Here is a 55,884-nt window from a genome sequence, read left to right on the forward strand (position 1 = left end):
ATCTGAATTTTCACCGCCGCAGCGCGGTACTCCGCAAGCGTCTGTGCAACGAGTTCATCGACGCCAAGCACTTCCGTCACGCCCGAGGTGGAATGTCCGGCGCTCCAGATGTCTTTCCAGCGCTTTGGGCGGCTTTCGCGCGCGCCGATGTCGATGTCCTTGCCAATATCGATGGCGCCGCGCGCCGGCAGATCGTCGGGATCGAGGCCGGCTGCTTCGATTGATGGCCGCAGCATGTTGGTCTGCAAGCCCGTGAAAGCCGTGGTCAGCAGAATGTCGTCGGCGCTGCTGGCAACCAGCATCTCCTTGTACCTGATATCGGCCATGCTTTCGCGCGTGGCGATGAACCTGGTGCCCATGTAGGCGAGGTCGCAGCCGAGCGCCTGCGCCGCACGTAAGGCGTGTCCGTCGCTGATGCCGCCGGCGAGCACCAGTGGGCCGTCGAAGAAACCGCGCACCGCGCGCACGAACACGAACGGGTTGAGCCAGCCGGTCTGGCCACCCGCGCCTGCGGTCAGCAGTACGAGGCCATCAGCGCCGGCGGCGACCGCGCGTTCGGCATGGCGGATGCTCGCGACGTCGGCGAAGACCAGCGCGCCGACATCATGCAACGGCGCCGCGACCTGTGCCGGCGATCCGACCGAGGTGATCACTATCTCGGGCTTGTGCCGCAGCAGCACTTCAAGGTCCTGCGCCAGCCGCGCATTGGAGCGATGCACGATCAGGTTCGCGCAGATCGGCGCGGCGGGCTTTCCGCTCTCGTCCGAATGACGCTGCAAACGGCCTTCGATCTCGCTGAGCCATTCTTCGAGCTGTTCGTGGCTGCGGCAATTCACCGTCGGAAACGAGCCGATCACGCCGTTGCGACAGGCGGCGACCACAAGCTCGACGCCGGAAACGAGAAACATCGGCGCCGCGATCAGCGGCAGGCTGAGGCGATCCTGAAAGCGCGCGAGAAGATCGGTTGTATGCATCATCGCAACTTGAGCCGTGGCCTTGGTGTGCTAGCGTTGGTTAAACATTGGCATGATCGAGAGCCAATTACAAAAGTTGCAGGAGGAATTTTGAGATGAACAATCCGCTGTACGCGTCTCCGGTCGGTTGCGAACAGACGCTGCGGGCGCTGGCGCGCTACCCGGAGCGGACCGCGTTCAGCTGGCCCGGCGGATCGATCACCTATCAGGGCACGACCGAGCTGATCGGCCGCATTCAAGCGGTGTTCATGCGGCTGAACTTCGAGCCCGGTACCCGCGTCGCGTTTCTGACCGCCAACCGCGCCGACGCCTGGTGCGCGGGTATCGCCGCGCAATTGTCGCGGCTTTCGATCACCTGGCTGCATCCGCTGGGCTCGCTGGACGATCAGCTGTTCCAGCTGGAGGACTCCGAAGCGCAGATGCTGGTGGTCGACGGCGTCACCTTTCGCGATCGCGGCGGCGAACTGGCGGCCAGGGCCAGCGGCCTGAAGACGGTGTTCACGCTCGGGCCCGCCGATTACGGCGCCGACCTGCTCGCCACGGTCGAGGCTGCCGGCAGCGCCACGGCGCGCTGCCTTGCCAGGCCGGACGATCTCTCCACCCTGAACTACACCGGCGGCACCACCGGCAAATCCAAGGGCGCGTTGCGCACCCACCGCGAGAATAGCGGCGCCGCCAGCGCGATCCTGGCGGATTTTGAAATCCCGGATCGGCCGAGCTATCTCACGGTGGCTCCGATCAGCCATGTCGCCGGCACCAAAGTGCTGCCGACGCTGATGCGCGGCGGCACCGTGCATATGCTGAAGGGTTTCGATCCCGAAGCTGTCTTCAAGACCATCGAGCGCGAGCGCATCAACTTTACGCTGTTCGTGCCGACCATGATCTACGTGATGCTCGATCATCCATCGCTCGACAAGCACGACCTCTCCTCGCTCGAATTGCTGCTCTACGGCGCATCCGCGATGTCGCCGAGCCGGCTGGTCGAGGGTATCGAGCGGATCGGGCCGGTGTTCTCGCAGCTCTACGGCCAGACCGAGTGCTATCCGGTGTCGGTGCTGCGCAAGGCCGACCACGATGCGAAGACGCCGGAAATGTTTACGTCCTGCGGATTCCCGATCTCGGCGTGCGAGGTCAAGGTACTCGACGACAACGACCAGGAAGTTGCGACCGGCGAGGCCGGCGAAATCTGCGTACGCGCGCCGCATGTGATGGCCGAATACTGGAAGCGACCGGAACAAACCGCGGAAACGCTCAGGAGCGGCTGGCTGCATACCGGCGACATCGCTCGCAAGGACGAGCGCGGCTATATGTTCATCCTCGACCGCAAGAAGGACATGATCGTCTCCGGCGGCTTCAACATTTTTCCGCGCGAGGTCGAAGACGTCTTGTCACAACATGCCGATGTCGCGATGGTCGCCGTGGTCGGCGTTCCCGACGACAAATGGGGCGAGGCGGTCACGGCGGTGGTCGTGGCGCGCGAAGGTGCGAAGCCGAACGCAGATGAGCTGATCAACCTCGTCAAAACGAAGAAAGGCTCGGCGCATGCGCCAAAGCACATCAAATTCGTCACGGAGTTGCCGATGACCGGCGTCGGCAAGGTTGACAAGAAGATGCTGAAGGCGGGCTTCTGGAGCGGCCGCGACCGGATGGTCGGGTAAATTTCCGGCTCACGCCAGCAACTGATCGAGCCGTTCGCGCAACTGGTCCTGGTGATAGGGCTTTGCAAGCCGCGGCAGATCGAGCTGCGCGCCGTCGGGTAATTCGGCATAACCTGTTGCCAGCAGGATCGGCAGCGACGGCCGTACCTGGCGCGTCGCCGCCGCGAGTTCGATGCCAGTCATCCCCGGCATCACGTGATCGGTCATCATCAAATCGATCGGCTGCTCGCTCCTGAGAATGTCGAGGGCGTGCAGGCCCGAATTGGCGCCGATCACGTGGTGACCGAGGTCTTCCAGCATCTCCATGGTAGACATCGCAATCAGCGGATCGTCGTCGACAAACAGGATCACGGCGGAGCGTCTGGCGCCTTGCGTCGCCGGCGACGGAGCCTCGACCTCCGGTGCGGCGGTAGCTACCGGCAGCATCAGCGTCGCGGTGGTGCCTTTTCCGACCGCGCTTGCAAGCCGCAATGCGCCACCGAGTTGCACGGCGAGGCCGTGCACCATCGACAGGCCAAGGCCGGTGCCCTTGCCGAGCGGCTTGGATGAGAAGAACGGCTCGATCGCCCGCTCCAGTGTCTCCGGCGTCATGCCGGTGCCGGTATCGATGACGGACAGCCTGAGATAACGACCCGGCGTCAACACGGCATCCCTGGTGATCTTCTGCTCGTCCAGCCTGATGTCGATCGGACCGCCGTCGGGCATCGCATCACGCGCGTTGATCGCCAGATTGAGGATCGCAAGCTCAAGCTGGTTGGGGTCGATGCGCGCCGGAGGCAGGCCATCCCTGATGTCCAACCGCACTTCCACGCGCGGGCCAAGCGAGCGCTCCAGCAGGTTGGTCATATCCTGAATCAGCGAACGGAGGTCGACCGAGACCGCGCGCAAATCCTGCTGACGCGCAAAGGCCAGAAGCCGCTGGGTCAATGACGCACCCCGTTCCGCGCCCTGCATGGCGCCATCGACCAGGCGGTGAAGCCGGGGATCGTCGGGCATACGCTTGCGCAGCAGATCGAGGTTACCCATGACAGCCATCAGCAGATTGTTGAAATCATGCGCCACGCCGCCGGTAAGCTGTCCGATCGTCTCCATCTTCTGCGCCTGACGTAACTGTTCCTGCGCCTTTTCATGCGCGGCGACTTCCTTCATCAGATCGGCAGTGCGCTGCTCTACGCGTTGTTCCAGTGTCGCCGTCAGTTCCGCGAGCGCCGTGCGTTCGGAGGCGAGTTGCGCGAGCAGGTTCTCCCGTTCGATTTCGGCGGTCTTGCGCGCAGTGATCTCTGAGCAGACGCCGACCAGCGACTTGATGCTTCCGTCCGGCCGCCGCACCGCACGGGCGCGGGTATCCACCCAGTGCTGCGAGCCGTCGGGCCAGATAATCCGATATTCGAGGCGGTAATCCCCACCGGTCTTGACCGCGTGATCGATGGCTTGGAGACGGCGCTCCCGGTCGTCGGGATGAACCGACGCCGACAAATCCTCAAAAGTAAAAGACTCGCCCGGCTTGCGGCCGAAAAAGCGCGCGCAAGTTTCCGATGCTTCGAGCTTGAACTCCGGCAAATGCAATTCGAGCGCCCCGAGATGACCGGCATTCAGCGCCGTCTGCAGCAGATTTTCGCTCTCGGTAAGGTCGACCAGAATCGCACGGGTCTGGTATTGGCGGCGCCGGGCGCGGACCGCCGAGCCGACGATACTCACCAGCGTCGTCGGATGGAAAGGACGCTCGATAAAGGTGACGTTGCCGAGCGCCTGGGCCAACCGCGCCGCATCGGGATTCCGCTCCGGCCCGCCGCCCTGATGCGTCAGCAGCACGATCGGAAAATCCGACCATGACGGCTGGCCGTTGAGCCAGTTCACGAGCCGGCGCAGATCCGCTGTCTTGATCGCCTCGTCGGCAATCACGGCAAGTCCCGCGCCACCTTCGATCTCCTGCACGAGCGCGGCAAGATCGCCACAGATATTGGCGAAGTAGCCCGCTTCGCGAATCAGTGCTGCAGCCACGGCGGCATCGCGGCCCTTGGGCGCCAGAATGATCGCCCGTTCGGATGACGCGCCCGGCTTCACGGTGCTTTTCCGAGCAAGGATCTATCCTCGGCGAAATAGACCGGAATGCCGGTCAAAACACCCTGGAAGCCGACAAGCGGCTCGCCGATCGTCAAGCCACGATTGTCGATGCGAAACTCGCGAATGGTCGCTTCGTGAGCACCAGTGCGTTTCTTGATAATCGACATCGCCCGTCGCACGCTGCCGAGCGCCTCAAAGTAGCGCAGCAGGATCACGGTATCGGCAAGATAGGTGACATCGACGGGCGCCTTCATGTCACCGACAAGGCCATGCTGGGCTACCGTCATGAACGTCGAGGCGCCCTGCCGGTTGAGATATTGCAACAACTCGTGCATGTGCAGGATCAGCGAATTCTCCTCGGGCATCGCGGCCTGATAGCCATTGAGGCTGTCGATCACGACCGTCTTGATCCGGTCCTCGTCGACCCGCTTGCGCACGCGATGGGCAAATTCGCCGGGCGACAGTTCAGCGGCATCCACTTGCTCGATGAACAGGCCGCCGGCCTGGTGTATCGCTTCGAGGTCGATACCCAGCCCCTTCATCCGGTCGTACAGCAGTCCCATTTCTTCGTCGAATACGAAGAAGGCGGCCTTTTCCCCGCGCGCAATGGCAGCGACGATAAACGCGATCGCAATCGTGGATTTTCCGGTTCCCGCGGGGCCCAGCACCAGTGTGCTCGACCCCTGGTCGATACCGCCGCCGAGCAGTTTATCCAGTTCGGCAATACCGCTCGTCAGCCTGCCGCGCGTGAAACTGGTGCGATGCTCCGACGCGACCAGGCGTGGAAAAACATTCACGCCGCCGGTGGTGATCGTCATGTCATGGTAGCCGCCGCGGAATTTCGTGCCGCGATATTTCACTACGCGCGTGCGCCGACGTTCGGCGCCGTAGGCGGGAGCCAGCTCCTCGAGACGCACCACACCATGCGCGACGCTGTGCACCGTCTTGTCCATCACTTCGGCCGTGAGATCGTCGAGCATGATCACGGTGGCGCCGAACTTCGCGAAGTAGTGCTTCATCGCGAGTATCTGCCGTCGGTAGCGCAACGAACTCTGCGCCAGCAGCCGGATTTCGGAAAGACTGTCGAGCACGACGCGGCTCGGCTTGTGAAGCTCGACCGCCTCGAAAACCTGCTTGGTGGTTTCGCCGAGTTCGAGATCGGACGAATAAAGCAGGCTTTGTTGCTGCTCGGAATCGAGCAGGCTTTCGGGAGGCAAAAGCTCGTAAATCACGATCCCCTGATCGAGCGTCCAGCCATGCGACGCGGCGCCGTCGCGCAGTTCCCGCTCGGTCTCGGACAGCGTGATGTAGAGCGTCTTCTCGCCGTTCTTGACGCCTTCCCGCAGGAACTGAAGAGCGATCGTCGTTTTTCCGGTGCCCGGCGCGCCTTCGAGGAGAAAAAGGTGACCGCGGGAAAATCCGCCTGCCAGAATATCGTCCAGGCCCCAAATGCCGGTCTTGGCTTTTGCAACGGTATCGATTGAATTCATCAAACACCCCCTAACCGGATACAAACCGTTGGGGGATCACGCGGTTCCTTGGCGATGGAACTTATTTCGGGAAGAATTCCGGCCACATCGCCCGCCATTTCGTGGCCAGCGGCGCGAAATCAACGACGCGATCTCATAGCGGATCGCGCCGCAGGAACAGCCTCCGGTCAGGGGAAGCACGGGTCGTGGGCTCATGGCGGCCTGACCGCAGATGACGCCGCACCCTATCGGCAAAGCGGCGACCGGGCGACCCCGCCCGGCCTCATGGCGGTATCAAGCCGCCCCTGCTCGCCTCTCAGCGAGAGCCTTGGTCTTCTCGAAATCATTCGGCACTTCGATATCGACTTCGAGCGTCGACACGGCCGGACCCCGGTCGAGCTTGACCGTGACCTTGTCGGGATCGAGCTGGATGTGCTTTGAGACCACCGCGAGAATTTCCTCGCGCAGCGTCGCCAGCAGGTCCGGCTGACCGCGCAGGCCGCGCTCGTGCGCCAGCAGGATCTGCAGCCGCTCCCGCGCCACCGGGGCGGTTGCCTTGCTGCCGCTGAATAATCGAAGCAAATTCATGCTCATGCTGCCCTCCGTCCGAGCAACCGGTTCATGAGCCCCCTGCGTTCAGTCGGTACGACCATGTCGACGGTTTCGCCCATCAGGCGGCGGACCGCGTCGGTGTAGGCGCGGGCCGGCGCACTGGCCACATTGTTCAGGGTGACGGGAGAGCCGACATTCGAGGCGCGCAGCACGTCCTGGCTCTCGGGGATGATGCCGAGCAGTGGCGTGGCGAGAATTTCGAGGATGTCGTCGATGCTGAGCATCTCGCCGCGCGCCGCGCGCGCCGGATCGAATCTTGTGATCAGGATGTGCTTGATCACCCGCTCGCCCTGCTCCGCCTTGACGGTCTTCGAATCGAGCATCCCGATGATGCGGTCGGAGTCGCGCACCGAGGAGACTTCCGGGTTGGTGACGATCACGGCCTGGTCCGCATAGCGCATCGCCAGCATCGCGCCGCGTTCGATGCCAGCGGGACTGTCGCACAGGATCCAGTCGAATTTGGTCCGCAGCTCCGCAATGACCCGGCCGACGCCCTCGTCGGTCAGCGCGTCCTTGTCCCTGGTCTGGGAGGCCGGCAGCAGCCACAGATTCTCCAGGCGCTTGTCGCGGATCAGCGCCTGCTGAAGCTTGGCGACGCCCTGCACCACGTTGATGAGGTCGAACACCACGCGCCGTTCCGCGCCCATCACCAGATCGAGGTTGCGCAGGCCGACGTCGAAGTCGATGACAACGACCTTCTCGCCGGCCTGGGCAAGTGCTGCACCGAGCGCGGCGGTGGACGTCGTCTTTCCAACGCCGCCCTTGCCTGATGTAACGACCAGGACATTTGCCATAATTGATCTCCGTAGCCGATTAATTCAGCGGTGTAATTTTCATGGTGGCGCCTTGCAGCCAGGCCTGAGCCGGCCGGTTGCGAAGCGAATCATCGATTTCTTCCGCAGTCTGGTAGTAACCGTCGATGGCGAGCAGTTCCGCCTCGATCTTCTGGCAGTAAATCCGGGCCGACGAATTGCCGTTGACGCCGGCCATCGCCCGGCCGCGCAGCGTGCCGTAAACATGGATCGATCCGCCGGCGACGATTTCCGCACCTGAGCCAACCGAGCCCAGCACGGTGACATCGCCCTCGGTGAAGACGATCGACTGGCCCGAACGGACCGGGCTTTCGAGCAGCAGCGAATTCGGCTTCGGCTTTGCCTCGACCTTTTCCTCGGGCTTTTCCGCAGGCTCGGTTCGCGTGATGACGCAGGAACGACCGCCGGTCAGCAGCGGCGGCATGCTGGTGGTGAGCTTCTCGGCATCCACGCCCTCGATCCCCAGCACGCGGATGTTGCGTTCTTCCAGATTATTGACGAGGTGGGTGATGGCCGCGCGGCTGAGGTCCAGCGCCGCCAGGTCGAGCACGACAGGCTTGCCGACGAAGAAGCCGGGCGAACGCGCCAGCGTCGCGTCGATCTCCTCGAGCCAGCCAACGACGGGAATCTCCGGCGTGAACACGAAGGCGACATACGAGCGGCCCCGCATGCGCACCAATTGTCGCGTTGCCCCCGCTGTTGCCTGCATGGTGGATCCACCCAATCCTGGTTACTGAATAATTAAGGATGGGACTGATTTGGTTAATGAGTGATTAATTGTGACGGCTCATTCAGTGGCCGTTTGGTGCCAAAAAAGCGACACGAGAGCTACCCGAAGTTACAGGCCAGCGGTGGCGGTCAGCAAAAGTGGTGGCAATTTGATCGGTTTGTGCCGAGCCGGATCGGCTGACCACCGATCGCCCTCGCGTCAACGCTTCTCGATCACCAGGCTCTGGACGGCACGGCCGAAATAGCCGCGTTCATCGACCAGCCGCGCCATCGCGAGGCCCGCGCCGTCGGGGCCGATCCAGGATTCGGCGTCGAGCAGCATCCAGTCGCCGACCGGCTGGCGCGAGAAATTCACCGTGAGGTCGGCATTGAGAAACGTCCATTGCCGGAAATCCAGCACCGCCGAAGTGCCGTTGCAGAAATCCGCGGCCACCATCGCGCGCATTGCCTGAGAGACCGCCGCCCCTTCGACGATCGGGCGATCGACACGATACCAGATCGCGCCCGGACCGGGGACGCCGAACCGGCCGCGCGCGGCGCGCAGCGACATGCCTGTCACGAACGGGCTGGAGGAAAAATCCGCGGGCTCGACCCGCGATTGCTCCGGTCCCGGCAGCGTGACCGGTTCGATCTCGGCCTCGGGCGGCAATTCGTTGGCCTGCAGCTTGATCTTCAGAATAGTGGCGGCGACCACGACGACGCCGTTGGCGCGAAGTTTTACCGCGCAGAGCTGGATCTTGCGGCCTTCGCGCAGAATCTCGGTCTCGATCGTCAGCGGTGCGACCGGCACCGGGCGCATCAGATCCACCGTCACGCGTGCGATCCGCATCGGTACCGGCGTCGGCAAGGCTTCTGCCGCCCAGACCACCAATGCCGCCGGCGGTGATCCGTGCTGCATGCTCGGGTCCCACGGCCCCGCCGCGTGGGGACTGGTGAGGACGCTGTTGCCGTCCACGCGAAAGATAGCGTCCATCAATCAATAATCCTTTGAGAAGGAAAGCGCTTTTCTGCCCGCTCCGCTCGCTGGAGTCGAGAGCTCGGCGGCACAGACCCCTGTGCGCCATTCGCACGCAACGCACTCACGCCTTGCGTCAAATGAACGCCATGCCGCCATTGAGAATGATGGTTTGCCCGGTCATGTAATCGTTGCCGAGCACCATCCCGACGGCCTGCGCGACTTCCTCAGGTTGCCCCATTCGACCCAGCGGAATGTTGCGGGCGAGATCGGTGCGGCCGCGCATCATGTCGGTTTCGATCAGCGACGGCGCCACATTGTTGACCGTGATCCCCTCCTTCACCAGCCGCGCCGCGTACCCTCGCGTCAGACCCTCCATCCCGGCCTTGGAGGCGTTGTAATGCGGGCCGATGGCGCCGGCGCCGCGTGCGGCACCCGAGGAGATGTTGACGATGCGGCCCCATTGGCGCGCCCGCATCATCGGCAGCACGGCTTGCGTGCACAGGAAGACCGACTTCAGATTGACTGTGATGGTGCGGTCGAAATCGGCCTCGGAAAGCTCGTCGACGCTGCGCGGAATCGCGATGCCGGCATTGTTGACGAGAATGTCGATCGGACCGAGGTCGCGCGCGACGACCTCGACCATCTTTGTGACGGCAGCGGCCTGCGACACGTCGGCGGCAACGGCGATGGCGCGGCCACCACCGGCCTTGATTTTGGCGACGACAGCTTCCGCGTCATCCGCCCGCTCACGATAATTCACCGCGACCGCGGCACCGAGTTCGGCGAGCGTCATCGCGATCGCAGCGCCGATGCCGCGCGAGCCGCCCGTCACCAGCGCGACATGCGCGCTTAGATCCTGTTTCCTTGTCATCGGTCCCGTCCGTCCACCGCAAGCGTGGATGGGTGACGATATCATCTTGTGCCTCGTCATGCCCGGCCTTGTGCCGGGCATCCTCGTCTTAGCTTCGCCTAAGTAAGAAAGACGTGGATGGCCGGGACAAGCCCGGCCATGACGGAAAGTGAGTCAAGCCACTCCGCTACCCACGCTCTCCAAAAACGCCTTGACGTTGCTGACCTTACCCGTGTCGGTCGCGACATAGCCGGGCAGGCTCGCCACCTCGCGCTGGAACTCGCGCCCCTTCATGATGTCGATGACGCGGCGCATCGGCTCGGTCTCCAGAAACGTGCGCTTGCAGACAAAGAAATAATCCTCGGTCAGCAACCGGATGAAATCGAGCCCGAACTGGCGTGCGGCCGCCTCGACGCCAAAACTGACATCGGCCATGCCGCTGGCGACGTAGGCGGCGACCGCCGCGTGGGTGAATTCCATCTGCTGGGCGCCGTTGATTTTTGCCTCGTCGATCCTGTGCAACGCCAGCAACTGATCGAACAGCAGCCGCGTTCCGGAATCATGATCACGGTTCACGAAGCGCGCCTTGCGATCGACGATATCCTTGATGGATGTAATCCTGAGCGGATTGCCCGGCTTGACCATCAATCCCATTTCGCGCGTCACGAAACTGATGACGCGGTCCTCGCGCGGATCGAGCCATTCCTTGCAGGCCCGGATGCCCTGCGCCCGCAGTTCGCCGCGCGGCAGATGCACGCCGGAGAGATCGCAGGCGCCCTGCGCCAGCGACAGCAGCGAATTCTGGTTGCTGACATAGCGCAAATCGACGCCGATGCCGGGTTCGCGGTCGAGCAGTTCACGCAGTTTCGAGACCGCAAAACCATGGCTGGCGTGGACGCGGATCACGGACGGACGCTGGTGCAGGAACGGCTTGATCTCGGTCGCAAGCTCCTGCGCCAGATTTTCAAGCTGCGGGCCGAGACGGGCCTGCATCCGCTCACCGGCCCAGACCAGTTTTTCGCCGAATGGGGTCAGCGTCGTCCCCTTGCCGCGATGAGTCTCGACCAGCGGCACGCCGAAAAATTCCGACCATTGCTCGACCAGATTCCAGACATGGCGATAGGACAGCTGGGCGTGCGTGGCCGCGCTGGTGAGCTTTCCGGTCTTACGGATCTCGTTGAGAATTCCGAGCATCACCACGGCGGTTTGCGGGCTGCCCTCCTTGTGAAATCGCCAGACGGTTTCGATCTCGATGTGATGCATTGGCGCTCAACCTATGAAATCTACTGCATATCTTTGCAGCTCATAGGCAGATCATATCATATTTACTGCAGTAAAAATCCTCCTAGTTTGAGATACAGAAACGGAGGAAATATGATGTCTATTGCATATGATTACACCGCGCCGGCGCCCGCGATCGCGGCAGCCAAACCGCGGTTGCTGCTGATCGACGGCCAGCACGTGCCTTCGATCTCCGGGCGCACCTTCAAGACGCTCAATCCAGCCACCGAACAGGTCATCGCCACCGTGGCGGAAGGCAACGAGGCCGACGTCGATCGCGCCGTGGCCGCGGCCCGCCGCGCCTTCGAAGGCCCCTGGCGCAGCATGCGCGCCTCCGAGCGCGGGCAGATCCTGCTCCGGCTTGCGGAGCTGATGAAGAAGCACGCGGACGAAATCGCAGCGCTCGAAAGCCTCGATGCCGGCAAGCCGATCTCAGGTGTGCTGCGGCAGGATCTCCCAGCCGCCATCGACACGCTGACCTACTACGCTGGCTGGGCCGACAAGATCCACGGCGAGGTGGTCTCGACCCGGAACGACGCGCTGACTTACACATTGCGCGAGCCGGTCGGCGTGGTCGCCGCGATCGTTCCCTGGAATTTTCCGCTGATGATCGGGATGTGGAAGCTGGCACCCGCGCTCGCCTGCGGCTGCACCATCGTGATGAAGCCTGCCGAACTGACCTCGCTGTCGGCGCTGCGGATCGGCGAGCTGGCGCTGGAAGCCGGCCTGCCGCCCGGCGTGCTCAACATCGTGACCGGCCCCGGCCGCGTCGTCGGCGACGCGCTGGTCAATCATCCTGATGTCGACAAGGTCACGTTCACGGGCTCGCCCGGCGTCGGCCGCGGCATCCTGCGCGGCGCCGCCGGCAACTTCAAACGGGTGTCGCTCGAACTCGGCGGCAAGTCCGCCAACGTGATCTTCGACGACGCCGATATCGAGGCCGCCAGCAAGGCGGCGGCTTCGGGAATCTTCTTCAACGCCGGACAGGTGTGCTCGGCCGGCTCCCGCGTGCTGGTCCATGAGAAGGTCTACGATGAAGTGGTCGAACGGCTGACGCAACGCGCTCAGTCGATCCGCATCGGCGATCCCGGCGATCGCGCGACGGCGCTCGGGCCCGTGATCTCCGAAAAGCAGATGAAGAGCATCCTCGATTATGTCGATATCGGCCAAACGGAAGGCGCGCTGCTGACCACCGGCGGGACACGCGTCGGCACCCGCGGCTATTTCATCAGCCCCGCCGTGTTCGCCAATGTCGAACACGAGATGCGCATCTCGCAGGAGGAAATTTTTGGTCCGGTGGTGAGCGTCATCAAGTTCAGAGATGAAGCCGATGCGCTGCGAATCGCCAACGGCACCGCCTACAGCCTCGCGGCCGGGGTGTGGAGCCGCAACATCGGGCGGGTGCAGCGTTTCGCAAGGAATGCAAAGGCCGGCACGGTCTGGATCAACACCTATGGCTATACCGACGTGCGGTTACCGTGGGGCGGCGTGCGCGATTCCGGCTTCGGCCGCGAACACGGCTCAGCCGCGATCGAGAATTTCACCGAGCCGAAGGCGGTGTGGATGAATTTGAACGTGTGATGGAAGCGTTCCCCGGACGCAGCGCAAAGCGGTGCGCTGCAGAGCCGGGGTCCACACTTTGCGACCGGCGTGGGTCCCGGCTCTGCGGAGCCATAGCGTGTCGAAGACGCGCGTAAACGCGCTAACGTCACGCTGCACCACGTCCGGGACACAGAAAGAATCACAGCGGCGGATCGATTGCCTCGTCGTATTCCTTCTTGAAACGCGCGATCAGTTCGGCTGCAGGCAACACTTTAGCGACGCTGCCGACGCCCTGGCCGCTGCCCCAGATTTCCTTCCAGGCCTTCGGCTTTGCGCGCTCACCCGAAGCATCCGTGCCAAAACTCATCTTGGACGGATCTGACGTCGGCAGGTTTTCGGGATCCATGCCCGCCGCGACGATCGACGGCTTCAGGTAATTGCCGTGCACGCCGGTGAACAGGTTGGAATAGACGATGTCTTCCGCGCCTGAGGCCGTGATCATCTGCTTGTAGCCTTCCACCGCATTGGCCTCCGCCGTGGCGATGAAGGCCGAGCCGATATAGGCAAAATCAGCACCCAGTATGCGGGCCGCACGGATGGCCCGGCCGTTGGCAATCGCACCCGACAACGCGATCGGACCGTCGAACCACTGCCTCGTCTCGGCCACGAAGGCCAATGGCGAGATCTCGCCGGCGTGGCCGCCGGCGCCCGCCGACACCAGGACCAGGCCATCGGCGCCCTTCTCAACCGCCTTGTGCGCGAATTTCTGGTTGATGACGTCGTGGAACACGACACAGCCCCAGCCATGCGCCGCCTGGTTGAGTTCTTCGCGCGCGCCGAGCGACGTGATCATCATCGGCACCTTGTGCTTCTCGCAAAGCGCCAAATCCTGATCGAGCCGGTTGTTCGACTTGTGCACGATCTGGTTGACGGCGAACGGCGCCGAGAGCCTGTCGGGATGCGCCTTGTCGTGAGCCGCGAGTTCTTCCTTGATCCGCGCCAGCCATTCGTCGAGCAGCGCCGGCGGCCGTGCGTTCAGCGCCGGAAACGATCCGACCACACCCGCCTTGCACTGCGCGATCACCAGATCAGGCACGGAAATGATGAACAGCGGCGCACCGATGACGGGGATCGACAGACGGCCCTTGAACAAGGCAGGCATGGACATTCGAAGCAATCCTTTCACGTGTTCCGGAACTGGTACGGGGCATCTACCAAGAGATATCTCAAGAGATGCCGGACGTCATACCAACAAGGCAATCTTTCCAGTGTCAAGTATTGCGTTTTGGCGCTATTTTTTTGCGCATGACCTCCGGGCAAACGCTCCCGCGTTTGTCCCGAGGGAAAACCGGCGCCCACTTTGCGCTGACGCGGCCCTGCGGGTCCGCATCATACGCTATTGGCATATCGCGCGGGTCACATAGTTTTCGGTCTTGCAGTCGCCCGGCTCGCGCTTGCGGCCCGGGATGAACACTTTCGGCGAGCATTTCTCGGCCGCGTCGGTGTCGAGGCTCTTGCCTTCCCTGTAACCCTTGGTCTGGCACAGCCTGTCGGCCCCCGCCTTGCAGTCCGGCGCGCCATTGGCCGACACCAGGCAGGCCGCGCGTCCTGTGACCATGATCGAGGGAAGCATCATGTTCGTCCGGCTGTCGCCGGTATCCTTTGCAGCATCCTGCGCCCGGGTGTTGGGGTCGGTCTCGCCTGGGCTCTTCAGGCTCGGCAGGATCGATTTGGATTTCTCGAGCAGCTTGCCTATTTCGTTGATCAGGCCAGGATTTTCCGGCTGCGGCGGCGGTTCGATCTGCTGCGGCGCCGGTCCTTGCGGCACCGGCTGCTGGGCCGGCGACTGGACGCCGAGCGAGGGCTGCGGCGCGCCTTGCGACCAGCCGAAGTCCGCGGCGAGCGCCAGCATCGACAGCGCAAGGCAAGGGGCCGCGAACGCCGTCCCGAATGACTGAAAAAGTTGACCGATTCGATCAGGCATGGAGCGAGCGTAGCCTGAAGCGGGCGTGTTCTGAAGCCTTTGGGCCGGCACAGCGCCCCGCGCGCAGATCAGACCAATTTAACCGCGATGACGAATCCGAGCACCAGCACCGCGGCGCCGATCGCAACCCAGAGGCCGAGGCGCTTTTCCAGCTCGCTGCGAATGAGATCGCCGTAACGGTTGAGCAGGATCGCGACCACGAAGAACCGGCCGCCCCGCGCGATGATCGAGCACACGATAAACAGCCAGATGTTGTAACCGGCAAATCCTGACGTGATGGTGACAAGCTTGTAGGGGATTGGCGTCAACCCCTTGCCGATGATGATCAGCGCGCCCCATTCGGCATAGGACTGCCGGAACGCTTCGACCTTGCCGCTGAGACCATAGATGTTGATCAGCCACTGTCCGACCGAGTCGTACAGCAGCGCGCCGATCGCGTATCCGACCACACCGCCGGCAACCGAGGCGATCGTGCACACGGTCGCGAACCACCACGCCCGCTTCGGCCGCGCCAGTGACATCGGCAGCAGCATGACGTCGGGAGGGATCGGGAAGAACGAGCTTTCCGCGAACGATACCGCCGCCAAAATCCAGAGCGCGTAGGGCTTGTCGGCGGCGGCGATGAACCATTCGTAGGATCGTTTAAGCATGGCCGCATGAACCATCATGGAGCGGATTTGTCCATGCCGGCAAACGACCGAATTTTGGAAGATTTAGTGCCGCTTTCGCAGGCTGCGACCTTCCAGCGCGACAATTCGCCGCCGAACCGCAGGTGGTGTCACCGCTTTGGGTAACGCCTTGGCGGAGGCCGCCTTGTCAGGAATCGCTTTGGGCGGCTTGACCGTCGATTTCGGCAGCTTCTCGGCAATGCCGAGCATGTGCTCGCGCCGCGCCATCTCACGCCAGACGTCCTCGGGCTTCACACCGGCAGCAGCCCACAGAACGGTCAGGTTGTAGAGAAGGTCGGCGCTCTCGCGGACCACCGCATCGGTCTTGCCGTTGACGGCGTCGATCACAACTTCGATGGCTTCCTCGGCCAGCTTCTTGGCCATCTTGGCCGGGCCGCGCTGAAACAGCCGGGCGGTACGCGACGTAGCCGGATCAAGATCCCTGGCCGCGATCACCGCCTGATAGAGCCGCTCGAGCGAATCACTCATTCTTCGAACCTAGTGGAAAGCCGTGGCCGGCGTGTTAACGGCCGGGCTCACAACCAAAAAAATCCACCGGCCGGGTGCGGCCGGTGGATTCGTGTTTAACAGCCGCCTAGCAGCGCCGGTGATTACCAGGCGTTCGGATTCGTGTAGCCGCCATAGGAGCGGTTACGGTAGCCGCCGTAGTAGTAGGGGCCGCCGCCGTAATAGGCCGGGGGAGCAGCGTAATAGGCCGGGCCGCCACCGTAGTAACCATAGCCGTTGTCATAATAGTAATCGCGGCGGTTCTGGGCGGCCGCAATCGCGATGCCGGTGCCGACGATGCCGGCGAAGGCCGCAGCCGCCGCGGCGCCACCGCCGCCATGATATCTCCTGCCGCGCGAACTGAAGTCAGTCGCGTCACTGGTCCCGGTCGTGGCCGTTACACCCTTGGCGGGCGCGGCGGAGCCGGCGAAAGCTGCCGACGGCTGGTAGGCCGTCAGGGCCACCGCGACAACCGTCGCCACCGCGCCGGCGCGGCCGATCGATGAAAACACTCCTGTTCGTGCAAACATCTCAATGTCCTCCGTGGGAGCTTGGCCTGACAGGCCTCGAATTGCTAACCACTGAGCGGATATTAGGTTCCCCAAACCAAATGCAAGCTGAACGATCTCTGGCCAAATCGTGGCAGTCATCGCCCGTTCACGTTGGATGCGACAGAATGCCTGCCTTTAAGGCTTGTAATGCCGGTGTTCTTGTCCTGAAACAGGCCTTGAACAGGCCTTGCGATCCAACAAACCTGGCCCACGCGGCAACTTGTCCCATCTCTTGCTGACGTAAGCTCAATGCGTGCACGCCGAACCAACGCCCTTCGCTCGATGCTGGCCTCGCTTGCAGGCCTTTGCGGAGTCGTGTGCTTTGGTGTGGGGGCGAGCCTTGCCGCGGACGAACCACGGGCGCCGCTCGCGATCCAGCTCTCGCTCGACCGGCCGATCGATGCGACGGACGCGCCGTTCGTGATGGCGGCCACCGGCGGCCTGTTCACCGCCGAGGGGCTCGCCGTCACCATCAACATCGCCAGCGGATCGCCGGATGCGATCGCGCGCGTCGCGGCCGGCACCAGCGATTTCGCGCTGGTCGACATCAACGCGCTGGTGCGTTATCGCGACAAGGACAAGCAGGGCGTCCCGCCGGTCAAGGCGGTGTTCATGCTGTTCAACAAGGCACCCTACGCCATCATCGCCCGCAAGAGCCGTGGCGTCCGGGCGCTGTCGGACATCGAAGGCAAGAATCTCGGCGTCGCCGAGGGCGATCTTTCGATCCGGCTGTGGCCGGCGGTGGCGAAGCAGAACGGCATCAAGATCGCGAGCGTCAAGCAAAGCAATATCAGCGCCGCGGTGCGCGAGCCGATGCTGTCGGCGGGCCAGATCGATGCCGTCACCGGATTTTCGTATCTGTCGGCGATCAACCTGAAAGACCGTGGCGTGCCGGCCGACGATCTGGCGGTATTGAAATTCGCCGACTATGGCTGCGACGCCTATGGTTTCGCCATTATCGTCAACCCGGCGCTGGCGGCGGCCAAGCCGGAAGCCGTGAAGGGATTTGTGCGGGCGGTGATCGGCGGCACGCACCTGGCCATCAAGGACCCCGCGGCCGCCGTGACCGAGGTCGTCAACCGCATGGACGGCGGCTCGCGCGACCTGGAGCTCGAACGGCTGAGCGCCATCCTGCGCGACAATATCCTGACCGGCGAGGTCAGGCGCAACGGCATCGGCGGCATCGATGTTGCGAGGTTCGAGCGGTCGATCGATCAGCTCGCGGAAGGCTTCAAGTTCCAGAAGCGGCCGGTAGCAGCTGATATTTTCGACGACCAGTTCCTGCCTCCCGTCAACGGCAGATTGATCAATTGAGTAGCTGATCAATTGAGTAAAAGTCTCGCAGACGCTGGTTCTCGGCGGCGATCCCTGATTAGAATGCGGCTAGAGCCCTTTTCCGTTCCGATTGAATTGGAACGGGGCTCTAGATTCTTGTTTTGACGCGTTTTCTTCACGCGAACCGGTATCCACTTCGCTGGAAAACGCTCTAGACTGATCGCCCCGTTGCCCCCTCCACTGCTTGCGGCATATCCATGATTCGCCTTTACACCCGCGTGCTCGAGCTGCTCGGCAAAGAGGCGCGGCTGGGCTGGATTCTGGCCGGCGCCAATCTGCTGCTGGCCGGCGCGCAATTCGCCGAGCCCGTGCTGTTCGGCAAGATCATCGACGTGCTCTCCGGCAAGGCGGCGCCGGGTCCGCTGTCGTCGTCGGGGGCCTGGCCGTTGCTGGCGGCCTGGGTGGGGTTCGGTCTGTTCACTATCGCCTGCAGCGCCCTCGTCGCGCTCCATGCCGACAAACTGGCGCACCGCCAGCGCCAGGCGGTGCTGACCGACTATTTCGAACACATCATGCAGCTGCCGCTGACCTTCCACACCGGCACCCATTCCGGGCGGCTGATGAAGGTGATGCTGAACGGCACGGATTCACTGTGGCGGCTCTGGCTCGGATTCTTCCGCGAGCATTTTGCCGCGATCATGTCGCTGGTGGTGCTGCTGCCGCTGTCGCTCTACATCAACTGGCGGATGGCGATCCTGCTGTTCGTGCTGTGCGTGATATTCACGGTGCTGACCACGCTGGTGGTGCGCAAGACCTATGGCATGCAGAGCGAGGTGGAGGAGCATTACTCAAACCTCTCTGCGCGCGCTTCAGACGCGCTCGGCAACGTCGCGCTGGTGCAGAGCTTCGTGCGCATCGACGCCGAGGTGCAGGGCCTGCGCTACGTCGCCGACAAGCTGCTCGCGGTGCAGATGCCGGTGCTCGGCTGGTGGGCGCTGGTCACCGTGATCACCCGCGCCTCCACCACCATCACCGTGCTCGCGATCTTCACCGTCGGCATCTATCTGCACCAGCAGGGGCTGACCACGGTCGGCGAGATCGTGATGTTCGTTTCTTTCGCGACCATGCTGATCCAGAAGCTCGAACAGGTGGTCAGCTTCATCAACAGCGTGTTCATGGAAGCGCCGCGCCTGCAGGAGTTCTTCGACGTGCTGGACGCCGTGCCCGCGGTGCGCGACCGGCCCGGCGCCGTCGACACCGGGCGGCTCTCCGGCCTGGTCGAATTCAACGACGTCTCGTTCTCCTATGACGGCAAGCGGCCCGCGATCGAGGATCTTTCCTTCACCGCTTTGCCCGGCCAGACCATCGCGCTGGTCGGCCCGACCGGCGCCGGCAAATCGACGGCGATCGCGCTGCTGCATCGCGCGTTCGATCCGCAGTCCGGCATCATCAAGATTGACGGCATGGATATCCGCGCCCTGAAGCTGACCGCGCTGCGGCGGAATATCGGCGTGGTGTTCCAGGAGGCGCTGCTGTTCAACCGCTCGCTCGCCGACAATCTGCGCGTCGGCAAGCCGGACGCCACCGAAGAAGAAATGCGCATCGCGGCGTCGCGGGCCCAGGCGCTCGAATTCATCGAACGAAGCGACAAGAAATTCGAGACCCATGCCGGCGAGCGCGGCCGCATGCTGTCCGGCGGCGAACGGCAACGGCTGTCGATCGCGCGTGCGCTGTTGAAGGACCCGCCGATCCTGATCCTCGACGAGGCCACCAGCGCGCTCGACGCGGTCACCGAAGCCAAAGTCAACGCCGCTCTCGACGAAGTGATGAAGGGCCGCACGACCTTCGTGATCGCGCACCGGCTTTCGACCATCCGCAACGCGACGCGCATCCTGGTGTTCGACAACGGCCGCGTGATCGAAAGCGGAACTTTCGATGAACTGGTGACCAAAGGCGGCCGCTTTGCGGAACTCGCGCGGGCCCAGTTCATGGTGCAGGCCGAAGCGCGGGCCAGCATTGAGACACAATAGCCCTCCCCTGCAGCCCGCCCTGCGCCGCCATCCACGTTGAATTATCGGCGAAATTGCGTCTATTTCGTCCACGATTTAATTGCCCGGCCTCTGTTCTCGATCACCAAGCCGGTATAGGTTTGTAGCCGCCGTGAGCGACGGCGCAAATTAGGTTTCAAGATCGCACGCTTGAAACCCGAACGTCAGATTTCAGGACCTCCTTTTTCGAAGGCGGGTCTCAAAGGACCGGAACGCAAAAGTGCATTTTCTTCGCCCGCTGCTTCGCCATCCATTGTTGAACCTGATCCTGCTCGTCGCCGCGCTTGCGGTCGCAACGCCCCGCGCCGCGCATGCCGAGGCGTTGCTGGTGGTCGAAGCTGAAACCGGCAAGGTGTTGCAGGCCGAAAATGCGACGATGCCCTGGTATCCGGCGTCGGTGACCAAGATCATGACGGCTTACGTCACGCTCAAAGCGGTCAAGGAAGGACGCCTGCGCCTCGACAGCGTGCTGACGGTTTCGCCGGTGGCGGCCTCGCAGTCGCCGTCGAAGATGGGCTTCAAGCCGGGCACGCAAGTCACCGTCGAAAACGCGCTGGCGATGGTGATGGTGAAGTCGGCCAACGACATGGCCGTGGTGCTCGCCGAAGGCGTCGGCGGCTCTGTCGACGGCTTCTCGGGGATGATGAACGCGACCGCACAGCGGCTCGGCATGACGCAGACGAGCTACGTCAATCCGAACGGCCTGCCCGCCGATGGCCAGATCACCTCGGCGCGCGATCTTGCGATTTTGGCGCGTGCCGTGATTCGCGATCTGCCCGAATACGAATATTTCATGCACATCCCGGCGATCCGTTTCGGCCGCCGCACCACCAACAATTTCAACAAGCTGATCGGCCGCTATGCCGGCGCCGACGGCTTCAAGACCGGCTTCATCTGCGCGTCCGGATACAATCTGGTGGCCTCGGCGACGCGCGACGGCAAGCGGCTGATCGCGGTCGTGCTCGGCTCGACCTCCGGCCAGGCGCGCGCGGTGCGCGCCGCCCAGCTCCTGGAGCGCGGTTTTGCCAGCAACGGGCTGGGATGGCTGCGGCCCTCGCTCGGCACCGTCGACAATCTGGTGCCGATCGACGCCACGCCGCCGAACCTGCGCGAGGAGATGTGCAACGGCAAGCGCAAGCGGCCCGCCACCGATGAGGATGCGGATACCACAATGGCCGCCAGCAGTGCGGGCGAAAGCCCGGCGCTGGCCTTCTTTTCCGCAGGACTGCAGGCGCCGACGGCAAAGCCTTCGGAATTGCTCGCGACGGCGTACACCGCTGGCGAACCCATGGTGGTCTATACCGGCCCGAAGAAGACCGGCACGGAGCTGATTGCCGCCGTGGCCGCGGATGACCAAAAGCAGACCACGCGGCGCGGAAAGAAATCGCGGGTCGCGGTCGCGGCGAAGAAGCCGGACGCGGATAAGCCCAAGGCTGATGCCAAGACTGCCGCCAAATCCGACGCAAAACCGGCGGCCAAGCCGGCCACGGTCCGGCATGCGAATGTCAAACCGGACGCCGCCGCCGCAAAGCCTGCTGCCGCCGCCAAGCCTGTGGCCGCTGTCAAGCCTGCCGCAGCTGCCAAGCCCGCCGCCAGGCCTGCCGAAAAGCCGGCCGCGAAGCCCGCCAAGCCCAACGCCGCCGCAAAACCTAAGAGCGAATCCAAACCGGCTGGTTAACCGGCCCGCAAGGCCCCGCAATCAGGCGGTTTTCGCCCGTTCCGGACGTAGACTTGTCGATTCCCAATGCGTCGATAGCGCGCAACCGCTTGCCATCGGCTGCGGCATTCACAATACTGCCAAAAACGAGGCATCCCGGCCCAAGAATTCGAGAAATCGGGAACTAACCAGAGGGGAAATACCATGGAGCGGATCTGGCTCAAGCAATATCCGGCCGGCGTGCCCGCCGATATCGACGTCAATCAGTACTCGTCGCTCGTCGAGTTGCTGGAAGAGAGCTTCAAGAAGTTCGCCGATCGCAAGGCGTTCATCTGCATGGACAAGTCGATCAGCTACCGCGACCTCGACCAGATGTCGGCTGCCCTTGGCGCCTATCTGCAGAGCAAGGGCCTGCAAAAGGGCGCCCGCGTCGCGCTGATGATGCCGAACGTGCTGCAGTATCCGGTCTCGACCGCCGCTGTGCTGCGCGCCGGCTACGCGGTGGTGAACGTCAACCCGCTCTACACCCCGCGTGAGCTCGAACACCAGCTCAAGGATTCCGGCGCCGAGGCGATCGTGGTGCTGGAGAATTTCGCCACCACGGTGCAGCAGGTGATCGCCAGGACCGCGGTCAAGCATGTGATCGTCGGCAGCATGGGCGACCTGCTCGGCTTCAAGGGCGTGATCGTCAATCTGGTGGTCCGCAAGGTGAAGAAGATGGTGCCGGCCTGGTCGATCCCGGGCTCCATCTCCTTCAACGACGCGCTGGCCGCCGGCCGCGGCATGAAGCTCAACAAGCCGCAGCTCAGCCGCGATGATGTCGCCTTCCTGCAATATACCGGCGGCACGACCGGCGTTTCCAAGGGCGCGACGCTGCTCCACCGCAACATCCTCGCCAACGTGCTGCAGAACGACGCCTGGCTGCAGCCGGCGCTGAAGAAGCCGCCGCATGTCGACGAGCTGTTCATCGTCTGCGCGCTGCCGCTCTATCACATCTTCGCGCTGACGGCGTGCTTCCTGCTCGGGGTGCGGGCCGGCGGCGTCAATCTGTTGATTCCGAACCCGCGCGACATGCAGGGCTTCATCAAGGAGCTGATGAAATACCAGGTCAACAGCTTCCCGGCGGTCAACACGCTGTACAACGGCCTGTTGAACTCGCCCGGTTTCGAGAAGGTCGATTTCTCCAAGCTGAAGACTTCGTTCGGCGGCGGCATGGCGACGCAAAAGGCCGTGGCCGAGAAATGGCTCAAGGTCACCGGCTGCGCGCTGTCGGAAGGCTACGGCCTGTCGGAAACCTCGCCGACGCTGACCTGCAACCCGGCCGACACCGACAAGTTCTCCGGTTCGATCGGCATTCCCGTGCCCTCGACCTATCTCTCGATCCGCGACGACGACGGCAAGGAAGTGCCGCTCGGCGAAGCCGGCGAAATCTGCGCCAAGGGACCGCAGGTGATGGCCGGCTACTGGAACAGGCCGGAAGAGACCGCGAACGTCATGACGGCCGACGGCTTCTTCCGCACCGGCGACATCGGCGTGATGACGCCGGACGGCTACACCAAGATCGTCGACCGCAAGAAGGACATGATCCTGGTCTCCGGCTTCAACGTCTATCCGAACGAGATCGAGGAAGTGATCGCGAGCCATCCGGGCGTGCTGGAATGCGCCGTGATCGGCGTCCAGGACGCAAAGTCGGGCGAAGCGGTCAAGGCCTTCATCGTCAAGAAGGACCCGAACCTGACGGCCGAGGACGTCATCAAGTTCTGCGGCACGCAGCTGACCGCCTACAAGGTCCCCAAGCAGATCGAGTTCAGGGCCGACCTGCCCAAGACCAATGTCGGCAAGATCCTGCGCCGCGAACTGCGCGACGAAAAGAAGGCCGCGGCCTGAGACCGAACCGTGGAGCGAGCGTCGGATCATGACTGACGCTCGCGATACCGCGCCGGCCGACATCCTCAGATTTTGGCGAGAAGCCGGCCACGACCGCTGGTACGAGCGCGACGACGCGTTCGACGCCGAAGTGCGTCAGCGGTATCTCGAGCTGTGGCGGAAGGCGGCCGCGGGCGAGCTGTCGTCCTGGGAAGCCAGCGATGACGGCGCGCTGGCGCTCACCATCGTGCTCGACCAGTTTCCCCGCAACATGTTTCGTGGTGACGCCCTGACCTATGCGAGCGACAGGCAGGCGCGCGACGTCGCGGCCCGCGCCATCGACCGCGGCAGCGACAGGCGCATCGACCCGGCGTTGCTCGAATTCCTCTATCTGCCGTTCATGCATTCGGAGCATTTGCCCGACCAGCTGCGCTGCATCGAACTGTTCGGCGACACCGCTAATACCGAAAGCAAGGGATACGCCGAGCATCACGCCGACATCATCCGCCGCTTCGGGCGCTTTCCGCACCGTAACCGCATCCTGGGGCGCGAAACGACGCCCGAAGAACAGGCATTCCTCGACGCCGGCGGGTTTACCGGCTGATGACAGAACAGTGAATGCAAGGCGGCATTGCCGTTTCCGGGACACCGAATATTGTGCCGGTCGGCCGCAAGGGATAAGACCTATCCGCACATTGAGGGAGAATTCACGATGACGATCCAAGTTGGCGACAAGCTGCCGGAAGCCAAGTTTCGCGTGATGACGGCGGAAGGGCCGCAGGTCAAAACCACCGACGATATTTTCAAGGGCAAGAAGGTCGCGCTGTTCGCGGTGCCCGGCGCCTATACCGGCACCTGCCACAAGATGCATCTGCCGAGCATCTTCCTCAACGCCTACGCCATCAAGGACAAGGGCGTGAACACCATCGCGATCGTCTCCGTCAACGACGCCTTCGTGATGAACGCCTGGAAGCGCGACACCGACCAGCGCGACGAGGCCACCTTCCTCGCTGACGGCAATGCCGACTTCACCAAGGCCATCGGCATGGAGCTCGACGCCTCCGGCAACGGCCTCGGCATCCGCTCCAAGCGCTATTCGATGCTGGTGGAAGACGGCGTGGTCAAGAAGCTCAATCTCGAGCCGGCCCCCGGCAAGGTCGAAGTTTCCGGCGGCGATACGCTGCTGGGGCAGCTGTAAGCAGCGGCTTCCGCACTCACTCCCCTTCTCCCCTTGTGGGAGAAGGTGGCGCGCGCAGCGCGCCGGATGAGGGGTCTCTATCCGTAGAGACAGTTGTATCCGCGGAGAGAACCCTCACCCGTCGCCTCACTTCGTGAGGCGCCACCCTCTCCCACAAGGGGAGAGGGAAACAGAGGCCCCGCGGCCTACCTACGCCTTCAATCTCGCCATCGCGACGCCGTCGCGGGCCAACTGATCGGCGCGTTCGTTTTCGTCGTGGCCGGCGTGGCCCTTGATCCAATGCCAGCGCACCTCATGCGCCTTCAGCGCGGCGTCGAGGCGCTGCCACAAATCGACGTTCTTGACCGGCTTCTTGTCGGACGTGCGCCAGCCGTTCCGCTTCCAGCCATGGATCCACTCCGTGATCCCCTTGCGGACATATTGGCTGTCGGTGGTGAGATCGACGACGCAGGCTTTCTTCAGCGCTTCCAGCGCCGAGATCGCCGCCATCAATTCCATGCGGTTGTTGGTGGTGTGCGCTTCGCCGCCCTTCAATTCCTTTTCGGTGTCGCCGAATTTCAGGATCGCGCCCCAGCCGCCGGGGCCGGGATTGCCCGAGCAGGCGCCATCGGTGAAAACAGTGACATGCGGCCTGGAATCGCTCACGCAGCGCATCCCGCCTGCATCAGGCCGTAATCGCGCGCGGACTGGACGCTCTGGTGGAAGCGCAGCTTGCGGACATATTCGACCGGGTCTTTCGGCTTCACCAGCGCGCCCGGCGGCACGTCGAGGAAATCGACCAGACGCGTCAGCAAAAAGCGCAGCGCGGAGCCGCGCGCCAATAACGGCAGCGCATCCTGCTCGGCGTCGGACAATTTCCGCTCGCGGCCATAGGCGCCGAGCAGCGCGCGCGCCTTGGTGACGTTGAAGGAATGATCCGGCTCGAAGCACCACGCGTTGAGGCAGATCGCGACGTCATAGGCGAGGATGTCGTTGCAGGAAAACGGGAAGTCGATCAGCCCGGACAGCTTGTCGCCGAGGAAGAAGACGTTGTCGTTGAAGAGATCGCCATGGATCACGCCGAGCGGCAGATCTCTTGGCCAGTTCGCCTCGAGGTGATCGAGTTCGCGGGCGATGAAATCGCGCAAACCCGGCTGCACGCTGTCGGCACGCGGCGCCGACAGCTCGAACAGCGGCCGCCATCCATCGACCGACAGCGGATTTTTCCGGACAAGAGGAAAGTCGCCGCCCGCCAGATGCATTTTGGCGAGCGCCTCGCCGACGCCGCTGCAATGCGCGGCGTTGGGCCGCCGCGGCCACATGCCTTCCAGGAAATTGATGATCGCAGCGGGCCGCCCGACGAGATGGCTGTAGACTTCGCCCTGGCGGTTTTTCGCCGGCTGCGGGCAATGCACGCCGCGCTCGGCCAGATGCGCCATCAGCGACAGGAAGTAAGGCAGATCGTCCACCGCCACGCGCTTTTCATACAGCGTGAGGATGTAGGCGCCCTTGCTGGTGTGCATCAGGAAGTTGGAATTCTCGACGCCTTCGGCGATGCCCTTGTAGGAGAGCAATTCGCCGATGTCGTAACTCTTGAGGAACTCCGCGAGGTCTTCGGCGGCAACGTCCGTGTAAACCGCCATGGCAGACGCGCCCTAAGCTGCGTCGGGCCGCAGCGAACGCGGCAGCGGGAAGAATTCGTTTTCTTCCGCGGCCGAGACCGTCTCCACATGCAGCGTATAGCGCTCGGCGAACGCGCCCATGATCTCCTCGACGATCACTTCCGGCGCGGAGGCGCCCGCCGTGATGCCGAGGCTCTTGATGCCTTCGAACCGCGACCAGTCGAGATCGCTGGCGCGCTGCGCCAGCACCGAGACCGGGCAGCCCTCGCGTTCGGCGACTTCGCGCAGGCGCTGCGAGTTCGACGAGTTCGGCGCGCCGACCACGATCAGGGCGTCAACCACCGGCGCCACCTTCTTCACCGCAAGCTGGCGGTTGGTGGTGGCGTAGCAGATGTCTTCCTTGTGCGGGCCGGAGATGTTCGGGAAACGCTCCTTCAGCATCGCGACGATCTCGGCGGTGTCGTCGATCGACAGCGTCGTCTGGGTCACGAAGGCGAGGTTGTCCGGATTCTTCGGCGTGAACGTCTTGGCGTCTTCGTTGGTCTCGATCAGCGTCACCGCGCCCGGCGGCAACTGGCCGAGCGTGCCGACCACTTCCGGATGATGGGAATGCCCGATCAGCAGGATTTCACGGCCGCGCTTGAAATGGATCGCGGCCTCGCGGTGCACCTTGGTGACCAGCGGACAGGTAGCATCCAGCGAGAAGAAATTGCGCGCGCGGGCGTCCGCCGGAACCGACTTCGGCACGCCATGGGCGGAGAACACCACCGGTGCGTTGGTATTGTCGGGAATTTCGGCCAGTTCCTCGACGAAGATCGCGCCCTTCGTCTTCAGGCTGTCCACGACATAGCGGTTATGCACGATCTCGTGGCGGACATAGACGGGGGCGCCGTAGATCGCGAGCGCCCGCTCGACGGTGTCGATGGCCCGTACCACGCCGGCACAGAAGCCGCGGGGGGAACAAAGCACGATTTTCAGGTCTGGTTTGGCTGACGCCGATAAAGAGGTCATGGGGGCCATCTCGGGGACCGAATCACCCCTCGCCGGCGGGCGGGGAACGGCCAGTTCGTATAAGGACTTGGGGCTGCTTTTGGGCGCTGTCAAGGCACTTTAGCAGGCCATTGCGCCAATGGGCCCTCAAGGGGTATATAGGCCCGGAATTCCCGTCATCACCGATGACCGCAGACTTCGCCTCCAAAAAGAGGTGGGCGAGGCACAAAGGAGATTTGCCATGAGCAATGCACCGCTGATGCCAAAGGCGACTGCCGTGTGGCTGGTTGATAATACCGCGCTGACCTTCGACCAGGTGGCCGATTTCACCAAAATGCACCCCCTGGAGGTCCGCGCCATCGCCGACGGCGACGCGGCGCAGGGCATCAAGGGCATGGACCCGATTTCGACCGGCCAATTGAGCCGCGACGAGATCGAAAGGGGTGAAAAGGACCCGAACTACCGCCTCAAGCTCGGCGAAAGCAAGGTTACCCTGCCCCCGGCGGCCAAGAAGAAGGGCCCGCGCTACACCCCGGTGTCGCGCCGCCATGAGCGGCCGAGCGCGATCCTCTGGCTGGTGCGCAACCATCCCGAGCTGAAGGACGCCCAGATCATGCGCCTGGTCGGCACCACCAAGACCACCATTGCCTCGGTCCGCGACCGTACCCACTGGAACGCCTCGACCCTGACCCCGATGGACCCGGTGACCTTGGGCCTGTGCTCGCAGATCGAGCTCGATTTCGAGGTGCAGCGCGCCGCCAAGGAAAAGCCGGTCCCCGCCGCCTACGGCGGCGCCACCCTGCTGCCGGCCTCCGAGACCACGAAGAAGGAGCCGGAGTTCGAGCCGACCGAAAAGCAGCGCGACGACCTCAACGTCGACGCCGTGTTCGCCAAGCTGAAGACGATCGGCGGCAAGAAGCAGGACGACGACGAGGAATAGGTTTTTCCGTGTTCCGGTTACGGAATTTCAAACGCGGCGGGGCAACCTGCCGCGTTTTTGTATTTGTGAGCCTTTTTATTTCAAGGCTTGGGCGCTCAGCCGTATTTCAGCTTCATGAACAAAACTCCGCCGGCCAGCACGATCGTGATGGCGTTGGCAACGATCAGCGGCCCATCTCCGGAAAGCAGGCCGTACACCAGCCACAGCAGGATGCCGACCACCATGACGAGAAACATTCCGAGCGAAATGTCTTCCGTCGAGCGGGTTCGCCAGACTTTTACGAATTGCGGGACGTAAGCCAGCGTCGTGCACGTCGCGGCGGCAAAGCCCAGCAGCTTGATGGCAATCGGTTCCATGGGGTTCTTATAGCATCGATTCGAAGAATGAGCGGTAGTTGGCTGCGTACTTCGCTGCGGCGAACCTCCCTCATGCCTTCTTCAGAAACTCCGTGCGCAGCACCAGGCCCTTGACCTTGTCGGTGCGGCCTTCGATCTCGTCTTCGTTGTCGGTGAGGTGGATGTTCTTGATCACGGTGCCACGCTTCAGCACGGTGGAGGAGCCTTTCAGCTTCAAATCCTTGATCAGCGTGACGGTGTCGCCCTCGGCAAGCAGCGCGCCGTTGGAATCTCTGACCTTGATGTCCATGAAGTACGTCTTTCCGGAAAATATTGAGGTGCTTCTTTCTTCCTTCTCCCCTTGTGGGAGAAGGTGGCGCGAAGCGCCGGATGGGGGGTCTGTATCCGCAGAGGAATCTCTTTCCGCGGAGGCAACCCCTCACCCGTCGAGATGCTTCGCATCTCGCCACCCTCTCCCACAAGGGGCGAGGGGAAGGAAGGTCGCATCGCTCGGCTTTAGCCCAATTCGATCTCGCCGGAGATGTCATGAGTGAAGCTGACGCCGTCGATCGTCAGCGTCATCTTGGCCGGCAGCTTCTCGTTGCCCTTGAGGCGGCCGCTGGCGAGCGCGTCGCGGACGGCTTTTTCGATTTCGCGCTGCGAGGTGATGCCGACCTTCTTGAGAAAGCCGCGCAGGCTGGTGTTGAAAACGTCTTCGTTCATGATGACCTCCTGATCAGGGCCTGGTCGGATTGTTCAGCATTTGCTCGGCGAGGTTTCGCTGGGCACGGTCGGTGCGGGCGTTGGCGTTGCCGCGCTGCACGTCGCGGTTCTTGCGACAGATGACGTAGTCGTTCGACCCCGGCGCCACGTTGTTGGCGCGGCAGAACGCATCGTCGTCGGCGCTGGTATCGACCATGGTCGGCTGGCCCCGCTCCAGGCAGCCCGCCAGCAGCGGCGCGGTGAGCAGGAGGGCGATGAGAAGGCGGGCGATGAGAAGGCGGGCGGGGTTATGTCGCATGACTGATCCATGGGTCCGGTTTCGTCCTTGCCGGGCTTGACCCGGCAATCCATCGAAATCAAGGCATTTTCGGTGATTGATGGATGCCTGGGTCGAGCCCGGGCATGACGAGTAATTGTCATTCCGGGGCGATGCGAAGCATCGAACCCGGAATCTCGAGATTCCCCGATGCGCAATTGCGCACCTGTGGTTCGCGTCTTCGACGCGCCCCGGAATGACGCCCTACACCCTGCCCTTCAGCGCGTCGCCGATCTCGTCGAGCACCTTGGGATCCTCGATCGTCGCCGGCATGGTCCAGGCGTCGCCGTCCGCGATTTTCTTGATGGTGCCGCGCAGGATCTTTCCGGAGCGGGTTTTGGGCAGGCGGCCGACCGTGATCGCAAGCTTGAAGGCGGCAACCGGCCCAAGCTTGTCGCGCACCAGCGCCACCACGTCCTTTTCGACATCGGCGTGGCTGCGCGTGACGCCGGCCTTCAGCACCAGGAAACCGCAGGGCACCTCGCCCTTGATCGCATCCTTGATGCCGAGCACCGCACATTCGGCGACGTCGGGATGCGAGGCCAAAATTTCCTCCATGCCGCCGGTGGAAAGCCGGTGGCCGGCGACGTTGATGATGTCGTCGGTACGGCCCATCACGAACACATAGCCGTCTTCATCCTTGTAGCCGGCGTCGGAGGTTTTGTAATAGCCGGGGAATTCGGTGAGATAGGCTTCCTTGAAACGCGCCTCCTGCTCCCACAGCGTCGGCAGGCAGGCCGGCGGCATCGGCAGTTTGATGACGATCGAGCCCATGGTGCCCGCGGGCACCGGTCTTGCCGCTTCGTCGACCACATCGACCTGATAGCCAGGCATCGGCACCGTCGGCGAGCCGTGCTTGACCGGCAGCATGCCCAGCCCCACCGGATTGCCGGCGATGCACCAGCCGGTCTCGGTCTGCCACCAGTGATCGATGACGGGCACCTTCAACTGCTGCTCCGCCCATTCGACCGTCGGCGGATCGGCGCGTTCGCCGGCGAGAAACAGCGTGCGAAATTTCGACAGGTCGTATTTCCGGATGAAGGTGCCATCAGGGTCTTCCTTCTTGATGGCGCGGAACGCGGTCGGCGCGGTGAAGAAGGCAACCGCCTGGTGCTCGGAGATCACGCGCCAGAACGCGCCGGCGTCCGGCGTGCCGACCGGCTTGCCCTCGTACATGATCGAGGTCGCGCCATGGATCAGCGGCCCGTAGATGATGTAGCTGTGGCCGACGACCCAGCCGATGTCGGAGCCGCACCACCAGACCTCGCCGGGCTTGACGCCGTAGAGGTTGAACATCGACCATTTCAGCGCAACCAGATGCCCGCCATTGTCGCGCACGACGCCCTTTGGAATCCCCGTGGTGCCTGAGGTGTAGAGGATGTACAGCGGATCGATCGCCTTGACCGGCACGCATGGCGCGGCCTTGCCGGCATCGAGCGCGGCGCGGCGCAGTTGCGCCCAGTCGTGGTCGCGGCCCTCGTTAAGTTCGCAGGCCTGTTGCGGCCGCTGCATGATGATGCAGGTTTGCGGCTTGACGCTCGACAGCCGGATCGCCTCGTCGAGCAGCGGCTTGTATTGCACGATGCGGCCGGGCTCGATACCACAGCTCGCCGAGAAGATCAGTTTTGGTTTTGCATCCTCGATCCGGCTCGCGAGCTCCTTGGCTGCAAAACCGCCGAACACCACCGAGTGAACAGCGCCGATCCGCGCGCAGGCCAGCATCGCGAACACGGCCTCCGCCACCATCGGCATATAGAGGATGACGCGGTCACCCTTGGTGACGCCAAAATCCTGCATGACGGCCGCGAGCGTCTGCACCTCCTGCAGCATCTGCGCATATGTAAATTTGGTGACCGTGCTGGTCAGCGGCGAGTCGTGGATCAGCGCGACCTGATCGGCGCGCCCGCCTGCGACATGGCGGTCGAGCGCATTGTAGCAGGTGTTGACGACACCATCCGTGAACCAGCGGCCGTAGGGTCCCATCGTGGAATCGAAGATTTTCTTTGGGGCCTCGATCCAGTCGATTTCACGCGCCGCCTCGGCCCAGAACCCCTCGGGGTCGCTGAGTGAGCGGGTGTGGACGTCGTGATACCTGCTCTTTCCGTGGATGTTCATGGCGTTTCTCCCGTGGCCCACCCGCTCGTCAGGCCCGGGCTTGTCCCGGGCATCCACGTCTTTGCTGCCAGTTGGATAAGCAAGACGTGGATGGCCGGGACGAGCCAGGCCATGACGGCGCGGGCGACAATCATATTTGCCACGCATTGTCATGGGAAGTGGCGCCAGATCAAGCCGGAACAGCTCGGCGATCGGCTAAAGCCCGACCACCATTCAGCGCGACTCGATCGCGAGCAATTGGTCGAGCCGTTCCTTCATGGCCCTGCGCAGATCGTAACCCGGCTGGCCGAAGGCGGCGCTGCGGCGGGCGACGAAATCATCCTGCTCACGCTGCAGGGCACGGGCGCGCGGGCCGTCCGCGCTCGCATCGCGGACCACCTTGGTGTTCACGGCAGTGATCTCGCGGTCAAACTTGGCAAGGTCCGGACTGGCGCAGATCGCCTTCTCCACCGGCTGCTTCGTGGTGGCGCAGTTGAAGCTCGGCTTGTTGTAGACCGCCATCAGCGCGCCGAGACGCTCGAGTTCCTGCGCCAGCGATTTGTAATTGCCGCGCGCGGTGGGATGCTCCGGGTTGAGCTTGATCGCCATGCCAAAATCCTGCAATGCCTTCGGCCGGTCGCCCTTCTTGCGCCAGAGTTCGCCGCGCGCGTTGAAGATATCGGCCAGCGCCGGATCGAGCCGCAGCGCGCCGTCATAGTCGGCGATGGCTCGGTCGATCAGATCCTTGCGATCGTTGGCGCCGCCGCGCGCGATCAATGCCTTGATGCGGTCGGACCTCGCGGTCTTTTCGTTGCGGATCAACGCGCCGCAAACGCTGATGGTCTTGTCGTCGTCATTGGCCGCCGCAGCCGCAACGCAAGGCGCGGGATCGACTTGCGGATCTTTGGTCGGCTCGGCGCCGGTTGCGAAGGCGGCTTGCACGAACGCCATCCACAGCAGGGAAGCGACGACCATATTGCGGATGATAGGACAACCTCGCATCAACAGACCCGGAAAAACGCTCTCGACTACGGACAATCCTAGCAAGCGAGGTGCGCTTCTGACAGCGGCGAAGGCGAATTTCGTAAGCCGTTCGAAACCCGATCCTGGCTGAAACATGACGTCCGGGAAGCCGCACTTTTCGCCTGCAAGTGTGCCTATCCATTGAAGAATTTTCGTTGAACCTTTCCCGTTCATGGTCGACTCAAAACCATGGCTATGCTGACCGACACCACTCCGCCGCGCGCGACCGCGTATTCCCAAACCGGTTATTTTTACTTCTACATGGCGCTGGCCTGCATGGCCGTCGCGTTTCTCGGCTTTGCACCGACCTATTGGCTGCCGATGATGTCGCGATCGCTGTCAGCCTCGCCCGTCGTGCATTTTCACGGCCTGCTGTTTTTCGCCTGGTCGTTCTACTTTGCATTCCAGACCTGGCTCGCCGCATCGGGAAATGTCACCCGGCACCGCGCGATCGGGATGATCGGCGTGTCGCTGGCGACTGCGATGACGATCTTCGGCTTTTTGGTTGCGGTCAACGCGATGAAGCGATCGGCGGCCGCCGGACTGACCAGTGAAGGCATCGCCTTTGCGATCGTCCCGCTCAGCGGCATTCTTTTCTTTGCGGTGGTGTTCGCGCTGGCCATTGCGAACATTCGCCGGAGCGAAATTCACAAACGGCTGATGTTGCTGGCCGGCATTTCGCTGCTGGATGCGGCCGTGGCGCGCTGGTTTCTCACCTTCCTGGCGCCTCCCGGGCCGCTCGGCCCGCCGCCGGTGCCCGTCACCATCCCGCCGGCCATCGTCGCCTATCTGCTGCTCGTGGTCGCCATCGTGCACGACTGGCGCACGCGCGGCCGCCCGCATCCGGTCTATATCTATGGCGGCGCCGCGCTGATCGCCGTCAAGCTGCTGAACTGGCCGATCAGCATGACGTCGATGTGGCACTCCTTTGCCGGCGGCATACTGGCGATGGCGCAGTAGCGGAAGCGCGAGCCCGCGCTTCGCTTATGCCGACCTCGCCGTCATCCCGCCATCGACCACGAGTTCGAGCCCGGTGACGTAGCGGGATTCGTCGGACGCCAAGAACAACGCCGCGTTGGCGACATCCCAGGCGTCGCCCATGTGCCCCATCGGCACTTGCGAATCCCTTGCCCGCCACATCGCCTCGACATCGCCCTTGGCATAACTTGCCGCAAGACCTGCGGAGTGCTCGACCATCGGCGTTTTCATCAAGCCCGGCAGAATGCAGTTCACCCGGACATGATCGGCTGCGAACTGCACCGCCGTGGTGCGCGTCATCTGGTTCATTGCCGCCTTCGACGCCCCATAGGAGACGTAGGAAATCCCGACGTGGCGGATCGAGGCGATCGAAGAGATATTGATGATCGAGCCGCCGCCCTGTTTCTGCATCACCGGAATAACGTGCTTCATGGCGAGGAAGGCGCTCTTGAGATTGACCGCGAACACGCGGTCCCATTCGGATTCCGTCGTCTCGACCACGCTGCCCATCTCGGCAATGCCGACATTGTTGTCGAGCACATCGATACGGCCATAGGTCTTCAGGCACACCGCCACCATCGCCTCGACTTCGGCGGCGCGGGAGACGTCGGCGGTAAAGGCCGCCGCCTTGCCGCCCTCGCCCGTGATGATCTTCACGGTTTCTTCGGCTGCCGCCGCGTTGCGATCGACGCAAAACACCTGCGCACCCTCGCGGGCAAACGTCACCGCGGTCGCCTTGCCGTTGCCCCAGCCGGGCCCGATCGAACCCGCGCCGACCACCATCGCCGTCTTGCCCTTGAGCCGTTCCATCGACTTCTCTCCCCTTGATTTGGCCGGGAAGTTGAACGGGCACAGGCCCGCGGTCAACCCGTCCAGCGCGTGGCGGCCGATGCAGCCCTCGCATGGATGTAATCATCCGAAAGTCTCTCGATTTAAGCCCTTGCCACGCCTGCCCAAACCGGCATGAATGCGCCGCCGTTAAAGGCCCCGGCGATCCAGCCGGGAGTTATCAATGCGCTCCGGGGGAAGCATGGCCGCACAGGGTCAACCACCAGGCAATTCCTTGCCCAATGACGACGTCGTCGCCGTTTCCGACGAAGCGTTGCATAAGGCTGAATTGTTCATCGAGGCCGAGGAAGGCGCGGCCAACCGCCTGATGGGATGGGCGGGACGGATCTCGACCACCATTGCGGTGGTGATGAGCCTGTTCCACCTCTATGCGGCCTACGCGATCGTTCCGACCCAGGAACTGCGCTATACCCACGTCGCCTTTACGCTGGTACTGAGCTTCCTGCTGTTTCCGCTGGCGACGCGGTTTCGCAACCGGGTGCGCTGGTGGGACGTGGTGCCGGGCATCTTTGCGGTCGCGACCATCGTCTATGCGCTGTGGGGCGGCGAGGATTTTACCGACCGCGCCACCTCGCCCGACCGTTGGGACGTCATCGTCGGCGTCGTCTTCATCGTGCTCGTGCTGGAGGCGACGCGGCGCACCACCGGGCTGATCATGCCCGTCGTGGCAATATTATTTATCGCCTATGCGATGCTCGGCCCGCATCTGCCGGCGCCATGGACCCATCGCGGCTACGACCTGCCCCGGCTGGTCGGTCATCTCTTCATCACGCTGGAAGGTATTTTTGGCGTCGCGGTCGACGTGTCGGCGACCCTGATCATCCTGTTCACGATCTATGGCGCGTTCCTGGCGCAATCCGGTGCCGGCAAGTTCTTCATCGATTTCTCGCTGGCGCTGATGGGCGGCAAGGCGAACAGCGCCGGCAGAACCGTGGTGCTGTCCTCGTTCCTGCTCGGCGGTCCCTCCGGATCGGGCGTCGCCACCACCGTGATGATCGGCACCGTGGCCTCCCCGATGCTGGCCAAGGCCGGCTTTGAAAAGAACGCCGCTGGCGGTTTGCTGGCGGCCGGCGGTCTCGGCGCCATCCTGTCGCCGCCGGTGCTCGGCGCCGCCGCGTTCCTGATCGCCGAGTTTCTCAAGATCAGCTATCTCGACGTGATCTGGATGGCGACGATTCCGACCTGTCTCTATTACATGTCGCTGCTGTTCATGGTCGAACTGGACGCGAAAAAATTCGGCGCCAAGGACGTCAACTTCACGCCGGAGATGTCGCTCGGACAGATGACCCGGCGTTACGGCTTTCATTTCATCTCGCTGCTTGCCGTGGTCGTGTTCATGGTGATCGGCTATTCGCCGTCGCTGTCGGTGTTCTATGCCATCGTCGTGACCTTCGCGCTGAGCTTCCTGCGCAAGGAAACCGCGCTGGTGCCGAGCAAACTGGTCAAGGCGCTGGCTGAAGGCTCGACCGGCGCGCTGAACGCGGCGACGACCTGCGCCTGCGCCGGCATCGTGGTCGGCATCGTGACGCTGACCGGTCTCGGTCTCAAATTCTCGGCGATCGTGATCAGCTATGCCGGCGGCAGCCTGCTGCTGACGGCGATCTACACCGCGCTGATCGTGTGGATCATCGGTCTCGCGGTGCCGGTGACCGCCTCCTACATCATCTGCGCGGTGATCGCCGCACCGGCACTGATCAAACTCGGCGTGCCCGATTACGCCGCGCACATGTTCATCTTCTATTACGCCGTGCTGTCGGAGGTATCGCCGCCGACCGCGCTGTCGCCGTTCGCAGCGGCTGCCATCACCGGCGGCGATCCCTACAAGACCACGCTGCAGTCCTGGAAATACACCTTGCCGGCGTTCCTGGTTCCGTTCGTGTTCGTGCTCGATCCGCAGGGCGTCGGATTGCTGCTCGCGATCCCCAAGGGCGGATCATGGCTCGACATCCTCGAAATCACCATCAAGACCACACTGGGACTGCTGGCGCTGGCCTCAGTTGCCCAGAACTGGGCGCTGCGACAAAATACGCGGGTCGAGGGAGGCCTGCTTCTGCTATCCGGATTGCTGCTGGTATTTCCGAGTTTGATCGAGGCGATCGTCGAATGGATGATCGGCCGCGATATCAGCTACACCTACGTGCCCGGGCTGATCATCGGCTTCGGCGTGTTACTGTGGCAGTCGAGAACGCGGGCGCCGAAACGACCGGCGCTTACAACTTAAGTCCAAGAATAACGTCAAGGATAGGGTCAAGGGAGTAATTGAGATGAAAATAATGAAAAAGACCGTGGCCGTGCTGGCTGTGACTGTTGCGGCCGGACTCGCCTTCGCGGGCATCGTCCATGCCCAGCAGAAGACGATGTCGATCGGTACCGGCGGAACCGGCGGCGTCTACTATCCGCTTGGCGGCGCCGTCGCCAACGTGCTGTCGAAGAGCCTTCCCAACGTGCAGGCCACGGCCGAGGTCACCGGCGGCTCGATCGACAATCTCAAGCTGATCGGCACCGGACAGAGCGAGATGGGCTTCACCATGGCCGATGCCGCGCTCGACGCGCTGCAGGGCCAGGACAAGTTCAAGAGCGGCAAGCTGCCGCTGCAGGCGCTGCTCGTGGTCTATCCGAACCGCATGCACGTGGTGACCGTCGAAGGCACCGGCATCAACACCATGGCGGACCTGAAAGGCAAGCGTGTCTCGACCGGATCGCCCGGCGGCGCCACCGAAGTGATGGCGTTCCGCGTCATCGAGGCCGCCGGCCTCGACAAGGACAAGGACATGAAGCGCGAGCGGCTCGGCGTCGCCGAATCCGTCAACGCCATCAAGGACCGCAAGATCGACGCGTTCTTCTGGGTCGGCGGCATTCCGACGGCGGCGGTGACCGATCTGGCGGCAACGCCAGGCATCAAGATGAAGCTGGTCGACCACGGCGATCTCGCCGAGAAGATGAACGCCAGGTACGGCAAGCTCTACACGTCCAGCAAGATCAAGGCGGGCTCCTATCCCGGCTACGACAAGGACAATTCCATCGCCGAGGTCTGGAACCTGATCGTGACCGGCGACAAGATGAGCAACGACGACGCCTACACGATCGTCAAGACGCTGGTGGAGAAGAAGGCCGACATCGTTGCCGTGCACAAGGAAGCCGAGAGCTTCTCGCTCGACAACCAGGTGCAGGACCGCTCGCCGATCCCGTTCCATCCCGGTGCGCTGAAGTACTTCAAGGAAAAAGGCATCGGCGGCTAAGTTTCGTTCATGCCCTGACACGTAGCCCGGATGAGCAAAGCGACATCCGGGATAGTCACGGGTTAACCCGGATATCGCTTCGCTCATCCGGGCTACGCGCTTCTATTTTGACCGCGGTCTGCAAGGACCGCGGTCATTTCTTTGAGCTTGTGTTTCTCGCTGATGTCGGCCTGATCGGGTTTTGCGCCATGATGCCAAAGACCCCGGGCATGACCCCGACGGGGGTGGTGGTCGCGCCGATTAACAAATACGGTCCGCCGAAATTTTGGAGGGACCGACATGACTTCGAAGATTATCCATCCATACCGCCTGAGCCGCCGCGCTGTGCTGACCGGCGCGGCTGCCTTAGGCGGTATGTCGCTATTGCCGCGGCGGGCGGGCGCCGATCAATGGCCGACACGGCCGGTCAAACTGGTCGTGCCGTTCGCGGCCGGCGGCACCACCGACATCCTGGCGCGCGTGGTCGCGGCAAAAGTCTCGGAGGAATTCGGCCAGCAATTCATCGTCGAAAACAAGACCGGCGCCGGCGGCAACATCGCGGCTGAATTCGTCGCGAAGGCCGAGCCCGACGGTTACACCTTCGTGGTGGGAACGCCGGGCACGCACGCCATCAACCAGTTCGTGTTCAAGAACATGAACTACGACCAGGCCAGGGATATCGCTCCGGTCATCATCATCGCGCGGGTACCCAATCTTTGTTCGGTCACCAATTCGCTGCCGGTGAAATCGGTCGCGGAGCTGATCGCTTATGCCAAATCGAAACCGGGCGAGTTGTTCTACGGCACGCCCGGGCTCGGCAGCACCGCGCATGTCTCGACCGAATTGTTCAAGTCGATGACCGGTGTCGAAATGACCCATGTGCCGTACAAGGGCAGCGCTCCGGCGCTGACCGACCTGATCGCCGGCCGCGTGCAACTGACGATCGACAATCTGCCGGCCTCGCAGCCGTTCGCCGAATCCAACTCGATCCGCCCACTGGCGGTCTCCTCTGCGAGGCGCTGGCCGGGCCTGCCGGATCTGCCGACGATCGCGGAAGCCGGCGTACCCGGTTACGAGGCGGCGTCCTGGTTCACCATCGGTGCACCGGCCAAGACGTCGAAGGAGATCATCGACAGGCTCAACGCCAGCGTCGACAAATTCCTCAAGACCGAGGACGGCATCGCGCGGCTGCGCAAGCTCGGCGCTGAACCCGCCGGCGGGTCGCCCGCGGACATGCAGGCTTACGTGCTGGCGGAAACCGAGAAGTGGGGCAAGGTGGCCAAGTTCGCCGGCATCAAGCCGGAGTGACGATCGCGTTCAGGTGACGCCGCGCGTCGAAGCGATTCTTGTGTTCGGCGCGAACATAAATTGTGGTCGCGCCGACAAGCGACCACAGGCGTTAACGCGCGTCCAGCAATGAAACAGCGCGCAAATGCACGCCTCCGTTCATAGAGCATGCCCACGACAGCGACGAGCACGGATGGGTCACCATCGGGCTCACGAGTTGCCATGTTACAGCCAGATGACTTGCCGCTTTCGTTACAATTCTAGTTTCATTGGCGGCTTTAACCTTACCCATGCATTCATCACCGTGTCCCTAAAACTCCATGATTAGCGCCGCCGCGCGGATGTACGACTAGCGTCGATATCTGTGCAGGGGGACGGAATGAATCTGATCAATGCTAACGCGCATGCGCGCGCCGGTGGCTTCGGACTGCGCAGGGTGATGCCCCGCGCCTGCGTGGCCGACGCCAAGAAACACCTGCGGTTGTTCCTCTCTGACGCGCTCGAGGAGCTCGGCTTCATCACCAGCGCATGCGCTTGTGCAAGCGAGTTGGCAGGCGTGCTTGACGCACAACAGCCCGACCTCGTCGTGCTCGGCGTGTCCGTCAACGGGACCGAGGTCGGCGAAATTCTCGAAGTTCTGGTCCGGAAAAATTTCGGCGGCAAGGTGCTCATCATCGGTCCACCGGACTCGATTATGGTAAAGGCGGTTCGGCAAATTGCCGAGGAATACGATATCGCGATGCTGCCCTCGCTGCCGACGCCCTTCAGCGCCGGAACGTTGCGGGCCAGCGTCGCCTCGCTGCTGCCCACCGAACCGGCGCCGAGCCCGGCGGTGGACGTGGCCGAGGCGCTGAAGGCCGGATGGCTCGAATTGTGGTATCAGCAAAAGATCAATGCGCGCACGCTGGTTCCAAGCGGCGCGGAGGCGCTGGTGCGGATGCGACATCCCGCCTGGGGGGTCGTGCCACCGGCGTATTTCATCCCGGACGACAAGGATCCGCATTATCGCGCGCTGTCCGAGTTCGTGATCGGCCGCGCGATCGAGGATTGGCATTACCTTCTGGAGCAGCATGGCCCGGTTGATCTCTCGATCAACCTGCCGGTTTCGTTTTTAAGGGGCCGCGAAACGGTGCGCGACCTCTGTCTCGGAATGCCCGACCATCCCGCGTTCGGCGGTTTGATCATCGAGATCGACAGCGCCGAGGTGACGGACAATCTGGATCTCGTGATCGACGTCGCCAGGCAGGTGCGCCTGCATAATATCGCGATTGCCGTCGACAATGTCGGCCCGGAATGGCCCGCGCTCATGGGGCTGCGGAACTTTCCATTCGTCGAGCTGAAAGTCGACCATCAGTTTGTCACCGGCTGCGCGGATGACCGCTTGAAGCAGACCGTATGCCGCCACATCGTCGAGCTGGCGCAGGACCACGGCGCGCGCGCCATCGCCCAAGGGGTCGAAACCCGCACCGATTTTCTCGCCGCGCATGACATGGGCTTCGATCTGGTCCAAGGCTATCTGTTCAGCAAGCCGCTCGGGGTCAAGAAATTTGCCCGCTCGCCCCCGGTGCTGCCATCCCCCGCCGGGTAAAAGCCGTGAGGGGGCGTTCGGTCCGACTCACCGAACTTCATCAAGCACTGCCTCACGGATGAACCAGCCGCGTGCGCGCACGGCCATCTTCATCGAAATTCTCGTCCGCGAGCCACGCGGCGATGGCGGCGCAGCGCGCCGGCCATTCGGCGGCGATGATCGAATGCCACGCCACGTCGCAGCGACGCCCCTTGCTGAGGGCCGAGCCACGCCAGGTACCCTCCGGCGTAAAACCGTAGCGCGCGGCCGCGTTCAACGACGCCTGGTTTGCCGCGTTGCAGCGCCAGACCAGCCGCTGGTACTGCAATTCCTCCATCGCATATTGCATCAGGAGAAAGATCGCTTCGGTCGCGGCCCGGGTTCGCTGCAGCCGCGGCGAAAACCAGATCGCCCCGATTTCGATCGCCCCCTCGGCCGGATAGATATCGCACAGCGATAGCCAGCCTTGAGCCACGCCGCTGCTGTTCGGCCGCACCACCCAGAACGGCTGATCCGCCCGCCCGGCCAATTCGGTGACCAGCGCCAGCAAGTCGCGCTGCTGCGCGAACGGCCCGTAGCGCAAATAGGCAAATGATGCATCGGCGCCCTGCGCGGCGTGCCAGAGCTCGTCCGCGTGTCCGGCGGTAAGCGGTTCGAGGGACATCGCGCGTCCCTCAAACCGGAGCCGTTCAGGAAACGGCCAGGGCGGTGGCGGCGTGCCCGGCGCAGAGGGGGCGGCTGTCACGCCCGCCGACCATCAATCGAACTTCATGTCGAGACATTTCGAGATGTCGGAGCCGAGGCCGGACGAGATGATGATGCAGCCGCGTACCTTGCGCGCATTGTTGTCGCTGGCCCAAACCGCATAGCCGCCGGGTCCGAAAAACGAGTTGGTGTTCGGCGGTTCGGTTTCGGTGGCGTCGAACGAATAGTTCGAATCGGTGTCGAAGATGCGGGGCTTCTTGGCGCAGTTGCCGTCGGCCTGCACGTTGATGACTTCCTTGTTGTCGCGCGTCAGCGCCAGCGTGACCTGGCAGCGGTAATATTCCGAGGTCTTGATGTTGAAGACATAGGCGTACGATCTGCAGGTCGCGGTGTTGAGCTTGCCGGGGCTCAGGCCGCGGCTGCAGGCAATCCGCTGGTTGTTGCTGAGCTTGAATTCGTCGGCCTGGACAGCGGAAGCCAGCGTCATGAAAGACAGCGCAACACCGAAACCAATCTTCATGACGAGGTTCATCCGAATCATCCCTATAACGTTTCTGGCAATTGCGCGTTTGTAACCGGAAACCGGAACATAGTCGCGAAGTCGAAGGCGGGGAATCACAAAGTCGCAGAGAAAGCGTGATGCGGCAAAGGTACCATTGACGGAATAATGACGTTCGTGATTTGTTCAAACGAACGGGGCAGAAGCCAATTTTGGCCGCTGGGAGGGACAACGATGACGGGAATTTCAGCCAAGACCTTTTTGATCGCGGCCGCGCTCGGCGGGCTGACGTCGTCTGCATTCGCACAGGCCGCGCCTACGCCCTGGGAGCTGAACTCCGGCACGGGCTATGCCTACGGCAAGGACGGCAAGACGGTTGCGTACAAGTTAGGCACCAACAACGCCGGCACGCTGCTGAAGGGCGCGAAGAAAGTGCCGAAGGGCACGCTGTTCTTCGTCGGCGAGAACGGCCAGCTTTACATGCGGACCGGCCCCTATCTCGAAGACGACGGCAAGTTCAAGTTCGGCGCGAATTGAGGGGCGCGCTTAACCACCGCTTGTCGTCCCGGCGAACGCCGGGACCCATACTCCGCGGCGCCAGTAATTTAAGGAAGGTATCTAACGCCCTGCGCGAACGATGGGACACGGCGTATGGGTCCCGGCGTTCGCCGGGACGACGATGCTTCAGCAGGGTTGCCTAAAACGCCGCCGCCAGTTCCTTCGCCCCTGGCTTGCCGCTGTTGACGTCCATCCGCTCGTCGGTGATCGCCAGCAGTTTTGCCACCGTGTTGTGGCGGATCGCGACCGGGTTGCGCTCGTAGCCACCGCGCTGGAAGAAATTCGAGGTCGGCACCTGCTCGCGCATCGCCTGCGGCATCGTCACCATGTCGAGACCGGTGCTGTCGCCGGTCAGGTTCATCATCTCGAGTTCGGCGGCGCTGAGCGGCCTGGTATAGCCCTTGGCGCGCGCGAACAGTACCGAGGTCAGCAGCTTGTGGGTCTGCAGCAGCGGGCCGACGTCGATGTCCAGCACCATGGCGTGGACCCCCCAGCCCTGCGGCGTGTTGGCGAGCTTCTCGTGCTCCGACCATTGCACCGGCACCGAGCGCGTGAACGCCACCATCCGCTTCAGTACCGCCAGCTTGTGATCCATCGCCTTGCGCGCCGGTCCTGACAGGCCGGCGGCCTTTTCCGTCAACGCCTTGACGATGTCATGCCCCTGTTCGGCGAGCAGCGAGACGGTGTTGGTGGTGAGCAACTGGTTGTAGCCAACCGCCGTCGAGATCGCGCGCGAGCCCGGGCGCGAGGAACTCAATCCGGATTGCATGTCGTGATTGCCGTTGCCGCCGGTCTCGAACGAATAGACCCGCACGATCTGCTCGCGCGTCAGCCCGGAAGCCAATGCGACGCGGCCATAGGCGCGCTTGAACTCGACCTCGCTGGCGGGCCGCTGCGGGGTAAACTGGAACTGCGCGGCGGCGGCTTGCAGGAAATCGGCGACCACCGGAAGCGGCTTGCGCTCGCGGGGCTTGTCGTCGGGCTCCGGATCCACCGGCCGCTTCGGCCCGTCGTACAGCGGCGGCTGCGTCAGCACATAATCATCGAGCGTGATGGCCTGGCGCTCGCGCCGCTTGGCGTTGCGGCCGCGCCGTTTTTCGGCAATCGCGCTCCAGTAGGGTTCGGCTTCCTGCTCGAACGCGGCGCGCGCGGCCTGATATTCCTTCAGCTTGCGGCGATATTCCGCGATCGCCTGTGGCGAGGCCGCCTGCGCCATCGCATCCGCCGTTGAGGCCGGCAGCCCGTCCATAGCCAAAGCCGGCGGCGCGCCCGCGGCAAGCGCGAGCGCGACAAGGCCAAAGCAGGGGCGAATCAATTGCAGACGCATGCCCCCGTTGTAGCAATTGCCGGGTTCAAGTCAGTTAACAAAGTGCCCGAAACAGCGCGACGCTGCGCCGCTCACTCCTGCTCGACGCCGCTGGTCTTGATCAGTTGCGACCACTTCTTTTCATCCTTGTCGATGAAATCGGCGTAATCCTCCGGCGTGCCCGGCGTGATCTCGGTGCCGTCATTGGCCAATTGCCTCTTGACCTCGTCAGAGCCAAGCGCGTCACGCAGCACCTTGTTGAGCTTGTCGATGATGGGCCGCGGCGTGCCTGCAGGCGCCGCGAGGCCGTAATACAGCGACGCATCGAAGCCGGCCAGGCCCGCTTCCGCCATCGTCGGCACGTCCGGCAGCAGGCTGGAGCGGGTCGTGCTGGTCACCGCGAGCGCGCGCAGTTTGCCGGCCGAGACGTTGGGATGCGAGGCCGGGATCGGCGCGAACGCCATCGGGATATGGCCGCCCAACAGATCGGTCAGCGCCGGACCGGTTCCCTTGTAGGGAATATGCACCAGCGTAATCCCGGCGGTGCGGGCGAAATATTCGCCGGTGATGTGACTGACCGTGCCGGCGCCGGCCGAGCCGAAATTGACCTTGCCGGGATTGAGCTTGGCGTGCGCGATCAGTTCGGCGACGGTCTTGGCCGGGAACGACGGATGCACCACCAGCGAATTCGGCGCATTGCCGATCAGGCCGATCGGCGCGAAATCCTTGCGCGGATCGTAGCCGGCGCTCTTGTAGAGCGAGGGCCCGATCGCGAGCGTGCCGGTATAGCCCAGCACCAGCGTGTAGCCATCGGGATCGCTCTTGGCGACGGCCTTGGTGCCGATCGTGCCACCGGCGCCGGGACGATTGTCGACCACGACCTTCTCGCCGAGCAGTTCGCTCATCTTGTCGGCGATGCCACGGCCGACGATCGAGGTCGAGCCACCAGGTGCGAACGGAATCACCAGCGTGATCGCCCGCGTCGGATAGTTCTGCGCATGTGCGCTGCTGAGGCTGGCGACGAAACCGACGGCGATGACGGCGGCAAAAGCGTGACTACGCATTCAGCGCTCCCTTGGGATCATTGTTCTTGTTGCTCATATGGTCGCTGAAACGATCGCTGTCCGCAACCCGTCATTGCGAGGAGCGAAGCGACGAAGCAATCCATTCTTGCTTTGCCGCACGGTGGATTGCTTCGCTTCGCTCGCAATGACGGTTGAACCCTATTTCCAGGCAAACACCGGCTGTTCCAGCTCGGCCACGCGGGTGTTGCGGCCCGCCAGCACTTCGCTGAACTGATAGATCAGTGCCGCCGTCGGCGCGTGGATGTGCTGGCCGGCGAGGCGAAAGCGGATCACGCGCCGCGCGCTTTCGGGAATTTTGGTGAAGCTGAACGCGTCTTGCTGCTCGATCTCATCGAGCGCGATGCGATGCACGGAAGCCACCTCCGCCGGGTTCGGCACCAGCGCGGCCTTTGTGCTCGCCCACACCACGACCGGTGTGATCAGATAGCCGGACCTCGTCGGATAGTCGTCGAGCAGGCCCAGTACATCGCCCTCACCCAGCTCCAGGCCGAGCTCTTCATGAAGCTCGCGCAACGCCGACTGGACCTGCGTCTCGCCGGGATCGCAGCGTCCGCCCGGCAGCGCCCATTGGGCCGAATGGGAGCGCAGGCCCTCGGCACGCCGCGTCAGGAGAAACGCCGTTTCCGCGCCATTCTCGCTTTCGGTGAGCGCGATGACCACGGCGGCCCGCTTCAGCGCAGGCTCTGGCTCATCCGCCGTCGCCCGCGAAAAAGCTGCAACGAGCTCTGCGATATTTCGCCGGGTGGCATCATCAAATGAACGGGCCATGGCGCTTGACTACAATACTCCCGCGTTTGATGAAATGACTGTCGAGACATGACCGCCTGCAGGAAACGGAATGCATCAGATGACGACCAGGGCCGCCACGGAGAAGCTGAAATCCGATGGCTGGAAAATCGTCGAAACGACCGGCTTCCTGCATCTGATCGGACCGCTGTGGCAGCGAACGCTCGACGGCGAGCTTGAATTCGCGCTGATCACCGAGGACAAGCACCACAATCGTCGCGGACTGGTGCAGGGCGGCGTGCTGATGACGTTTGCCGACCGCACCTGCGGCATCACCGCGCGACACGTCTCGGGCAAGCCGACGCTGGCGACCGTGCAGCTCGATACGCATTTCGTCGAATCCGGCAAGATCGGCGAGGTGTTGATCTCGAAGCCGCACGTGGTGCGATCCACCCGCAGCCTGATTTTCATCACCACGGAAGTGACCGTCGACAAGCGCTGTATCGCGATGGCGTCGGGCGTGTTTAAGATATTGAAGAACGATGCATAGCTCGCTGTTCTAACCTCGCCCCGCTTGCGGGGAGAGGTCGGCGCGTAGCGCCGGGTGAGGGGGTACAGGTCTCTCGGCAGTCTTTGCTCGGAGAGAGGCCCCTCACCCCAACCCTCTCCCCGCGAAGAGCGGGGCGAGGGAGTCGATAGAGCCGTCAATATAAGGAGCCCGCACCATGCAATATCGCCAACTCGGCCGCAGCGGCCTGAAGATTTCGCCGATCTGCCTCGGCACCATGATGTTCGGCGGGCCGACCGACGAGGCGACGTCGTCGCGGATCGTGGCGAACGCACGCGAGGCCGGCATCAATTTCATCGACAGCGCCGACGCCTATAATGGCGGCAAGTCCGAGCAAGTGGTCGGCCGTGCCATTGCCAATGTCAGACACAGTTGGGTGCTCGCAACAAAACTCGCCAATCAGATCGGCGACGATCCCAATTGCGGCGGGCTGTCGCGGCGCTGGGTGCTGCAGGCGGCGGAAGAGAGTTTGAAGCGGCTCGGCACCGACTATATCGACATCTACTATCTGCATAAGGAAGACCATTCGACGCCGCTGGAGGAGACCGTGCGCGCGATGGGTGACCTGATGCGACAGGGCAAGATCCGCTATTTCGGCGTTTCGAACTACCGCGCCTGGCGCGTCGCCGAGATCTGCAACATCTGCGACCGCAACGGCATCGACCGCCCGGTCGTCAGCCAGCCCTACTACAACGCCATGAACCGGATGCCGGAGGTCGAGCACTTCCCGGCCTGCGGCTATTACGGTCTCGGCATCGTGCCCTATAGCCCTTTGGCGCGCGGCGTGCTGACCGGCAAGTACCTGCCCGATGCAACGCCCGACAAGGACAGCCGCGCCGGCCGCAACGACAAGCGCATGATGCAGACCGAATGGCGGCCGGAATCCTTGCAGCTCGCGCAGCAAATCAAGGAGCACGCCGAAGGGCGCGGCATCACCGCCGGGCAGTTCGCGGTGTCATGGGTGCTGAACTCGTTATTCGTGTCCGCCGTGATCGCCGGTCCCCGCACCGAGGAGCAGTGGGACGATTACCTGAAGGCGCTCGACTATCGCTTCACGGCGGAGGACGAGGCGCTGATCGACCGGTTGGTCGCGAGCGGGCATCCATCCACACCGGGGTTCAACGATCCCGGCTATCCGATCGAGGGACGGCGCGCGCGCACGACGACTTAAACGAAAGTCGCATACGCCATCGCCGCTTGCGAAATTTAATTCAGCGCCTTCGGAATAAATCCGAAAGCCGCCATCGACGTTGTTCACCATCTGCCGCGTCGAAGCGTCGCATCTTCCCGAACATTCTTGCCAAACACCTGCGCAAGCCTTTGTCTCCCTTCCAATAAAAAGGGGCGCATCCTTGGTTGGATCGCCGTCAAAACGGGGAGGAAATCATGACGACATCCAAAAAAGACACCACTTCCAGCCGCCGCCGCTTCCTGAAAGTGGCCGCCGCGGGCGCTGCAGCAACGGTCGCAGCCCCCAGCGTCGTAAACGCGCAAGGCGCGACCAGCATGCGCTTCCAGAGCACCTGGCCGGCCAAGGATATTTTCCACGAATACGCGCTCGACTACGCCAAGAAGGTCAACGACATGACGGGCGGCGATCTCAAGATCGAGGTTCTGCCGGCCGGCGCCGTGGTGCCCGCCTTCGGCCTGCTCGAGGCGGTCTCGAAGGGTACGCTCGACGGTGGACACGGCGTGCTCGCCTATCATTACGGCAAGCAGAACGCGCTCGCGCTGTGGGGCTCCGGTCCCGGCTATGCGATGGACGCCAACATGCTGCTGGCCTGGCACAAATACGGCGGCGGCAAGGAGCTCCTGGCCAAGCTGTACAGCTCGATCGGCGCCAACGTCGTCTCGTTCCCTTATGGGCCGATGCCGACCCAGCCGCTCGGCTGGTTCAAGAAGCCGGTCACCAAGGCCGACGACCTGAAGGGCGTCAAGTTCCGGACCGTCGGCATTTCGATCGACGTGTTCACCGGCATGGGCGCCGCAGTCAACGCCTTGCCCGGCGGTGAAATCGTCGCCGCGCTCGACCGCGGCCTGCTCGATGCCGCCGAATTCAACAACGCCACGTCGGACCGCGTCCTCGGCTTCCCCGACGTGTCCAAGATCTGCATGCTGCAGAGCTATCACCAGAATGCCGAGCAGTTCGAGATCATGTTCAACAAAGACAAGTACGACGCGCTGCCGGCGAAGATCCGCGCGATCCTCGACAACGCCGCCGAAGCGGCCGGACAGGACATGGCCTGGAAGGCGATCGACCGGTACTCGAAAGACTACGCCGAGATGCAGACCAAGGATAACGTCAAGTTCTACAAGACCCCCGACTCGGTGCTGCAGGCGCAGCTCGATATTTACGATCAGGTCGTCGAGAAAAAGTCGGCGGAGAATCCGCTGTTCAAGGAGATCGTCGCGTCCCAGCTGGCGTTCGCCAAGCGCGCCACGCAGTGGGAGCAGGACACGGTGGTCAGCCGCCGCATGGCGTATAACCACTACTTCGGACCCAACGCCAAGAAGCGGACCTAAAGGCGATAGAATCGGCCAACAGACCCCGTCCGGGATGGCAATCCCGGGCGGGGTCTTGTATCGTCGGCTTGCCATCGCCTGCGCATTCACGACGTGAACGCGCTCCGACGCGGCGCCGGATTTCAGGTCGGCCATTACGCCCGCCCCGTCCGGATCATTCCTGCAGCCCGTACCAAGCAGTCCAGATTTCATGAACAGCGACCGTTTTCTGCATACCATCGACGGTATCAGCACCTTTGCCGGCAAGGCGGCCGCCTGGCTGATCATGGCGCTGATGCTTCTCGTCTGCGCCGAGGTTTTCAAGCGCTACATCCTGAACATGCCGACCGCCTGGATCTTCGATGCGTCGAACATGATGTACGGCGCGGCGTTCATGCTCGGCGGCGCCTATACGCTGGCGCAGAACGCCCATGTCCGCGGCGACTTTCTCTATTCCTCGATGCGGCCGCGCACCCAGGCCGGGCTCGATCTGGTGCTCTACGTCGTGTTCTTCCTGCCCGGCATCGCGGCGCTGGCTTATTCGGGCTGGGACTACGCCGCGCTGTCCTGGCGCATCAACGAGCACTCCAACGTGACCGCGGACGGACCGCCGGTCTATCATTTCAAGGCGATGATCCCGCTGGCCGGCATATTGCTGCTGCTGCAAGGGTCCGCTGAAATCGCGCGCTGCGTCATTTGCCTCAAGACCGGCGTGTGGCCGAGCCGCCTCAAGGACGTCAGCGAGATCGACGTCGTCGAGGAGCAACTGGCGCTGAGCGAGCATGTCGACGACGAAACGCGCCGCAACGCGATCGAGCATGCGCAGAACATCGAGGAAAGCGCGCGCCAGCGCGGCTTGGGCGGAGCGTCACAGCCATGAGCGATCCGGCACTCGGGCTTTTGATGCTCGGACTCATCGTCGTCGTCATCATCATGGGTTTCCCCACGGCGTTCACGCTGATGGGGCTCGGCATGTTCTTCGGCTTCTTCGCCTATTACCGCGCCGGCGAATCCTGGGCCGATAACCACATCTTCGACCTGATGGTCCAGCGCACCTATGGCGCGATGACCAACGACGTCCTGATCTCCATCCCGCTGTTCGTCCTGATGGGCTACGTGATGGAGCGCGGCGCGCTGGTGGACAAGATGTTCTACGCCATCCAGCTGGCGTTCCGGCGGGTGCCGGCGGCGCTCGCGGTCGCCTCGTTGATCGTCTGCACCTTCTGGGGCATTGCCTCTGGCCTCGTCGGCGCCGTCGTGGTGCTGATGGGCGTCATCGCCTTCAACCCGATGCTCAAGGCCGGCTATGACGTGAAGCTCGCCTCCGGCGTCATCACCGCCGGCGGCACGCTCGGTATCCTGATCCCGCCCTCGGTCATGATCATCGTCTATGCGGCGGTCGCCGGGCAATCGGTGGTGAAGCTGTACGCCGCCGCGATGTTTCCGAGTTTCTTCCTGGCGTTTCTCTACCTCGTCTACATCGTCGGCTGGGCGCTGATTAACCCCAAAATCGCGCCAAAACTGCCGGAGAGCGAAACCCGGGTGCCGGTGCGCCCGTGGGTGACGCAGATCCAGCAGCTGTATTCCCGCAAGATGCTGCCGGCGTTGCTGGCCGCGACGGTGGTCCCGTCGCGGGCCCTTGCCATCACGGTGGATGGCGCCCGGCTCGGCTACGGCACGATCCTCAAGAGCCTGTCGTTCGCGCTGGTCCCGCTGGTCATGACGCTCGGCACCCTGTGGGGCATCTGGTGGTACGTCGTGATCCACCAGCAGCCGGACGCGCCCACCGCCATCGAGCGCAGCGAGGCTCCGACCCCGCTCGGACAGGGCGCGCCGAGCAGCGAGCCGGTCGAGGAAAAGCTTCAGGAACTGGGCAGCTCGGTCCAGCAGTCCGGCGCAGCCAAAAAGGGCGAGCCGGAAGTGCTGCAGCAGATGGGCAATCTGCAGAGCGAAAGCGCCGCTCCGCCGTCGGCGTCCGGGCCGCCTGAAGGCTTTTATCTGTATTTCGGGTTCACCGCGGCCGTCCTGCTGCTGCTGCTGTTCTACTATTACGCGATCATGGAGGCCGAGCAGTTCGAGGTGCTGCGGCTCTTGATCACCTCGGTGATGCCGCTTGGCCTGCTGACCGTGATCGTGCTCGCCGTGATCCTGTTCGGCATCACGACCGCGACGGAATCGGCGGCGGTGGGCGCCGCCGGCGCCTTCCTGCTGGCGTTCCATGCCCGCACGCTGAACTGGAAAAAGACCAAGGAGGCGGTGTTCCTCACCCTCAAGACGACGTCGATGGTGTGCTGGCTGTTCGTCGGCTCGGCGCTGTTCTCGGCGGTGTTCGCCATTCTCGGCGGCCAGGCGCTGCTGGAAAGCTGGGTGCTGTCGCTCAATTTGACGCCGCTTCAGTTCATGATCCTGTCGCAGGCGATCATCTTCGTCCTGGGCTGGCCGCTGGAATGGACCGAGATCATCGTGATCTTCGTGCCGATCTTCCTGCCGATGCTCAAGCACTTCAGCGTCGACCCGATCTTGTGGGGCGTGCTGGTGTTCGTGAACCTGCAGGCGGCCTTCCTGTCGCCGCCGGTGGCGATGTCGGCGTTCTACCTCAAAGGCGTCGCGCCCAAACACGTCACGCTGAACCAGATCTTTTCCGGCATGATGCCTTACATGTTCATCGTGATCGTCTGCATGGTCTTCATGTATATCTGGCCGGGCATGACGCTGTGGCTGCCAAAATATCTGTACGGCGGTTAGGCCGGGTTCCAGTTTTCAGGGAACAACGGCCTCAACGGGCCGTTATCCCCCTCCGACGTGCGGCGAACGCAGCCGCAAACCAGTGGAGGATTCCGATGGAACCGATCCTGGGTTTTGAACCGATCCTGATCGTTGTTGTCGTGGTGGCGTTGTTTAGCGGCGGCCACTATTTGGGCCGACGTCACGGCCACTGGTGACCACATGATCGATTTTCCGAACCATAGCCGCAGCTATGACCACACCAGGCGCGCGGTGCGGTTCTGGGGCTATGACAGCGCGATCGAGGCCTCGTTCTATGTCCACGAGACGGCGCTGGCGCGAATCCAGCCGGGCATTCCGCTCGATGAATCCGGCTGCCTGAACGCCTTCGACGCCAACCGCGACAGGATCTGCGCCGCCGCCGCCCGGGTTTACGTACGCGGCAGCCGCGGCTCCTACGATCTCGGCGCGGCAAACTTCTGAGGAGGTAACGGCCTCAATCCGCCGGGCACAGCCCCTCTTCGATCGCGGCCGATTGCAATTGGCCGGCGTCGGTGATGCCCGCCGCGGCGGTTGCCAGGATACGCGACGCCATCTTGACCTTGATTGCGGGCGTGGCGGGCTTGCCCGACGCACTGTCGACATGGGCCGACGCCGCTTCCAGCACCGATCTCATCATTGAAACCAGTTCCGGATTGAAGTTGTTCGGCGAAATCTTGGTCATGCGCACTCCCGTTGGCGCTCATGTAGCGCGGCAACGTGACTCCAATACGACCCTGGTGTGAAGGATCGCCTTAGAGGTTAAGGACCCGGCTTCGCCTAAGAGGGCTACGCCGGGCGCGGCCCGGCTTGCTCTGATTCAATTTTCAAATAGCCCTCCTATTGGTCGTCCCGGCGAACTCAGATGCGCAATTGCGCATCGGGGGACCCATACGCCGCGGCAGTCGTTGTTGGCAGAAGGTCTCTAACGTCAGCGCTTTAACCGATGGGCCGCGGCGTATGGGTCCCGGGTCAAGCCCGGGACGACGGCGGTGTTTGTTGTTGCACCATCACGTGAACGCAGCTTCGCGTTCTCGCGACGCGACGCGCCCGAGCTTTGCCAGAAATTTCCTTGCCCTCGAAAAGAGAGGGCGCAGGGAAGACCGGGTGCGCGCTGCACCCGCGGTCTCGTGTGCAATTGTGCATAAGAATGCGCACACGAGCATACAGGTCCAGCGGAGAGCATCCGGCCTTCCCTGCGCAATGGCTTTACGGCTTATAACGCGCTCTCCCCGGTGAGACGGCCTCTATTGCCACCGTCGCCCCTCGGAAGCGTTAGCTCCCGCGGGACTTGACGCCGTTACGGGCGCCAGGACCACACGCTTTCGCCGTACGCTCCAGCCGCGACCGTCAATCGCAACTGTCACGTCCACCGCAACCCGCCCCTCGTCGTGACGACGGCCGACGCCCCTCTTGATAGGACGGGATGCGCAAATTCGTAGAGATGATTTGCCCGACGAGGAAAGCGGAATTTTGCCCGTCGGGTTAATTTGTCGCACTACTGTCTCCATCTCGTCATTGCGAGCCACCGGGTCGCGCGCATGCGCGCCCGATGACAGGCTCCGCGAAGCAATCCATGCCTCGGCTTGGCGCAATATGGATTGCTTCGCTGCGCTCGCAATGACGTAGGCAGTCATTCCGGGGCTCGCGAAGCGAGAACCCGGAATCCATCCGACGGCAGAGCATGTGGCCCGATGGATTCCGGGCTCGCGCTACGCGCGCCCTCAGATGCGCAATCGCGCATCGGGGAATGACGGAGGCCCATCTTTCGAAACATTAACTTCACCGCCAGCGTCCCGTAATGGCGGGGCTGGTAATCGTGCGGCCGACCAACAAAACGCGAGGTTTCGTTGTGGGACGTGCGTTGGAATACAATTTTACAACGCTGCGAATTTCCCGAGCCTATGTCAGCCTGGTGTCCCGCCCCGAGGGTGAGGCGGTTTCCCTGGCGTGGATCGGCGATTATGAAATTCGCATGCACGCAGCCTCAGCGGCTTGCGCCGCAAGGCAGCCGCTTTTTATCGTCGAGATCTTCGACCATGACGCGCAACTCTTTATCGACAGTCGCGCGTGCCACACCCTTGCGGAGGGCGCCGTCGCGTTCGACGAATTCCTGCATCTGGCGGAGCCGGTAGCAGGCGGACCGCACGACATGTAGATGGTCGGATTTCGCTATCTTGTCTCCGCCCGATCTTTCAGGATGACAGCCAGCGGATTGGGTACCGCCGCCCCGATGAGCTTCAAGGTGTTGGTGTCGTGATGATTGAACGGGCGATCCCGGCCCTTCACCAGAAGCTCGGTTTCAAGGAGATAGGTCCAACTACCGTCTTCGTTGAAGGTGATGTCGCATCGGTAGCTTTCCGTGCGGAAAGCTTCGTCCAAAAATTCCGTCGAGCAGATTCCGTAGCGCGTATCGCCGCGCTTCGCCGTGACCGAGATTCGCCTGTCGTCCGGCTTCGCATGGCCCGCTGCGAGCAAGACCTGGCCTCGCGGAATGGTCACGCTTTGCAGGATCAGGCCGGTTGCGGGCTCCCAGAGCCAATAGCCGACCTGATCGTGGAAGGTGATGTCTTCCTCCGGCGTGTTGATGTGGACGTGATAGCGCAAGCCATAAAACAGCTGCGGTCCGTTGGCCTGCGGATCGATCGGGTCCATCCGGACATGCTCGCGAAACACCCGACGCTCCGGGCCGTCGGCCTTGGGGTTGACGTCCACGCCCTTGTCCGCCTGCCAGATACCCGCCAGATGACGAAGCGGTCCGAGATTGGCGAGGCTATCCGGCGATACGTTGTCGGGCTCGGTAAAGATGTCGGCGGGAATGGGCAGCATAGGAAAACCTCGCGTGATGGCGGTTTCGGCAATATCAGGCTTCCCGGGCGATTACGTCGCCATTTCGGTGTCCGCCCGCTATAAGCTTAAATTGCACTCGCCAGAGCGACAAGTCGCGCAGGAAAACAGCGGGTATGCGTCGGCAATGTCTGCCGGCGATCGGGCGTGGAAATAATCATGATCAAGAACGGGCTTTATTCGTTATCTGCCAAATCCCGCGACGGCGTGGCCGATGACGTCGGCGGCATCCTGATCTTCCGCGACGGCCAGATCCACGGCGGCGACGCGTATGTCTATTACACCGGCAGCTATGAGTGCTCCGGTGGAAGCTGGAAAGGCAAGATGACCAGCAACGAACATACCCCGACAGACCGACCGATGGTGGCCCGCGTGCAGTACATCGGATTTTTTGGCACCTACAACGACGCCGGCGCCAAGGTCGATGCTATGGCCCTCGTTGGTGATCAGGGGATTCGGTATGATGCGGTGTTGCGGTTGTTGGTGGCGGGGTGAGTTTGATGCGGAGCTGCGCGTGCCGCGCACGCGATAATGTTTAGTTCACTGTCACGCATCTAGCTCACAGCAGCGAATTACGGCTTCGTCTCCAATTACGGCTGCGTCGCTGCCCCGTGGCCCTGCTATGATCCCATCCTGCCGCCTGGCGAACGAGGAGGGAAACCAATGACGATCGTGGTCGGTACTCTCGTCGCGCTGCTTGGACTTGTCCTCGTCGTGGTGGGGCTTGGAATCTTCTTCATCTTCCGAGTGGGGCTTCGCGTCTTCGATCAGGCGCTGAAGACCGAGGTTGCCGGGCAAGGCCGTGAGCAGGTTGAGCGCGCGGCGATGAAGATCAAAAACCCGTTGGTGCGCCGGTTCGTGCTTCGGCATCTCGTTGCGGCCGGCGGGGCGCTGGCGGTATCGCTGGTGCGGGGCGCGATCCAATCGCGCATGCGAACGGGGCTTTGGGCGGCGGTTGCAGGCCTCGCCGCGTTGATCGGCGCGTTCTTTACGGGAAGGTGGCTACCGCTCGTCTGGGCGGGCGCGGGCGGCTGAGCCGCGAGCAGGAGCAGGCGCTACGGCTGAACAAGCCGGCACTTACTCGCTGCAGAACAGCCGTTTGAAATCGGCGCTGCCCGGCTGCAGACTCGCGTAGGCGGCGATCTCTTCGTCGCTGACATGAATCTGGAGCGGCTCATCGCGGGTGATGCCGGCAATCGCAGCCCTCGCGGCCTCGTCGCTCGCGCCCTGGGCACGCGCCGCAACGTAGGCTTTGCGGGCACCGATGCTGCGCACCTCGGCGAACGTCGACGGCGGCTGCAGCCCTGCAAAGCGTGTGTGCATCAGCTGCTCAACCGGCCGTCCGACCAGCTTGCGGACAACAGGATCAGGATGGTCGGCGACCGGCTGCACCAGGAAGGCGTCCAGTGCCGTCATGTAGCTCGCGACCCGCAGGTATCCGGCGAGATGCGACAAGGGCGGGTGCCGCGGCGCGAGGACGTCGGCGAATGCTCCGTCCGCGGCGGTCGCGTTGGCGAGATAGCAGCGCCAGTGCTTGTGCGGCGGGAGCCCGGGATGCACGAACCCCGCCCAGATCGCGCGCAACGCGTCCGCATCAATCTTGACCAGGATGCGCCGCACGTCCCCTTGATTTGACTTGAGGCTGATGCGGGCGCCGCCGTCAGCCGCCGACTCCGCCGTCCAGGCCGGGCCTGCGGAATG

General features: G+C 63.1%; 56 protein-coding genes (2 of these 56 only partly in view). 24 read left to right on the top strand and 32 right to left on the bottom strand.

Annotation, left to right across the window (positions count from 1 at the left end):
* A protein-coding gene (locus JQ641_RS02200) for an NAD(P)H-dependent flavin oxidoreductase (protein ID WP_211994281.1) crosses the window boundary here: on the bottom strand, window positions 1–974 show its 5' portion. The gene continues 7 nt to the left of window position 1, outside the view; 974 of the gene's 981 nt are visible here — the first part of the coding sequence; its start codon is at window positions 972–974; its stop codon lies beyond the left edge, outside the window.
* Between the two features lie 95 nt (window positions 975–1,069).
* On the opposite strand from JQ641_RS02200, the gene JQ641_RS02205 reads away from it, so the two are divergent.
* Window positions 1,070–2,632: an AMP-binding protein gene (locus JQ641_RS02205; protein WP_211994188.1), complete on the top strand. Its 1,563-nt coding sequence runs from the start codon at window positions 1,070–1,072 to the stop codon at window positions 2,630–2,632.
* 9 nt (window positions 2,633–2,641) lie between these two features.
* On the opposite strand, the gene JQ641_RS02210 is transcribed toward JQ641_RS02205, so the two are convergent.
* The 8 genes from JQ641_RS02210 to JQ641_RS02245 all read right to left on the bottom strand — a co-directional run bounded on the left by JQ641_RS02210 (window position 2,642) and on the right by JQ641_RS02245 (window position 11,389).
* The gene (locus JQ641_RS02210; protein WP_211994189.1) at window positions 2,642–4,696 is read right to left on the bottom strand and encodes an ATP-binding protein; all 2,055 of its coding nucleotides are present in this window, start codon (window positions 4,694–4,696) and stop codon (window positions 2,642–2,644) included.
* Complete coding sequence (locus tag JQ641_RS02215) at window positions 4,693–6,186, bottom strand: ATPase domain-containing protein (protein ID WP_211994190.1); 1,494 nt, start codon at window positions 6,184–6,186, stop codon at window positions 4,693–4,695. The genes JQ641_RS02210 and JQ641_RS02215 overlap by 4 nt, the downstream gene beginning before the upstream one ends.
* Before the next feature lie 273 nt (window positions 6,187–6,459).
* Window positions 6,460–6,759: a cell division topological specificity factor MinE gene (gene minE / locus JQ641_RS02220; protein ID WP_211994191.1), complete on the bottom strand. Its 300-nt coding sequence runs from the start codon at window positions 6,757–6,759 to the stop codon at window positions 6,460–6,462.
* Window positions 6,756–7,571: a septum site-determining protein MinD gene (gene minD / locus JQ641_RS02225; protein WP_211994192.1), complete on the bottom strand. Its 816-nt coding sequence runs from the start codon at window positions 7,569–7,571 to the stop codon at window positions 6,756–6,758. Before minD ends, minE begins: the two co-directional genes overlap by 4 nt.
* A gap of 19 nt (window positions 7,572–7,590) precedes the next feature.
* Complete coding sequence (gene minC / locus JQ641_RS02230) at window positions 7,591–8,298, bottom strand: septum site-determining protein MinC (RefSeq protein WP_211994193.1); 708 nt, start codon at window positions 8,296–8,298, stop codon at window positions 7,591–7,593.
* A gap of 219 nt (window positions 8,299–8,517) precedes the next feature.
* On the bottom strand, window positions 8,518–9,291 hold the full coding sequence (locus tag JQ641_RS02235; protein ID WP_211994194.1) for a thioesterase family protein: 774 nt from the start codon (window positions 9,289–9,291) through the stop codon (window positions 8,518–8,520).
* 118 nt (window positions 9,292–9,409) lie between these two features.
* On the bottom strand, window positions 9,410–10,147 hold the full coding sequence (locus JQ641_RS02240) for an SDR family NAD(P)-dependent oxidoreductase (protein WP_211994195.1): 738 nt from the start codon (window positions 10,145–10,147) through the stop codon (window positions 9,410–9,412).
* 153 nt (window positions 10,148–10,300) lie between these two features.
* Complete coding sequence (locus JQ641_RS02245; RefSeq protein WP_211994196.1) at window positions 10,301–11,389, bottom strand: substrate-binding domain-containing protein; 1,089 nt, start codon at window positions 11,387–11,389, stop codon at window positions 10,301–10,303.
* A gap of 114 nt (window positions 11,390–11,503) precedes the next feature.
* Between JQ641_RS02245 and JQ641_RS02250 the strand changes: the two genes are divergently transcribed.
* A complete protein-coding gene (locus JQ641_RS02250; RefSeq protein ID WP_211994197.1) occupies window positions 11,504–12,988 on the top strand; it encodes an aldehyde dehydrogenase family protein in 1,485 nt (494 codons plus the stop codon).
* 160 nt (window positions 12,989–13,148) lie between these two features.
* Here the strand turns inward: JQ641_RS02250 and JQ641_RS02255 are convergent, their stop codons facing one another.
* From JQ641_RS02255 to JQ641_RS02275, 5 genes are all read right to left on the bottom strand, one after another.
* The gene (locus JQ641_RS02255; protein ID WP_192735285.1) at window positions 13,149–14,117 is read right to left on the bottom strand and encodes an NAD(P)H-dependent flavin oxidoreductase; all 969 of its coding nucleotides are present in this window, start codon (window positions 14,115–14,117) and stop codon (window positions 13,149–13,151) included.
* A 228-nt stretch (window positions 14,118–14,345) separates the two neighbouring features.
* A complete protein-coding gene (locus JQ641_RS02260; protein ID WP_502754924.1) occupies window positions 14,346–14,933 on the bottom strand; it encodes a hypothetical protein in 588 nt (195 codons plus the stop codon).
* A 68-nt stretch (window positions 14,934–15,001) separates the two neighbouring features.
* Window positions 15,002–15,601, bottom strand: coding sequence for a YqaA family protein (locus JQ641_RS02265; RefSeq protein WP_211994198.1), 600 nt, complete (start codon window positions 15,599–15,601; stop codon window positions 15,002–15,004).
* A gap of 45 nt (window positions 15,602–15,646) precedes the next feature.
* Complete coding sequence (hisE, locus tag JQ641_RS02270; protein ID WP_211994199.1) at window positions 15,647–16,090, bottom strand: phosphoribosyl-ATP diphosphatase; 444 nt, start codon at window positions 16,088–16,090, stop codon at window positions 15,647–15,649.
* 122 nt (window positions 16,091–16,212) lie between these two features.
* Window positions 16,213–16,638 carry a hypothetical protein gene (locus JQ641_RS02275; protein WP_211994200.1) on the bottom strand — a complete coding sequence of 142 codons (426 nt, stop codon included), beginning with the start codon at window positions 16,636–16,638 and terminating at the stop codon, window positions 16,213–16,215.
* A 270-nt stretch (window positions 16,639–16,908) separates the two neighbouring features.
* Between JQ641_RS02275 and JQ641_RS02280 the strand changes: the two genes are divergently transcribed.
* The 6 genes from JQ641_RS02280 to JQ641_RS02305 all read left to right on the top strand — a co-directional run bounded on the left by JQ641_RS02280 (window position 16,909) and on the right by JQ641_RS02305 (window position 24,703).
* Entirely contained in the window at window positions 16,909–17,973 is a 1,065-nt protein-coding gene (locus JQ641_RS02280) for an ABC transporter substrate-binding protein (protein WP_211994201.1), read from the top strand.
* 212 nt (window positions 17,974–18,185) lie between these two features.
* Complete coding sequence (locus JQ641_RS02285; protein WP_211994283.1) at window positions 18,186–19,964, top strand: glucan ABC transporter ATP-binding protein/ permease; 1,779 nt, start codon at window positions 18,186–18,188, stop codon at window positions 19,962–19,964.
* Between the two features lie 238 nt (window positions 19,965–20,202).
* Entirely contained in the window at window positions 20,203–21,660 is a 1,458-nt protein-coding gene (locus tag JQ641_RS02290; RefSeq protein WP_211994202.1) for a D-alanyl-D-alanine carboxypeptidase family protein, read from the top strand.
* Window positions 21,661–21,843: 183 nt separating this feature from the next.
* Window positions 21,844–23,526, top strand: coding sequence for a long-chain fatty acid--CoA ligase (locus tag JQ641_RS02295; RefSeq protein WP_192735292.1), 1,683 nt, complete (start codon window positions 21,844–21,846; stop codon window positions 23,524–23,526).
* A 28-nt stretch (window positions 23,527–23,554) separates the two neighbouring features.
* Window positions 23,555–24,109, top strand: coding sequence for a DUF924 family protein (locus JQ641_RS02300; RefSeq protein ID WP_211994203.1), 555 nt, complete (start codon window positions 23,555–23,557; stop codon window positions 24,107–24,109).
* Between the two features lie 108 nt (window positions 24,110–24,217).
* Window positions 24,218–24,703, top strand: a complete 486-nt coding sequence (locus tag JQ641_RS02305; protein ID WP_192735294.1) for a peroxiredoxin — start codon at window positions 24,218–24,220, stop codon at window positions 24,701–24,703.
* Between the two features lie 189 nt (window positions 24,704–24,892).
* Here JQ641_RS02305 and rnhA read toward each other — a convergent pair whose 3' ends face one another.
* From rnhA to ispH, 3 genes are read right to left on the bottom strand one after another with little or no spacing between them, the layout of a single operon-like run.
* Window positions 24,893–25,357 carry a ribonuclease HI gene (rnhA, locus tag JQ641_RS02310; RefSeq protein ID WP_192735295.1) on the bottom strand — a complete coding sequence of 155 codons (465 nt, stop codon included), beginning with the start codon at window positions 25,355–25,357 and terminating at the stop codon, window positions 24,893–24,895.
* Complete coding sequence (locus JQ641_RS02315; RefSeq protein ID WP_211994204.1) at window positions 25,345–26,325, bottom strand: homoserine kinase; 981 nt, start codon at window positions 26,323–26,325, stop codon at window positions 25,345–25,347. Before JQ641_RS02315 ends, rnhA begins: the two co-directional genes overlap by 13 nt.
* Window positions 26,326–26,337: 12 nt before the next feature.
* Window positions 26,338–27,315 carry a 4-hydroxy-3-methylbut-2-enyl diphosphate reductase gene (gene ispH / locus JQ641_RS02320; RefSeq protein WP_192735297.1) on the bottom strand — a complete coding sequence of 326 codons (978 nt, stop codon included), beginning with the start codon at window positions 27,313–27,315 and terminating at the stop codon, window positions 26,338–26,340.
* A gap of 220 nt (window positions 27,316–27,535) precedes the next feature.
* On the opposite strand from ispH, the gene JQ641_RS02325 reads away from it, so the two are divergent.
* Window positions 27,536–28,234, top strand: coding sequence for a DUF1013 domain-containing protein (locus JQ641_RS02325; protein ID WP_192735298.1), 699 nt, complete (start codon window positions 27,536–27,538; stop codon window positions 28,232–28,234).
* Window positions 28,235–28,329: 95 nt separating this feature from the next.
* Here JQ641_RS02325 and JQ641_RS02330 read toward each other — a convergent pair whose 3' ends face one another.
* From JQ641_RS02330 to JQ641_RS02355, 6 genes are all read right to left on the bottom strand, one after another.
* On the bottom strand, window positions 28,330–28,590 hold the full coding sequence (locus JQ641_RS02330; RefSeq protein WP_211994205.1) for a SemiSWEET transporter: 261 nt from the start codon (window positions 28,588–28,590) through the stop codon (window positions 28,330–28,332).
* Window positions 28,591–28,660: 70 nt separating this feature from the next.
* On the bottom strand, window positions 28,661–28,879 hold the full coding sequence (locus JQ641_RS02335; RefSeq protein ID WP_011665834.1) for an alkylphosphonate utilization protein: 219 nt from the start codon (window positions 28,877–28,879) through the stop codon (window positions 28,661–28,663).
* Between the two features lie 206 nt (window positions 28,880–29,085).
* Window positions 29,086–29,292, bottom strand: a complete 207-nt coding sequence (locus JQ641_RS02340) for a DUF6494 family protein (protein ID WP_192735301.1) — start codon at window positions 29,290–29,292, stop codon at window positions 29,086–29,088.
* A gap of 13 nt (window positions 29,293–29,305) precedes the next feature.
* Window positions 29,306–29,590, bottom strand: coding sequence for a hypothetical protein (locus tag JQ641_RS02345; RefSeq protein ID WP_211994206.1), 285 nt, complete (start codon window positions 29,588–29,590; stop codon window positions 29,306–29,308).
* Window positions 29,591–29,812: 222 nt separating this feature from the next.
* Complete coding sequence (locus tag JQ641_RS02350; protein WP_211994207.1) at window positions 29,813–31,723, bottom strand: propionyl-CoA synthetase; 1,911 nt, start codon at window positions 31,721–31,723, stop codon at window positions 29,813–29,815.
* A gap of 213 nt (window positions 31,724–31,936) precedes the next feature.
* Window positions 31,937–32,677: a hypothetical protein gene (locus JQ641_RS02355; RefSeq protein WP_211994208.1), complete on the bottom strand. Its 741-nt coding sequence runs from the start codon at window positions 32,675–32,677 to the stop codon at window positions 31,937–31,939.
* Between the two features lie 237 nt (window positions 32,678–32,914).
* Here JQ641_RS02355 and JQ641_RS02360 point away from each other — a divergent pair, with 237 nt between their 5' ends.
* Window positions 32,915–33,685 (top strand): hypothetical protein, encoded by a 771-nt coding sequence (locus JQ641_RS02360; RefSeq protein ID WP_211994209.1) that lies wholly within the window; start codon window positions 32,915–32,917, stop codon window positions 33,683–33,685.
* A 24-nt stretch (window positions 33,686–33,709) separates the two neighbouring features.
* Here the strand turns inward: JQ641_RS02360 and JQ641_RS02365 are convergent, their stop codons facing one another.
* Window positions 33,710–34,513, bottom strand: coding sequence for an SDR family NAD(P)-dependent oxidoreductase (locus tag JQ641_RS02365; RefSeq protein WP_211994210.1), 804 nt, complete (start codon window positions 34,511–34,513; stop codon window positions 33,710–33,712).
* A 202-nt stretch (window positions 34,514–34,715) separates the two neighbouring features.
* On the opposite strand from JQ641_RS02365, the gene JQ641_RS02370 reads away from it, so the two are divergent.
* The 4 genes from JQ641_RS02370 (at window position 34,716) to JQ641_RS02385 (ending at window position 40,645) form a co-directional block, all read left to right on the top strand.
* Window positions 34,716–36,773, top strand: a complete 2,058-nt coding sequence (locus tag JQ641_RS02370; protein ID WP_249150142.1) for a TRAP transporter permease — start codon at window positions 34,716–34,718, stop codon at window positions 36,771–36,773.
* 43 nt (window positions 36,774–36,816) lie between these two features.
* Window positions 36,817–37,791, top strand: a complete 975-nt coding sequence (locus tag JQ641_RS02375) for a TAXI family TRAP transporter solute-binding subunit (protein ID WP_211994211.1) — start codon at window positions 36,817–36,819, stop codon at window positions 37,789–37,791.
* A gap of 279 nt (window positions 37,792–38,070) precedes the next feature.
* On the top strand, window positions 38,071–39,078 hold the full coding sequence (locus JQ641_RS02380; RefSeq protein WP_211994212.1) for a Bug family tripartite tricarboxylate transporter substrate binding protein: 1,008 nt from the start codon (window positions 38,071–38,073) through the stop codon (window positions 39,076–39,078).
* Between the two features lie 358 nt (window positions 39,079–39,436).
* Window positions 39,437–40,645, top strand: a complete 1,209-nt coding sequence (locus JQ641_RS02385; RefSeq protein WP_211994213.1) for an EAL domain-containing response regulator — start codon at window positions 39,437–39,439, stop codon at window positions 40,643–40,645.
* 52 nt (window positions 40,646–40,697) lie between these two features.
* Here the strand turns inward: JQ641_RS02385 and JQ641_RS02390 are convergent, their stop codons facing one another.
* Both JQ641_RS02390 and JQ641_RS02395 read right to left on the bottom strand, forming a co-directional pair.
* Window positions 40,698–41,288 carry a GNAT family N-acetyltransferase gene (locus JQ641_RS02390; protein ID WP_211994214.1) on the bottom strand — a complete coding sequence of 197 codons (591 nt, stop codon included), beginning with the start codon at window positions 41,286–41,288 and terminating at the stop codon, window positions 40,698–40,700.
* Between the two features lie 93 nt (window positions 41,289–41,381).
* On the bottom strand, window positions 41,382–41,861 hold the full coding sequence (locus JQ641_RS02395; RefSeq protein WP_211994215.1) for a hypothetical protein: 480 nt from the start codon (window positions 41,859–41,861) through the stop codon (window positions 41,382–41,384).
* 201 nt (window positions 41,862–42,062) lie between these two features.
* Here JQ641_RS02395 and JQ641_RS02400 point away from each other — a divergent pair, with 201 nt between their 5' ends.
* Window positions 42,063–42,365 carry a hypothetical protein gene (locus tag JQ641_RS02400; RefSeq protein WP_211994216.1) on the top strand — a complete coding sequence of 101 codons (303 nt, stop codon included), beginning with the start codon at window positions 42,063–42,065 and terminating at the stop codon, window positions 42,363–42,365.
* A 160-nt stretch (window positions 42,366–42,525) separates the two neighbouring features.
* On the opposite strand, the gene JQ641_RS02405 is transcribed toward JQ641_RS02400, so the two are convergent.
* The 3 genes from JQ641_RS02405 to JQ641_RS02415 form a co-directional block, all read right to left on the bottom strand.
* Window positions 42,526–43,713 (bottom strand): hypothetical protein, encoded by a 1,188-nt coding sequence (locus JQ641_RS02405; protein WP_211994217.1) that lies wholly within the window; start codon window positions 43,711–43,713, stop codon window positions 42,526–42,528.
* A gap of 71 nt (window positions 43,714–43,784) precedes the next feature.
* Window positions 43,785–44,756 carry a Bug family tripartite tricarboxylate transporter substrate binding protein gene (locus JQ641_RS02410; RefSeq protein WP_211994218.1) on the bottom strand — a complete coding sequence of 324 codons (972 nt, stop codon included), beginning with the start codon at window positions 44,754–44,756 and terminating at the stop codon, window positions 43,785–43,787.
* Window positions 44,757–44,915: 159 nt separating this feature from the next.
* The gene (locus tag JQ641_RS02415) at window positions 44,916–45,545 is read right to left on the bottom strand and encodes an NUDIX hydrolase (RefSeq protein ID WP_211994219.1); all 630 of its coding nucleotides are present in this window, start codon (window positions 45,543–45,545) and stop codon (window positions 44,916–44,918) included.
* A 79-nt stretch (window positions 45,546–45,624) separates the two neighbouring features.
* On the opposite strand from JQ641_RS02415, the gene JQ641_RS02420 reads away from it, so the two are divergent.
* The 6 genes from JQ641_RS02420 (at window position 45,625) to JQ641_RS02445 (ending at window position 51,780) form a co-directional block, all read left to right on the top strand.
* Window positions 45,625–46,053, top strand: a complete 429-nt coding sequence (locus JQ641_RS02420) for a PaaI family thioesterase (RefSeq protein WP_211994285.1) — start codon at window positions 45,625–45,627, stop codon at window positions 46,051–46,053.
* Window positions 46,054–46,228: 175 nt separating this feature from the next.
* Entirely contained in the window at window positions 46,229–47,242 is a 1,014-nt protein-coding gene (locus JQ641_RS02425; protein ID WP_211994220.1) for an aldo/keto reductase, read from the top strand.
* Between the two features lie 215 nt (window positions 47,243–47,457).
* The gene (locus JQ641_RS02430; protein WP_211994221.1) at window positions 47,458–48,594 is read left to right on the top strand and encodes a TRAP transporter substrate-binding protein; all 1,137 of its coding nucleotides are present in this window, start codon (window positions 47,458–47,460) and stop codon (window positions 48,592–48,594) included.
* A gap of 190 nt (window positions 48,595–48,784) precedes the next feature.
* Complete coding sequence (locus JQ641_RS02435; protein ID WP_192735316.1) at window positions 48,785–49,453, top strand: TRAP transporter small permease subunit; 669 nt, start codon at window positions 48,785–48,787, stop codon at window positions 49,451–49,453.
* A complete protein-coding gene (locus tag JQ641_RS02440) occupies window positions 49,450–51,318 on the top strand; it encodes a TRAP transporter large permease (RefSeq protein ID WP_211994222.1) in 1,869 nt (622 codons plus the stop codon). Before JQ641_RS02435 ends, JQ641_RS02440 begins: the two co-directional genes overlap by 4 nt.
* Before the next feature lie 201 nt (window positions 51,319–51,519).
* A complete protein-coding gene (locus JQ641_RS02445; RefSeq protein WP_211994223.1) occupies window positions 51,520–51,780 on the top strand; it encodes a DUF1488 family protein in 261 nt (86 codons plus the stop codon).
* Between the two features lie 13 nt (window positions 51,781–51,793).
* Here JQ641_RS02445 and JQ641_RS02450 read toward each other — a convergent pair whose 3' ends face one another.
* Window positions 51,794–52,021 carry a hypothetical protein gene (locus tag JQ641_RS02450; RefSeq protein ID WP_211994224.1) on the bottom strand — a complete coding sequence of 76 codons (228 nt, stop codon included), beginning with the start codon at window positions 52,019–52,021 and terminating at the stop codon, window positions 51,794–51,796.
* A gap of 1,116 nt (window positions 52,022–53,137) precedes the next feature.
* Here JQ641_RS02450 and JQ641_RS02455 point away from each other — a divergent pair.
* Complete coding sequence (locus JQ641_RS02455) at window positions 53,138–53,494, top strand: hypothetical protein (protein ID WP_211994225.1); 357 nt, start codon at window positions 53,138–53,140, stop codon at window positions 53,492–53,494.
* Between the two features lie 14 nt (window positions 53,495–53,508).
* Here JQ641_RS02455 and JQ641_RS02460 read toward each other — a convergent pair whose 3' ends face one another.
* Window positions 53,509–54,165 (bottom strand): FABP family protein, encoded by a 657-nt coding sequence (locus JQ641_RS02460; protein ID WP_211994226.1) that lies wholly within the window; start codon window positions 54,163–54,165, stop codon window positions 53,509–53,511.
* Window positions 54,166–54,342: 177 nt separating this feature from the next.
* Here JQ641_RS02460 and JQ641_RS02465 point away from each other — a divergent pair, with 177 nt between their 5' ends.
* Entirely contained in the window at window positions 54,343–54,678 is a 336-nt protein-coding gene (locus JQ641_RS02465; RefSeq protein ID WP_211994227.1) for a GrlR family regulatory protein, read from the top strand.
* Window positions 54,679–54,846: 168 nt separating this feature from the next.
* The gene (locus tag JQ641_RS02470; protein ID WP_211994228.1) at window positions 54,847–55,218 is read left to right on the top strand and encodes a hypothetical protein; all 372 of its coding nucleotides are present in this window, start codon (window positions 54,847–54,849) and stop codon (window positions 55,216–55,218) included.
* 42 nt (window positions 55,219–55,260) lie between these two features.
* Here JQ641_RS02470 and JQ641_RS02475 read toward each other — a convergent pair whose 3' ends face one another.
* Window positions 55,261–55,884 carry the 3' portion of a hypothetical protein gene (locus JQ641_RS02475; protein ID WP_211994229.1) on the bottom strand. 324 nt of this gene lie beyond the right edge of the window, so only the last 624 of its 948 coding nucleotides appear in the window; its start codon lies off the right edge, out of view — the gene reads right to left on this strand; the stop codon is at window positions 55,261–55,263.

Source organism: Bradyrhizobium sp. JYMT SZCCT0180, assembly GCF_018130165.1.
Classification (GTDB): Bacteria; Pseudomonadota; Alphaproteobacteria; order Rhizobiales; family Xanthobacteraceae; genus Bradyrhizobium.

Coding starts and splice junctions, on each gene's coding strand:
- JQ641_RS02205 (WP_211994188.1), top strand. CDS start 1,070: ATGAACAATCCGCTGTACGCGTCTCCGGTCGGTTGCGAACAGACGCTG.
- JQ641_RS02215 (WP_211994190.1), bottom strand. CDS start 6,186: ATGAATTCAATCGATACCGTTGCAAAAGCCAAGACCGGCATTTGGGGC.
- minE (WP_211994191.1), bottom strand. CDS start 6,759: ATGAGCATGAATTTGCTTCGATTATTCAGCGGCAGCAAGGCAACCGCC.
- minD (WP_211994192.1), bottom strand. CDS start 7,571: ATGGCAAATGTCCTGGTCGTTACATCAGGCAAGGGCGGCGTTGGAAAG.
- minC (WP_211994193.1), bottom strand. CDS start 8,298: ATGCAGGCAACAGCGGGGGCAACGCGACAATTGGTGCGCATGCGGGGC.
- JQ641_RS02235 (WP_211994194.1), bottom strand. CDS start 9,291: ATGGACGCTATCTTTCGCGTGGACGGCAACAGCGTCCTCACCAGTCCC.
- JQ641_RS02240 (WP_211994195.1), bottom strand. CDS start 10,147: ATGACAAGGAAACAGGATCTAAGCGCGCATGTCGCGCTGGTGACGGGC.
- JQ641_RS02245 (WP_211994196.1), bottom strand. CDS start 11,389: ATGCATCACATCGAGATCGAAACCGTCTGGCGATTTCACAAGGAGGGC.
- JQ641_RS02250 (WP_211994197.1), top strand. CDS start 11,504: ATGTCTATTGCATATGATTACACCGCGCCGGCGCCCGCGATCGCGGCA.
- JQ641_RS02255 (WP_192735285.1), bottom strand. CDS start 14,117: ATGTCCATGCCTGCCTTGTTCAAGGGCCGTCTGTCGATCCCCGTCATC.
- JQ641_RS02260 (WP_502754924.1), bottom strand. CDS start 14,933: ATGCCTGATCGAATCGGTCAACTTTTTCAGTCATTCGGGACGGCGTTC.
- JQ641_RS02265 (WP_211994198.1), bottom strand. CDS start 15,601: ATGATGGTTCATGCGGCCATGCTTAAACGATCCTACGAATGGTTCATC.
- hisE (WP_211994199.1), bottom strand. CDS start 16,090: ATGAGTGATTCGCTCGAGCGGCTCTATCAGGCGGTGATCGCGGCCAGG.
- JQ641_RS02275 (WP_211994200.1), bottom strand. CDS start 16,638: ATGTTTGCACGAACAGGAGTGTTTTCATCGATCGGCCGCGCCGGCGCG.
- JQ641_RS02280 (WP_211994201.1), top strand. CDS start 16,909: ATGCGTGCACGCCGAACCAACGCCCTTCGCTCGATGCTGGCCTCGCTT.
- JQ641_RS02295 (WP_192735292.1), top strand. CDS start 21,844: ATGGAGCGGATCTGGCTCAAGCAATATCCGGCCGGCGTGCCCGCCGAT.
- JQ641_RS02300 (WP_211994203.1), top strand. CDS start 23,555: ATGACTGACGCTCGCGATACCGCGCCGGCCGACATCCTCAGATTTTGG.
- JQ641_RS02305 (WP_192735294.1), top strand. CDS start 24,218: ATGACGATCCAAGTTGGCGACAAGCTGCCGGAAGCCAAGTTTCGCGTG.
- rnhA (WP_192735295.1), bottom strand. CDS start 25,357: ATGCGCTGCGTGAGCGATTCCAGGCCGCATGTCACTGTTTTCACCGAT.
- JQ641_RS02315 (WP_211994204.1), bottom strand. CDS start 26,325: ATGGCGGTTTACACGGACGTTGCCGCCGAAGACCTCGCGGAGTTCCTC.
- ispH (WP_192735297.1), bottom strand. CDS start 27,315: ATGACCTCTTTATCGGCGTCAGCCAAACCAGACCTGAAAATCGTGCTT.
- JQ641_RS02325 (WP_192735298.1), top strand. CDS start 27,536: ATGAGCAATGCACCGCTGATGCCAAAGGCGACTGCCGTGTGGCTGGTT.
- JQ641_RS02330 (WP_211994205.1), bottom strand. CDS start 28,590: ATGGAACCGATTGCCATCAAGCTGCTGGGCTTTGCCGCCGCGACGTGC.
- JQ641_RS02335 (WP_011665834.1), bottom strand. CDS start 28,879: ATGGACATCAAGGTCAGAGATTCCAACGGCGCGCTGCTTGCCGAGGGC.
- JQ641_RS02340 (WP_192735301.1), bottom strand. CDS start 29,292: ATGAACGAAGACGTTTTCAACACCAGCCTGCGCGGCTTTCTCAAGAAG.
- JQ641_RS02345 (WP_211994206.1), bottom strand. CDS start 29,590: ATGCGACATAACCCCGCCCGCCTTCTCATCGCCCGCCTTCTCATCGCC.
- JQ641_RS02350 (WP_211994207.1), bottom strand. CDS start 31,723: ATGAACATCCACGGAAAGAGCAGGTATCACGACGTCCACACCCGCTCA.
- JQ641_RS02355 (WP_211994208.1), bottom strand. CDS start 32,677: ATGGTCGTCGCTTCCCTGCTGTGGATGGCGTTCGTGCAAGCCGCCTTC.
- JQ641_RS02360 (WP_211994209.1), top strand. CDS start 32,915: ATGGCTATGCTGACCGACACCACTCCGCCGCGCGCGACCGCGTATTCC.
- JQ641_RS02365 (WP_211994210.1), bottom strand. CDS start 34,513: ATGGAACGGCTCAAGGGCAAGACGGCGATGGTGGTCGGCGCGGGTTCG.
- JQ641_RS02370 (WP_249150142.1), top strand. CDS start 34,716: ATGCGCTCCGGGGGAAGCATGGCCGCACAGGGTCAACCACCAGGCAAT.
- JQ641_RS02375 (WP_211994211.1), top strand. CDS start 36,817: ATGAAAATAATGAAAAAGACCGTGGCCGTGCTGGCTGTGACTGTTGCG.
- JQ641_RS02380 (WP_211994212.1), top strand. CDS start 38,071: ATGACTTCGAAGATTATCCATCCATACCGCCTGAGCCGCCGCGCTGTG.
- JQ641_RS02385 (WP_211994213.1), top strand. CDS start 39,437: ATGAATCTGATCAATGCTAACGCGCATGCGCGCGCCGGTGGCTTCGGA.
- JQ641_RS02390 (WP_211994214.1), bottom strand. CDS start 41,288: ATGTCCCTCGAACCGCTTACCGCCGGACACGCGGACGAGCTCTGGCAC.
- JQ641_RS02395 (WP_211994215.1), bottom strand. CDS start 41,861: ATGAACCTCGTCATGAAGATTGGTTTCGGTGTTGCGCTGTCTTTCATG.
- JQ641_RS02400 (WP_211994216.1), top strand. CDS start 42,063: ATGACGGGAATTTCAGCCAAGACCTTTTTGATCGCGGCCGCGCTCGGC.
- JQ641_RS02405 (WP_211994217.1), bottom strand. CDS start 43,713: ATGCGTCTGCAATTGATTCGCCCCTGCTTTGGCCTTGTCGCGCTCGCG.
- JQ641_RS02410 (WP_211994218.1), bottom strand. CDS start 44,756: ATGCGTAGTCACGCTTTTGCCGCCGTCATCGCCGTCGGTTTCGTCGCC.
- JQ641_RS02415 (WP_211994219.1), bottom strand. CDS start 45,545: ATGGCCCGTTCATTTGATGATGCCACCCGGCGAAATATCGCAGAGCTC.
- JQ641_RS02420 (WP_211994285.1), top strand. CDS start 45,625: ATGACGACCAGGGCCGCCACGGAGAAGCTGAAATCCGATGGCTGGAAA.
- JQ641_RS02425 (WP_211994220.1), top strand. CDS start 46,229: ATGCAATATCGCCAACTCGGCCGCAGCGGCCTGAAGATTTCGCCGATC.
- JQ641_RS02430 (WP_211994221.1), top strand. CDS start 47,458: ATGACGACATCCAAAAAAGACACCACTTCCAGCCGCCGCCGCTTCCTG.
- JQ641_RS02435 (WP_192735316.1), top strand. CDS start 48,785: ATGAACAGCGACCGTTTTCTGCATACCATCGACGGTATCAGCACCTTT.
- JQ641_RS02440 (WP_211994222.1), top strand. CDS start 49,450: ATGAGCGATCCGGCACTCGGGCTTTTGATGCTCGGACTCATCGTCGTC.
- JQ641_RS02445 (WP_211994223.1), top strand. CDS start 51,520: ATGATCGATTTTCCGAACCATAGCCGCAGCTATGACCACACCAGGCGC.
- JQ641_RS02450 (WP_211994224.1), bottom strand. CDS start 52,021: ATGACCAAGATTTCGCCGAACAACTTCAATCCGGAACTGGTTTCAATG.
- JQ641_RS02455 (WP_211994225.1), top strand. CDS start 53,138: ATGGCGGGGCTGGTAATCGTGCGGCCGACCAACAAAACGCGAGGTTTC.
- JQ641_RS02460 (WP_211994226.1), bottom strand. CDS start 54,165: ATGCTGCCCATTCCCGCCGACATCTTTACCGAGCCCGACAACGTATCG.
- JQ641_RS02465 (WP_211994227.1), top strand. CDS start 54,343: ATGATCAAGAACGGGCTTTATTCGTTATCTGCCAAATCCCGCGACGGC.
- JQ641_RS02470 (WP_211994228.1), top strand. CDS start 54,847: ATGACGATCGTGGTCGGTACTCTCGTCGCGCTGCTTGGACTTGTCCTC.